This is a genomic window from Aeromonas sp. EERV15 (assembly GCF_900079845.1).
GTDB lineage: Bacteria > Pseudomonadota > Gammaproteobacteria > Enterobacterales > Aeromonadaceae > Aeromonas > Aeromonas sobria.
Map to the genome: position 1 here is coordinate 57,672 of NZ_FKKY02000014.1, position 57,671 is coordinate 115,342.

The following is a 57,671-nucleotide window of genomic DNA, read 5'->3' on the forward strand; positions in this document are numbered from 1 at the left end:
ACTGACGGATGTGCGCGTGAACGGACTGAGCGATCTCCGGAGTGGCAGTCTTGCCAGTACCGATGGCCCATACCGGCTCATATGCAACAACGGCGTTGCTGAAAGAGGCGATGCCGCAACGGTCGATAACGGCTTTCAGCTGGGTCTCAACCACGTTCTTGGTCACACCGGCTTCGAACTGCTCCAGAGTTTCACCGATGCACAGAACTGGCACCAGGCCACCTTTCTGGATCGCTTCGTACTTGGCAGCAACCACGTCGTCGGTCTCTGCGTGCAGGGTACGACGCTCGCTGTGGCCGACCAGGGAGTAGGTGCAACCGAACGCTTTCAGCATGGAGGGGGCGTTTTCGCCGGTGAAGGCGCCAGACTCGTGAAGGTCAGCGTTCTGGGCACCGTAAGCAATTTTGCTGTCAGCGGTCAGCTGCTCAACCAGACCCAAAAAGATAACCGGCGGGCAGACGGCGACTTGCACAGAAGGATGAGCGGCAGCAGCCGGGGTCAGTCCTTTGATCAGAGCTTCAACAGAAGCTTTGGTGCCGTTCAGTTTCCAGTTACCCATTACCAGGTGCTGTCTCATCTTGTATATCTCCTAGGCATTTGATTGCGCGACATTATATGAATTGAACCGAGCCCAAGATAGCTGACCCGGCGGCAAATGACGTAATTTTTTTTCGCTTTCCTGATCCAAATCAGAAATGAAACGCTTGATCGCTCATTCGTTAACCTGCCCTCGCAAGCGGGCCCACCATACTCCAATCCATTCGTGGATGGCAGCCTCGGAATACATCAGATAACGCCCTTTGGGTAAATAGCTGTAGAGCGGCTGTGCTACCTGGCTCTGCTTGGCGGTGTAGTCGGTGGGGGCTGGCACGGCATTGAGTCCCTGGCTCTGATAAAGTGCCATGGCGCGGGGCAGGTGAGTGGCCGAACTCACCAGTGCCACCTCTTTGCCCTTGAGATGGGCACTGATGCTGACCGCTTCGTCATGGGTGTCTTTGTTGTTTTCAAACAACGTCATTCGCGCGCGGGGGATGCCGAGGCTCATCGCCATCCGGGCGTTGACCTCGGCGTTGGAGAGAGGATCCCCCGACACATAACCCGAAAAGACCAGCTCCGCTTCGGGATAGGCCTGGGCGAGGCGTACCCCTTCGAGGGTGCGGGCCAGGGCGATATTGTTCTGCCAGGAGCGCTCGGGCACCGCCGGATCGCTGACATGGCCGTTGCCAAGCACCACGATCGCCTCGATCTTGGGATGCTGGCTCACCTCGAACGGTGGGAAGGTCTGCTCCAGCCCTCTGGCCAGTTCATAGCTCACCGGTCGCATCCCCATCACGGTGACAATCAGCAGTGACAAGGTGGCCAGCAGCTTGCCGGTTTTTTGGAAACGGGTGAACCAGAGCAGCAGCAGGGCGAGCAGCAGCAGGGAGAGAGAGAAGGGGAGTGGCATCAGCAGTTGGCCTAGCCATTTTTTGACCACAAACAGGTTGAGCTCAAACACGAGTCACACTTCCTTGAGTTTTCAGCAAATTCGGGATGTGACAGAATACCCTTCTTTTTCGTCATGCCCAATGCAGCGGCTAAAGTTGAGTGTTTTTGAAGCAAGATCAAAGTTTTGACGGCCGCACCGACAAGTTCGCCCGTAACATTTATGACTCCACCAAGGGGCGCATTCGCACCACCATCGTCTGGAGTGACATCGAAGCCTGCCTGGCCCGGCTTGGCAATCGACCGCTGCGCATCCTCGATGCGGGGGGCGGTTTTGGCTATTTTGCCCAGAAGCTGGCGGCCATGGGCCATCAGGTGGAGCTGTGCGATCTCTCTGCCGACATGCTGGAGCTGGCTCGCAGCCAGATCGTCGAAAAGGGGCTGCAAGACAGAATTCGTCTCATCCATTGCCCCATTCAGGATCTCAAGGCCCATGTGACCGGCACCTTTGATCTGGTGCTCTGCCATGCGGTGCTGGAGTGGCTCGCCGAGCCGCGCCAGACCCTGCTAGGTCTGTTCCCTTTCGTCAAGGCAGGGGGCATACTGTCGCTGCTTTTTTACAACCGCCATGGCTTGCTGTTTCAGAGTCTGGTGGTGGGCAATTTTGACTATGTGCGACTTGGCCTGCGCAAGAAGCGTCAACTTCCGTTGACCCCCACCAATCCCCAGTTGCCGGAGCAGGTCTATGACTGGATCGGGCGAGGGGGGCTCAAGATCATCGGCAAGACCGGGGTGCGGGTGATCCACGACTATATGCGTAACCGGCAGGATCAGAGCGAGAAGTTCGACGATCTGCTGGCCATGGAGCAGCAATATTGCCGTCAGGAGCCGTTTGTCGGACTGGGGCGCTATATCCATGTGATGGCGCAGAAACCGGCCAGCTGATGCCCTGAATAACGTGATTTTTTTGATGCTACCGGATGTAGCCGCGCGCAAGTTTGTGCGCTCAATTACAACAACGAGATGACAACGTCATGATGAGTACATCCCGTGCCCTGCCCGAGCGTTCTTTGCCGGAGATAGTAGGGTGGGTCAGGCAGGAGGGGTTGGCGCTGAGCCTGCCTACCGACCGGCTGGCTTTTCTGATTGCAATCAAGACACTGTCCGAAGATGAGTCGGACTTGTCGGAAGCGGCGCTGCACGATGCCTTTGGCTATGTCAGCAACGCGTTTGGCCAGATGGACGAGACCCTCACCGGTCGCGCCAACAATGCCATCAACGATCTTATTCGCCAGCAGATGCTGTCGCGCTTCAACACCGACATGGTGGCGGGGGAGAGCCTCTATCGCCTGTCGCGCCTTGGGGTCAGCATCGTTGACTTCTTTCTCGATCAGCGTCCGGTTGATTCCATCAAGCTCTCCATTTTGCTCGAGCACTTGGCGGCCGAACTCGACACTGCCCGCAAGGCGGCGCTTGAGACCAACACCCGCGAGCAGTGGGATGCGGAGGTGCTGCCACGGCTCACCTTTTCGCTGGAAGAGACCCTGGGGCGCATCGATCTGACCCAGCGCGCCATGGATGAGCAGCAGAATCAGGTCAAGAGCGAGATCGCGGCCCTGCTGACCCAGAACTGGGTCGATGCCATTCACAGCTGCGAAAAACTGCTGCACGAGACCGGTCAGACCCTGCGCGAACTGCAAGACACCCTGGACGCCGCCGGTCATCGCCTGCAGGCGGGGCTGCTCAACATTCAGGAAGCGGCGCAAGGGCGCGACGATCTGTTCCACGTCGAGGAGTTGACTCACGCTTTGCAGGGGCGCCTTGACGTCATCACCAGCTGGGGCCAGCAGTGCATCGAGCTCTGGTCCCGTTATGACCGTCACGTCCACAAATTTATCCGCAACGCCATCGACATGGACAAGAACCGTGCCTTCAGCCAGCGGCTGCGCGACTCCATCCGCAATTTCGAGCAGCACAACTGGCTGCTGCGCATTGCCGAGGAGCCCCGTCTGCTGGAGCTGCGGGACGAAACCATCGCCATCCATGACGAGGAGGTGACAGGTGAGGTGCCCCTCGAGATGGAGTACATGGAGATGGTGGATATTAACCAGGAGCTGGCGGAGCGCATCGAACGTTATCTGGCCCGCTATCCCGAGCAGGGCCAGCAGCTGGATTTGGCCGATGTGCTGCGGGAATACCTGCTGGACTACCCGGCTCACGCCCATTTCGATGTGGCGCGCCTTCTGATCGACCAGGCTGTGCGCCTGGGCCATGCCAGCGGCGAGCGCGATCTGCACCGCCAACCCGCATGGAAACCCATTAACCAAGCTGGATCCAAGGTTCAGGCCTATGTCATTGATCAATACTGAGTTTCCCTTGCCGCTGCGACTCGCAGAGGCGATTGCCAACCCCTTGTTTCCGCGCATCGACACCGCCTTGCGCTCCGGCCGTCACATCACTGCCGACGATTTCGAACCCCATTCGGCACTGGTGGAGTACCACAACGAGCTGGAGATCTTCTACGGCCGTTATCAGGTTGAACTGATCAAGGCGCCGGAAGGCTTCTTCTACCTGCGTCCGCGCCCCAGCGCCGACATCGGCACCACGGTTTTGTCTGAGCTCGATATGCTGGTGGGTAAGGTGCTCTGCTACCTCTACCTGAGCCCGGATCGCTTGGCCTCGGAAGGGGTGTTCACCATGGGTGAGCTGCAAGAAGAGGTGTTGAGCCTGGCTGACGAGAAGCAGCTGCTGCGGATGGTCAACAGCCGCTCCGGCGGTACCGATCTCGACAAGAAGAAACTCTTGGAGAAGATCCGTACCTCCATGCGCCGCCTGCGTCGCCTTGGCATGATCACCGCCCTTGGCAACAGTGACAAATTCCGGGTCAACGAATCGGTATTCCGCTTTGCCGCCGACGTGCGCTCCGACGAAGATCCGCGCGCCGTGCAGCTGCGGATGATCCAGGAAGGGGAAGCCATCTTCCACGACGACGAGATGCCGAGCAGCGATTCGCTGTTTGACGATATCGAAGCGGATCTTGATGAAGAACAGCTTGAACTGGAGGTAGAAGATGACCTGCAGCGTTAATTTACCGGTACTGATGAAGCCCCTTGGTGTGATGGAGAGTGTGGCGTGAGAGGAAAATTCAAATCCCTGACCATGGTCAACTGGAACGGCTTCTTCGCCCGAACCTTCGATCTCGACCAGCTGGTCACCACTCTCTCTGGCGGCAACGGCGCGGGCAAGTCCACCACCATGGCGGCCTTTATTGCGGCGCTCATTCCCGACCAGTCTCTGCTCCACTTCCGCAATACCACGGAAGCGGGCTCCAGCAGCGCCTCCCGTGACAAGGGGCTCTACGGCAAGCTGCAGCGCGGCCACTGCTATTCGCTGTTGGAAGTGATGAACAGCCGCGAACAGCGGATCTGGGTCGGCGTCCACTTGGAGCAAGTGGCCAACCGCGACAACAAGGTCAACATCACCCCGTTCGCGCTGGTGGATGTGCCGGAGCAGCTGCAACCCACCGATCTGCTGTTGGAAAAACTCGATGACGGCAAGGGCCGGGTGCGCGCCTTTACCGATCTGAAAGGGGCCGCCGCCGAGCTGGGGGCCATGAAGGTCGCCAAGTTCAATACGGTGACCGACTACCACAACTTTATGTTCGAGTTCGGCATTACCCCGAAGAAGTTGCGCGACCAGAAGGATCGCGGCAAGTTCTATCGCCTGATCGAAGCCTCTCTCTACGGTGGCATCTCCTCGTCCATCAGCCGTTCCCTGCGTGAATACCTGCTGCCGGAGAACTCCGGGGTGCGCAAGGCGTTTCAGGACATGGAGGCGGCCATCTATGAAAACCGCCGCACCCTGGAAGCCATTAAAGAGACCCAGGGTCAGCGGGATCTGTTCAAAAACCTGATCACCGAGACCACCCACTATGTGGCGGCGGACTATGTGCGCAACGCTGCCGAAAAGAGCCGTCTCTCCGAGCTGGCCCTCAAGGCGCGTCAGGAGCTGGCGGAGAAACGCCGTATCTTGGCCGAAGAGCGCCAGCGAGCCATCTATCTGGCCGACGAGGTGGAGCAGCTTACCAACCGCGAGAAATTGCTGACTGCTGAGGCTGAGTCTGCCGCCGATCACTTGGCAAAAGTGTTGGCTGCGGTGGCGCTGCAAAAGAAGATCGAGATGTACCGCGCCGATCTGGCGGATCTGTGCGACAAGCTGGAGCAACAACAAGCGATCGTCGAGGAGATCCACAGTCAGCTGCTGGAGGTGGAAGAGTGCAAGGAGCTGGCGCAGGCCGAAGTAGACAGCCTCAAGACCCAGCTGGCCGACTACCAGCAGGCGCTTGATATTCAGCAGACCCGCGCCATCCAGTACCGTCAGGCGGTGCAGGCGCTGGAGACTGCCCGCGAGCAGTGCGAGCTGCCGGGGCTGACCGCCGAACAGGCGAGCGACACCCTGCACCAGTTCCGCGCCGCCGAGCAGAGCCTCACCAGCCGGGTATTGGGCGCCGAGCAGCAGTTGGCGCTGGCCAAGGCGGCAGTGGCCGAGCACGAAGCGGCGCTGGCGCTGCTTTTGAGCATCGCACCCGAGACAGTGCGTGAGGCCGCCTGGCCTACCGCGCAGGCGCTGCTCAAGCGTCACATCGAAGACAAGGCCCGCATTGCCCAGGGGCAGGGGCTGCGCGCCGCGCTGGCTCGCCTCGAGAAAGAGAGTGAAAGCCAGCAGGCGCTGTTCAAATTGCGCGACGAGCTGCAGCAGGCCTCTGGTCAGCTGATCGCCAGCCAGGACGAGCTGGAGATCTTCCTCGAAGCCCAGCGCACCCGTCAGGAAGAGCTGGCCGAGCAACAGGCGGAGGTGAACCAGCGCCGCGCCAGCCTCGAGCATCAGGGCGCCCAGCTGGGACGCGATATTGCGGAGCTGACCAAGCTGGCCCCGCGCTGGCTCAAATCCTTTGAAAAGCTCGAACAGCTGCGCGAGCAGAGCGGTCTGCCGCTGGCCACCGCCGAAGCGCTCTCTGCCGGCATGCAGAGCGTGCTCGACAAGGAGCGCGAGTTCGAGCAGGAGAGCAACCGCATCGCGGCGCAGAAACAGGCGCTGGAGCTGCAAATTCGCAACCTGCAACTGGGGGCTGGCGAGGCAGATCCGCGCCTTGCTCGCATCGCCGAGCAGGTGGGGGGCGTGCTGCTCTCCGATGTCTATGACGACATATCCATCGACGATGCCCCTTACTACTCCGCGCTCTACGGCCCGGCTCGCAGCGCCCTGGTGGTGCTCGATCTTGAGGGCGCCATCGAGCGGCTGAAAAAGCTGGAAGATTGCCCAGAGGATATCTACCTCATTCAGGGCAACCCCGACTCCTTTGACGAGGATCTGGTAGAGGCCGACGAGCTGGGGGATGCCGTGCTGGTGCGTACCAGCAAGCGTCAGGTGCGCTTCTCCCGCTACCCCGAGCTGCCGCTGTTTGGTCGCGCCGCCCGTGAAAAACGCATTGAGCAGCTCGATCTTGAGCGCGAAGGGCTCATCGAGGGTTACGCCAAGGCCGCCTTCGAGCAGCAGAAGTATCACCGTCTCTACGGGCATTTTCGCGACTTTATCGGCCAGCATCTGGATATCGCCTTCCGCCCCGACCCCGAAGCCGAGGTGCAGGCCAAGCAGGCCGAACTGCGGGGATTGCAGGGTGCCATCGCCGGGTGTGAAAAGCAGCTGGCCGAGGCCAAAGCGGCCGCCGCCCAGCTGACCCGCCATATCCAGCTGGTGCAGGGGATGCTGCCCTTTGCCCACCTGTTTGCCGAGACAGATCTGGCGGTCCGCCTCGAAGCGGCTCACACCGATGTGGAAGCGCTGAAACAGGCCGAAGCCTTTATCGCTAAGCACGGCAAGGCGCTGGAGAAGCTCGAGACAGTGGTGCAGGTGCTGCGTCAGGATCCGCAAGATCTGGCCGCCCTGCAGGCTGCCTATGATGAGGTAAGCGACTTGCTGGCCGAGCAGAAGCGCCGTTGCTACGCCCTCGATCAGCTGGTGGCCCGCCTGCCGCACTTTGCCTATCAGGATGCGCAAGACCTGCTTGGCAAGGCCTCCGAGATGAGCGAGCGACTCAAAGAGAAGCTCAAGGCGGCCGAGCTGGCGGCCCGCACCGCCGGCGAGCAGCACAAGCAGATTGCCCAGCGTCACACCGAGGCGTTGCAACTGCGCACCGCCCTTGATTCCAGCGCCTCGGCCAAGCGCCAGACCCTGACCGAGTTCGAGCAGGAGCTGGCGGCCATGGGGCTGACCCTCTCTGACGATATGGAAGAGAAGTCCCGCGCCCACAAGAAAGAGATTGAAGAGCTGCTGATCCGCACCCGTTCCCGTCGCACCAGCGCCGAGGCCCAGCTGCAGGTGACCAAGCGCGAGATCGAATCCCTCGGTGGTCGTCTCACGCTCGAAGGCAAGGATTACTTCAGCGCCCGTAAATCTCTGGTAGGCCACAAGGCGAGCTGGTCGCGGGTGGTGCGTTTGGCGCGGGAGACCGACGTCGAGAAGCGCCTCAACAAGCGCGAGCTGGCTTATCTCGACAGCGACGAGCTGCGCTCCATGTCGGACAAGGCCCTCGGCGCCCTGCGGGTGGCGGTGGCCCACGACGAGGCCCTGCGCGATGCGCTGCGTCTCTCTGAGGGCAACCGCAGCACCGAGCAGAAGGTCGCCTTCTACGTGCAGGTCTACCGTTACCTTAAAGATCGCATCCGCAACGACATCATCCGCTCCGATGATCCGGTGGAGGCCATCGAGGAGATGGAGATCGAGCTGGCCCGTCTCGCTGACGAGCTCAAGCAGCGGGAAACCCATCTGTCGCTCTCCTCTCACGAGGTGGCGGCCAAGATCACCAACATCATCCGCCGCGAGCAGAACCGCATCCGGGTGCTCAACCAGGGCTTGCAAAACATCGCCTTCGGTCTGGTGCGCGGGGTGCGCCTCAACGTCAATATCCGCGAGGCCCACACCCGTCTGCTGACGGCGCTGGCCGATCAAACAGCCATGCACAACGATCTGTTCGCCGACAAGGAGCTGAGCTTCTCCGAGGCGATGGCCAAGCTGTTCCAGCGTCTGAACCCGCAGATCGAGCAGGGGGATCGCAGCTATCAGGTGATGGGCGACGTGCTGCTCGACTATCGCAACTATCTGGAGCTGGAGATCGAGGTGCAGCGCGGCGCCGATGGCTGGCTGCGTGCCGAGAGCGGTGCGCTCTCCACCGGTGAGGCGATCGGTACCGGTCAGGCCATCCTCTTGATGGTACTGATCAGCTGGGAGGAGGAGTCCCGCCGTCTGCGCGGCAAGGATATCGCCCCCTGCCGTCTGTTGTTCCTCGACGAAGCGGCCCGTCTGGATGGCAAATCCATCGCCACCCTGTTCGAGCTGTGCGAGCGGCAGGATATGCAGCTGCTTATCGCGGCGCCCGAGAACATCAGCCCCGAGAAGGGCACCACCTACAAGCTCATCCGCAAGGTGCAGGGCAAGCACGAGCATGTGCATGTGGTGGGTCTGCGCGGCTTCGGCTTTGCCGACGACAAGCTGATTGCCTGAGAAGTCTCTGGGCCATCCGACACGGGATGACCGGTAACTAGTAAAAAGGGAGGCATTTGCCTCCCTTTTTACATGGAAGATATGGCAAAGTAGCCGCACGGTCGCTGTTGCCTGACAACAAGGCGAGTAACATGGTGAGTGCCTTGGAGCTATGGCAAGGTGAGATCTACCGCCTGCAAACGTGTCGCAAGCGTCACCTGCCGTATCGAAGAAGAAAAATTGCGCATAGCGAAAAGAAGAAGAGAGGAGCAGTGAAAGGTGCAACATATCCAGAAAGGGCTGCTGTTATCTCTTTGTCTGCTGCTGGCCGCCTGTAGCAGCCGTTATGACGAGAGTCACGGCGGCAGCTGGCGCGGCTATAGCGAGACTGGTTACGCCAGCTATTATGCCGACCGCTATCACGGCCAAAAGACCGCCAGCGGCGAGATCTATCGCAGCAATCTCAATAGCGCAGCCCATATGGAATTGCCCTTTGGCTCCATGGTGCAGGTTACCAACCTCGCCAATGGCAAGAGCGTAGTGGTCAAGGTCAATGACCGTGGCGCCTTTAAAAAAGGGCGTATTATCGATCTCTCCAAATCTGCCTTTAGCACCATCGGCAATATTCGGGATGGGATTATCAAGGTAAAGGTTGAGGTGCTGTGACTGCTTGCAAGGGCCAGTAAAACGATATTGATGTTCAAGAGCGTATTCACATTTCCCCTCTGCGTGAGGTGAAGGGATATGGAAAGGTACTTTTAGTACACAATTGACAACCCACTGCTGTTATTACCTGCAGCAATACAGCAAAGAGGATGCGAGATGACAGTGGTACCGTTTAAATGGAATGAAGTAGTTCAGTGGGACGGGCCGGGGGCCATTGCGGGTAGCGAAGAGAACTTGAGTGGCGATCGGCTGGATCGCGCCCGCTATGCTGAATTTCTTACCAACTACCTCGCCGCCGAAGGCAAGCATCGCAACTATGTGCGTAACCTCATGGGGCTAAAAGCGCACAAAAATATCAAGTTCTTGCCTTAGGTTGCAGGGTATTTCTCTTTGTAGCTTTAATGAATGGATTATGTAAAAGATAAACAAAAACATATAACACAATAATGGTGTAAATTATCGCATATACCATGGAGTCGAATCCATCTACACTAAATTTTAAAAATTAATTTTTGCCGACATCTGTATTCGGTGATACTATTTTTCTGTTATATCTAAATTGTATTTAATAGGAAACTAAATGAGTATTTTTGAACAAACACCCGTTTCCCGTAGACGCTATGGGTTGGCTGCATTCATTGGTGTTATTGCAGGTATTGTATCCGCGTTTGTTAAATGGGGTGCTGAGCATCCACTCCCACCACGCAGCCCAAGTGATATATTCAACGCAGCCTGCTCCAACGAATCATTGATTCGTGCCGCAGATCAGATTGATTGTTCTCGAAACTTCCTGAATCCACCATATGTTTTTCTACGTGACTGGCTGGGTATCGCAGATCCCAATGCTGCAGTCTACACCTTCGCAGGTCATGCCTTTAACTGGGTTGGTGTAACACATATTATTTTCTCGATTGTTTTTGCTGTCGGGTATTGTGTAGTTGCAGAGCGTTTTCCAAAAATTAAATTAATGCAAGGTTTGTTGGCTGGGGCTCTGGCTCAACTATTTGTGCATATGATTTCATTCCCGTTGATGGGTTTGACCCCACCGCTGGCGGCGTTACCTTGGTACGAACATGTATCAGAGATCGTCGGACATCTGGTTTGGTTCTGGTCGATTGAAATTATTCGTCGCGACTTGCGAAACAGGATCACCCACGAACCAGATCCTGAAATCCCACTACACTCAGCGCGCTGAACATAGTTAAAGATTGATTCATTGCGGCTTTCGGGAGAAGGCCGCTTTGATTTCAAGAACGCGATTCTAAATTTCGAAACCTATGTTTTATCAGGCAGCTACCATGATCTTGTTGCGTATCCCACCAGCAAGCTCATTTCAAGTGATGTATGAAGCCACAAGAAAGTTCTATTGTAGCCAGTCGAATGGGATATTCATTAAATAAAGCCGGGAAATCCCGGCTTTATTCTCAGCTTATTTATTGTGCCGCTCGTAAAGTCGCTGAACGACATCCTGTAATCCCAGCCCCTCGTTTTGCAGCAGCACGGTCAGGTGGTAGAGCAGATCGGCGGATTCGTTGATGAGCTCCTCCCGATCCTTGGCCATGGCGGCCAGCGCCACTTCAACACCTTCCTCACCTACCTTCTGGGCTATGCGCTTGGTGCCTTTGCCGTAGAGGCTGGCGGTGTAGCTGGTGGCCGGATCGGCCCCTTTGCGGGCGGCCAGGATCTGCTCCAGCTCTGCCAGAAAACCGAGCGGCGGCAGCGGGTGGCCGTTAAAGCAGGAGGTTGTGCCATTGTGGCAGGTGGGGCCGATGGGGTTGGCGGCAATCAGCAGGGAGTCCTGATCGCAGTCGGTGCTGATGGCCACGAGTTTTAGCACATTGCCCGAGCTTTCACCCTTGGTCCAGAGCCGCTGTTTGCTGCGGCTAAAGAAGGTGACTTGACCAGTAGTCTGGGTCTTTTCCAGCGCCTCGCGGGTCATAAAGCCCTGCATCAGCACCTCGCCGCTGGCGGCGTGCTGGACGATGGCGGGTATCATGCCGTCACACTTTTCCCAATCGAGCTGCTCGGCAAGGGGGCGCGCGCTGGCGGTTGTTTGTATGTTGTCAGAGAAGTTATTCACGGATGGCGACTCCTTCGGTTTTCAGCCAGCGTTTCAATTCGGGAATGGGGATAAGGCCCTTGTGGAACACAGAGGCGGCCAGCGCCCCGTCCACATCGGCGAGGGTGAAGGCATCGCGAAAGTGCGCCATGGCACCGGCGCCGCCGGAGGCAATCAGCGGCACCTTGCAGACGCTGCGCACCAGCTTGAGTTGGTCGAGATCATAACCCTGACGCATGCCGTCCTGATTCATCACGTTCAGCACGATTTCGCCTGCGCCGCGCTTTTGCACCTCCTGCACCCAGTCGAGGGTGTGCCAGGCGGTGGTGCGGGTGCGGCTCTCGTCGCCGGTAAACTGTTTGACCTGATAGTGGCCCGTGTCGGCGTCGAAGTAGGAGTCAATGCCCACCACCACGCACTGCACGCCAAAGCGCTCGGCCAGTCGGCTGATCAGGGTCGGGTCGGCCAGAGCAGGGGAGTTGATGGATACCTTGTCGGCGCCAAATTCGAGGATCTGGCGGGCATCTTCCACGCTCTTGATACCACCGGCGACGCAGAAGGGGATATCGATCACCTCCGCCACCCGGCTCACCCAGCTCTTGTCCACCACCCGCGCATCGCTGGAGGCGGTGATGTCATAGAACACCAGCTCGTCAGCGCCCTCTTCGGCGTAGCGACGGGCCAGCTCGACAATGCCGCCCATCACCTCGTGGTTGCGAAACTGCACCCCCTTGACCACCACGCCATCTTTCACGTCGAGGCAGGGGATAATGCGTCTTGCCAGCATCAGTTGCCTCCTGTGGTAACGGCTGCGGGCGTTTGCCAGCAGGCGATGGCGTCACCCACCGAGAACTTGCCCTCCAGCAGGGCGCGGCCAAGGATGATCCCTTTGACGCCGGAGCCCTTGAGCGCCTCGATATCCGCGATGCCGCCAATGCCGCCGGAGGCCTGAAAAGCGACGCTCGGGTAGCGGGTGCAGAGATCCCGATAGAGCTCGACGTTGGTGCCAGCCAGGGTGCCGTCACGGCTGATGTCGGTGCAGAGCACATGTTTGAGACCGGCGGGGAGGAAGCGCTCGATCAGCGCTTCGATGGTCACACCGCTGTTCTCCTGCCAGCCTGCAACCGCGATATGGCGATTGCCCTGTGCATCAATGTTGACGTCCAGCGCCAGCACTATCTGCTCGGGGCCATATTTCTCCATCCAGCTGGCCACCAGATCCGGGGATTTGACGGCGGTGGAGCCAATCACCACCCGGCTGGCACCGGCGGCCAGCAGGTCTGCCACATCCTGTTCGGTGCGCACGCCGCCGCCGACTTGCACCGGCGCTTCGGTGGCCGACAGCAGTTGGGTCAGCAGGGGCAGTTGGCGAGCCTTGGCATCCTTGGCACCGTCCAGATCCACCAGATGGAGCTGCACCGCTCCCTGGGAGACATATTCATCGAAGCGCGCCTGCGGGCTGCTGCTGTATTCAGTCTTCTGGTCGTAGTCCCCCTGATAGAGGCGAACTACCTGACCGTTGATAAGGTCAATTGCGGGAATGATCATGCTAGTCACAGCTCCAGAAAATTTTGCAGCAAGCGGGCACCGGCTGCGCCTGAGCGCTCCGGGTGGAATTGGGCGCCAAAGAAGTTGCTGCGCTCTGCAACCCCGCCCACGATGGCGGTGAAAGGTGTGCCGTAGTCGCAGGTCGCCAGCGTCGCGTCGGTCACTTCCAGCGCATAGGAGTGAACGAAGTAGAAGTAGCTGCCGCTCGGGATCCCCTTGAGCAGAGGGTGGGTCTCGTCATGCTCAATCTGGTTCCAGCCCATATGGGGCAGGCGCAGATTGCCGACCTCCATCAGCCGGATCTTGCCCGGTACTATGCCAAGGCAGTCGATAAGCCGCTCTGACGAGTCATCCGTACCCATGCTCTCTTCGGAGGCCTCCGCCAGCATCTGCATGCCGAGGCAAAAGCCCAGCAGCGGCTGCTTGGCGGCGCGAATAAGGGACACCAGCCCCCGCTCGTTGAGGTTCTTCATGGCGGCCACTGCGGTGCCGACACCGGGCAGGATCAGCTTGTCCGCCTGCTCGATATCGGCCGCCACGCTGGAGACCAGCGGCTGCACGCCGAGGCGTTCGAACGCCATTCTGACCGAGGCCAGATTGGCGCAGCCGGTATCAATAATGACCAGCTTCTGCTTGCTCACATCCATCACAGCACTCCCTTGCTGGAGGGCAGCTCGCTCCCTTCCACCCGAATGGCCTGACGCAGGGCGCGGCCAAAGCCTTTGAACAGCGCCTCCACCTGATGGTGGGTGTTGCCGCTGCCCACCTTCATCTGCAAGGTGATGGCCATGGCGTCCGACAGCGAGCGGAAGAAGTGGGGCACCATCTCGGTGGCCATCTCACCCACGTTGTCGCGGCCAAAGCCGCTCGGGCAATCAAACACGAAGTAGGGGCGACCGCTGAGATCCAGCGCCGTGCTCACCTCCTGTTCGGTCAGCGGGCGCGCATCGATCACTGCCTGCACTTCATCCATCGCCAGCACGAAGCCGAAGCGACCGATACCGCGCTTGTTGCCAAGGGCCTGGCGCAGCGCCTGCCCGAGGGCCAGCCCCACATCTTCCACCGTGTGGTGATCATCGATATGCAGATCGCCGCTGACGTTCAGCTTGAGCTGGAAACCGGCGTGGGTCGCTATTTGATCCAGCATGTGATCAAAGAAGCCGATGCCGGTGGCGATCTGGTTGCCGCCGCTCTTGTCCAAATCTAGGGCCACCTGAATGCGGGTCTCCTTGGTGTAACGCTCCACCTCGGCGGTGCGCCCCTTGGATAACAGCTGATCACGGATGGCAAGCCAGTCGTGATCCTGCGGGTGGTAGCGAATACCGCCAATGCCCATATTCTCGGCAAGCTGCAGATCGGTCTGGCGATCACCAATCACGAAGGAGTTGGCAAAGTCGATGCGACCGGAGGCGAGGTACTCCTTCACCAACCCGAGGTGGGGCTTGCGGCAGCTGCAGCCGTCGGTGGGGAAGTGCGGGCAGATCAGCACCTGCTCCCACTTCACCCCTTGCGATTCAAACAGGTGCATCATCAGATCATGGGGGGGCTGGAAGTTCTCCAGCGGCAGGCTGGCGGTGCCCAGCCCATCCTGATTGGTCACCATCACCAGCACGTAACCGGCGGCCTGCAACTCGCGCAGTACCGGAATGACCATGGGCTCGAAGCGCAGCTTGGCGAGGCTATCCACCTGCTTGTCGGTCACCGGCTCTTCAATCAGGGTGCCGTCGCGGTCGATAAACAAAAACGGGGTCTTCATCGCTACATCCTTGTCTTACAAAGTGGGAGAGGGCAGATCACGCAGTACCGCCAGCACGGCATCCATCTCGCCCTGATAGCCGATGGTGACGCGAATGCTGTTATCAAGGCCGGGTTTAGTCGAAAAATCCCGCAGTATGATGCCGGCGGCCTTCATGGCAGCAAAGACGGCGGCGCCATCAACAAAGCGCACCAGCACGAAGTTGCCCTTGTCCTCGAATACTTCCCTTACGCAGGCAAGCGTTGTCAGCTCTGCCTTGAAGGCGGCTTTTTGCTTGTTGAGCTCTATCACTCGCTCGCGCATCAGCGCCAGCCCCATGGGGGAGAGGGCCTGCGCCGCGATCTGGGCGATGGGCTCGGGGATGGGATAGGGGGCGATCACCTTGGCCAGCATGGCGATCACCTCGGGGCTTGCCAGAGTAAAGCCACAGCGGATCCCCGCCAGGGCAAAAGCCTTGGAAAGGGTGCGGGTCACCACCAGATTGGGGAAGCGGGCCAGCAGGTCTACCACGGACGCCTCGGGGCAGAACTCGATATAGGCCTCGTCCACCACCACGATGGCGCGATCCCGGGCCTTCTCCAGCAGGGCAATCAGGCCATCGCGACCCACCAGATCCCCGGTGGGGTTGTTGGGGGAGCAGAGGAACACCAGTTTCACGTCGGAAAGTCGATCGGCGATGGCGGGCCAGTCAGGCTGGCGGCTGGCGGTGAGCGGTTGCTCGACGATACCGACGCCGCAGGTCTCGGCGCTGATGGCGTACATGCCGTAGGTGGGCGGGCAGATGAGGATCTGATCTTCCCCCGCTTCGCAGAAGGTACGGATCAGCAGTTCGATGGCCTCGTCGGCGCCGCGGCTCACCAGCACCTGATCCGGATTAATCCCGGCGTAGGCGGCATAGCCGCTCACTAGTTCGGCCGGTTGGCACTCGGGGTAGCGGTTGAGGCGGCTCCCCTCGATGGTGAAGGGATAGGCCTGTGGCGCCTCGTTGGCGTTGAGCCAGACGTGGCCCTTGCCGCCAATGCGGCGAGCGGATTGATAAGGGGTAAGGGCTCGCACCACGCGGCGCGCCAGATTGGCAATGCTCATGACAAATCCTTCTGCTGTGCTGTTTGTTGGGGCGCGGCGGCCAGGGCGTTCAACCTGAGGGTGACGGCATTTTTATGGCCATCGAGCCCCTCGGCCTGGGCGATGCGTTCGACGATAGGGCCAAGGCCGCGAATACCTTCGGCGCTCAGCTCCTGCACCGTGTAGCGGCGCTGATAATCGGCGAGGCCAAGGCTGGAGCAGGTACGGGCATAGCCATAGGTGGGCAGCGTGTGGTTGGTGCCGCTGGCGTAATCGCCGACTGATTCCGGGGTCCATGCTCCCAGAAAGATGGAACCGGCGTTCTCGAGTTTATCCAGCAGATCACGAGGCGCCTGGGTCTGCACGATCAGGTGCTCCGGCGCATAGGCGTTGGAGATGGCACACGCCTCGGCCAGATCGTCACAGAGGATCACCAGACTGCTGCCGAGCGCCTGCGCGGCGATATCCCGGCGGCTCAACTTGGCCAGCTGGCGCTTGATCTCCCCTGCGATGGCATCGGCCAGCAATGGTGAGGTGGTCACCAGCACAACTTGGCTGTCGGGGCCGTGCTCGGCCTGGGAGAGCAGATCCGCCGCCACGAAGGCGGGGTTGGCGCTCTCGTCGGCAATGACCAGCACCTCGGAGGGGCCAGCGGGCATGTCGATGGCGGCGCCGCGCCAGTCACGGGATACCTGCCCCTTGGCTTCGGTCACATAGGCGTTGCCCGGGCCGAAGATCTTGTCCACCTTGGGAATGCTCTCGGTGCCGTAAGCCATGGCGGCGATGGCCTGTGCGCCGCCGATGGCGAACACCTTCTCGACGCCGCAGGCGCGAGCGGCAAACAGGATCTCGTCGCTGGCGGGGGACGGGGTGCAGAGCACCACTTCACGGCAACCGGCGATAGCTGCTGGAATGGCCAGCATCATCACGGTGGAGGGGAGCGGTGCGCTGCCCCCCGGCACATAGAGGCCAACCCGGCTGATGGGCTGGGTGCGCAGCTCGCACACCACCCCGGGTTGGGTTTCCACTCTTACCACCGGCTGCACTTGTGCGGCGTGGAAGGTGCGAATATTGGTAATCGCCGCTTCGATAGCGCTTTTGATGTCGTCATCCAGCCGCGCGTAGGCAGCTTCAATCTCATCTTCGCTGACGCGCAACTGCTCACGGGGGGCGCGCTCGAAGCGCAGGCTCAGCTCGCGCAGAGCCTCATCGCCACGGCTGCGCACCGCTGCGATGATCTCTTTGACCACGGCGCCGATATCGGCCTCGTCATTGAGGGCGGGCCGGGTCAGCACGTCGGCTTGCTGGGCCGGGGAGAGGGTCTTCCAGATCAGGGTCTGCATGATATCCCTTCCTTATTCCATCATTTTTTCGATGGGCAGCACCAGAATGGAGCTGGCGCCGAGGGCCTTGAGCTGCTCCATGGTCTCCCAGAACAGGGTCTCGCTGGAGACGACGTGCAGGGCCACCTGATTGGTGTCTCCGGCCAGCTGCATGATGGTGGGGCGCTCGGCACCCGGCAGCAGATCGGTGATGGCATCGAGCTTGTCTTTGGGGGCGTGCAGCATGATGTACTTGCTCTCGCGAGCCTGCTGCATCCCCTGAATACGGGGCAGCAGTTTGTCGATGAGCTTTTGCTTGGCATCGGACAAGGGGTTGGGGGCCTGTACCAGTACCGCCTTGGAGCGGTAGATCACCTCAACCTCTTTCAGGCCATTGGCCTCCAGCGTCGCGCCGGTGGAGACCAGATCGCAGATGGCATCGGCCAGACCCGCGCGGGGCGCCACTTCCACCGAGCCGCCCAGCATCACGCTCTTGAAGCCAAGACCCTTTTCATCAAAGAAGCGCTTGAGCAGCCCGGGGTAGGAGGTAGCGATGCGCTTGCCTGCCAGACTTTGTGGCCCTGTGTAGGTCACATCTTCAGGCACCGCCAGCGAGAGGCGGCAGCCGCCAAAATCGAGCTGCTTGAGGGTCTTAACCTCCGCAGGCAATCCTTGGGAAGCGCGGATCAACTGCGCCTCTTCCAGCACGTTCTCGCCGATGATGCCAAGGTCGACCACCCCTTCCATCACCAGACCCGGGATATCGTCATCGCGCACCCGCAGGATATCGATGGGCATGTTCTCGACATGGGCGATAAGGCGCTGCTCGCGCAGGTTGATTTTCAGGCCGCAGCTCTTGAACAGGGCTTGGGAGTCCTGGCTAAGACGACCGGACTTTTGCATGGCGATACGCAGACGTTGTGTTTCCATTTGCTCGATTTCCTTCTAGTCAAAAACGAAAAAACCCTCGGAAGTGTGTGCTTCCGAGGGTTTATGAATCTTGCGGTCCTTTTGGAAGTCACCAGTTAAGTGTCTTCCAGTAGTCAACCTCCTGAAAGACTAGTCGGGATGATGGTGGTGGTGATGAGTCTTCAGGGTGGTGAACTTCATGTAATCAATCCTTTACAAAATAAGATGTCGTAATTGACGCCTGATTTAAACTACCTGCCTTGACAGAAAATGCAACCCGAAATTGTGATTTGATCGATTAAAGTGGAGAAAACGGTTTCTTGGTCGATAACTAGACAATAACCCCTGCAGGAGTCGCCATCATGCCTAGCCAGGACCTGTTGTTCCCCATTTTGCCCCGGGCTCCCGCCGCGCCCGGCAGCGAAGAGATCAAGCGGGAAGTGAACCAGATCAGCAAGAAGCATCAGCTGCGCAAGACCAGCACTGACAACAGTGACTCCCAGCAGCGCCAGCAGGCGTATAACACCCCCGCCAAACGTGATCAGCCAAAGGCGGAAGAGGACGATCAAAAGCCGGATCCCGAGCATCAGATCGATCTGTTCGTCTAGGCAGATTATCTGTCCCGCTTTTGCCGCGCTTTTGGCATAATGGCCGCTTTTGCTGCGGGACGCCTTTTTGACCATCCAGACCCTGTTCAAGCCAGATGGCCCTCTGGCCAGCCATATCGACGGTTTCAAAGCCCGCGCTCCCCAACTGGAGATGGCCGAAGCGGTTGCGAGCGCCATCAAAAGTGGTGGCCGTCTGCTGGTGGAGGCGGGGACCGGTACCGGCAAGACCTACGCCTATCTGGTCCCTGCGCTGGAGTCCGGTAAGCGGGTGGTGATCAGTACCGGCTCCAAGAACCTGCAGGAGCAGCTCTTCTATCGGGATCTCCCGACCATCACAGGCGCGCTCTCCTACACCCCGCCAGTGGCCCTGCTCAAAGGGCGCAGCAACTATCTCTGCATCGAGCGGATGAACCGGCTCTTGATCGAATCCCATCTGCAAAAGCCTGAAATTCTCAACGATCTGGTGAAGGTCAAATCCTGGTCCACCGCCACCGATAACGGCGATGTGGGAGATATTCCGGGATTGCAGGAGAACGCCGAGATCCTCGCCCACGTCACCAGCACCAACGACAACTGCCTCGGTCGCGACTGCCCCTATTACGACGACTGCCATCTGGTGATGGCCCGACGCCGTGCCATGGATGCCCAGGTGGTGGTGATCAATCATCACCTCTTCTTCGCCGATATGGCGGTGAAAGACACCGGATTTGGCGAGTTGGTGCCCCAAGCGCAAGTCTATGTCTTTGATGAGGCACACCAGTTGCCGGAGATCGCCACCAACTACTTCGGCAAGTCGGTGGGCAGCCGCACCATCCAGGATCTGGCGCAGGATATCCAGCTGGCCTATCGGGCCGAAGCCCACGACATGGCCCAGCTCGGCAAGGCGGCGGACCGGCTTTCTATCGCCAGTCAGGATCTGCGTCTCGCCTTCGGGGTGGATGGCGGTCGTGGCAATACCCGCGACATGCTGCACCAATCGCTCTGGGGTCAGGCCTTGGCTCGTCTCAACGACGCCATCGGGCTCTGCTACGAGGTGCTCAAACTCGCGCTTGGGCGCGGCGAGCAGCTGGATCACGCCTTCGAGCGGATCTGCGAGTTGCGCACCCGTCTCGGCGAGGTGTTGGCGGTCAACCAGACCGGCTTCTCCTACTGGTATGACTGCTCGCGGCTGCATTTTTCCCTCAATTTGACGCCGCTCTCGGTGGCCGAGCGATTCAGTGCCGAGGTGCAAAAACCGGAGGTGGCCTGGGTCTTTACCTCTGCCACCCTGACGGTGGACATGCGCTTCGATCACTTTGTGGCCGAGCTGGGACTCGCGGGCAGTGCCGAGCTTATTCTCGACAGCCCGTTTGATTATGCCGAGCAGGCGCGGCTTTGTGTGCCCCGCTATCTGCCGGAGCCCAACGCCTTTGGCCGTGGCGAGCAGCTGGCCAATCTGATGATCCCCCTGATCAACAAGACGCCGGGGGGCTGTTTCTTCCTCTGCACCAGCCATCAGGTGATGCGTCAGGTGGCAGAGGTGCTGCGCCGGGAGATTGGCCGCACCGTGCTGCTGCAAGGAGAAGACAACAAGCAGCGACTGCTCAAGGAGTTTGTCGAGAATGGCCGCGCCGTGCTGGTGGCGACCAGCAGCTTCTGGGAGGGGATCGACGTGCGAGGGGCGGCGTTGTCGTGTGTTATCATCGACAAGCTGCCGTTTGCCAGCCCCGATGATCCGCTGCTCAAGGCTCGGGTGGATGATTGCAAGCTCAAGGGGGGCGATCCCTTCGCCGAGCTGCAGTTGCCCAAGGCGGTGATTGCCCTCAAACAGGGGGTGGGGCGGCTCATTCGTGATCGCAGTGATCACGGTGTGCTGGTGATCTGTGATCCACGAATGGTCAACAAGCCTTATGGCGCCACCTTTATCAAGAGTCTGCCCGCCATTCCTCGCACCCGGGAGTTGGGGACGCTGGGGAGTTTTTTCGATCGCACTGAACGCGGCGAATAATAAGTGTGCCGCCAGCTAACAGATTTGAACAACGGGTGAGCATATCTCGCTTGCCGGTTATGTAATTGACTGATTTTATAGAGATTGGAAAGCATGAACGAGTTGAAGATCCTGGCCGTAGATACCGCCACCGAAGCCTGCTCCGCCGCCTTGCTGGTGGGTGACACGCTGTTCTCCCGCTGGGAGGAGGCGCCACGGGATCACACCCGAAAAATCCTGCCCATGGTTCAGGCTGTGTTAGACGATGCCGGGATAACCTTGAATGACCTCGATGCCATCGCGTTCGGCCGCGGCCCGGGCTCCTTTACCGGCGTGCGGATCGGCATCAGCGTGGCGCAGGGGCTGGCGTTCGGGGTGGGTGTGCCGCTGATTGGCATCTCGACTCTGGCCGCCATGGCACAAGGTGCCTATCGACTGGATGGCGCCGAACAGGTGCTGACCGCCATCGATGCGCGGATGAACGAGGTCTATTTCGGCCGCTATGCGCTGATCGATGGCCGCATGCAGCTGGTGGGCGACGAGGTGGTGAGTGATCCCGCGGCACTGGTTGACGCCCGTGGCAAGCAGGCGGGCCCTGTGACCTGCGTCGGCACCGGTTTTGAAACCTATGGCGAGACCTTGGGAGGTCTTGCCGATGAGCTGGCTGTGAGTCAGGTGCGCTTCCCGGCGGCAGAAGACATGCTGCCGCTGGCCCGCGCCGCTTGGCTGGCGGGGGAGGCAGTGCCGGTGGAACAAGCGACGCCGGTCTATTTGCGTGACAAGGTGACCTGGAAAAAACTGCCGGGTCGCGAATAAGGGCAGGAGCACTGACAGCATGTCGCTCTTGCCGCTCATCAGCTGCAACACCAGCGGATGGCCCGACGGGCCACGCCGGCAACAGGAGAGTGACATGATGCGTAATACCAGAAGCGACATGATGAAACGCGGGATGATGGTCGGGGCGCTGGCCCTGCTGCTCGGGGCCTGCAGCTCGGTCCCCAAGGAGCTGGCTTATGAGCCCGAAAACCAGTTGGTGGCCTATCAAGCTGCCCTTGGCGGGATGGAGGGCAAACCGGCCCGCTGGAGTGGCGTTATCTCGGCGGTGCACAATTTAGCGGAAAAGAGCGTCATCGAAATGGTCTATCTGCCGCTCAAATCCAACGGGGTACCGGAGCAGACTGAGCAGAGCCCGGGCCGCTTTTTCGCTGTTATGAAGGGCTTTGTCGACCCGACCCTCTATGCCAAGGGGCGCAGCCTGACGGTGCTTGGCACCATAGGCAAGCCGGTGGATGGCCAGATTGGCCAGCACAAGTATCGCTTCTCGGTGATTGATACCACCTCCAGCAAGTTGTGGCCGCCAGTCAAAGAGGTGGAGGTACGCTATATGGACCCCTACTTCTACGACCCCTTCTATGATCCCTTCTGGCCGAGACGGCCGCTGCGTCGCTAAGGCTGGCCATGATCAATCCCATGATGAGCACTGTGCACGAGCGTCTGCTCACCCTGGCGGACGGGCGGCAGGTGGCCCTGCTGGAGAATCAATCCGCTGAGCATGTTCAGCAGGGCAAACCCCTGCTGATTGCCTTGCATGGCTGGCTCGACAACAGTGCCAGCTTCTTGCCGCTGGCACCGCATCTGGGTGATTTTCATCTCATCTGTGTCGATCTGCCTGGGCATGGTCACTCCGATCACAAGACCACCCCCTATGTCTTTGTCGATTGGCTGGACGATCTCTACCAGATCGTGCAGGCGGCAGGCTGGTCGCGTTTCAATCTGCTTGGACACTCCCTCGGGGCGTTGATCGCCTCGGCCTATGCCGGAGTATTTCCCGAGCAGGTAGAGCGGCTGATCATGCTGGAGGGGTTGGGGCCGCTCAGTCAGCCAGATGAGGAGGTGCCTGCCCAGCTGCGACGAGCGATTTTAAACCGCAGTCGCACCCGGGAGCGCAGTGCCAACGGTTTTGCCTCCATCGATGAAGCCGTAGCCGCCCGTTGCAAAGTGGCGGATATCACGCCGCAGGCGGCGCGCCTGATCTGTGAGCGGCAGCTTGAGATGAGGGCAGGGCGCTGGCACTGGCGCAGTGATCCCCGTTTGCGGGATCTTTCGCCCCTTAGAATGAGCGAAGGGCAAGCCCGGGCACTGATGGCGGCTATCCGTTGTCCGGTGCTGTTGATCCAGGGGGAGCAGGGCTTTGCTGCGCTGGAAACCCAATGGCAGTCCCGTCAGGATGCCTTCCAGCAGATCGAGCGGGTCATATTGGGTGGAAACCACCATTTTCATATGGAAAATTCGGCTGATACGGCCGTTTGTATCGTAAAGTTTTGTCAAGTTCGGTAGAATCACCGGCTTTCAATAATTCCAAGTTTGTCATCCCCCTCACATTTTTTCATTGTTAATTCGCTGTTAATCAATGTTGCGCTGTGTAAGTATGGGCGCATTAGAGTATCAGCTTAAAACGACCGATTTAAATGGATGTGAACAGGGACGGAGGCAACACAGTGAGTGCACAGGTGCTAGTTATGCAGGAGAAGTTCGTGGAAAAAGTCTGGCTGAAGCGTTATCCACAAGGGGTTCCCGCCGAGATTAATCCAGATCAATACAGCTCCCTGGTCGAGATGTTCGAATCCTCGGTGACCCAGTTTGCCGACCAGCCAGCCTTCGTCAACATGGGACAGACCATCACCTACCGCCGACTGGAAGAGCAGTCTCGCGCTTTTGCTGCCTATCTGCAAAACGAGCTGAAGCTGGAGAAGGGTGATCGGGTCGCGGTGATGATGCCGAACCTGCTGCAATATCCCATCGCTGTGTTCGGCATCCTGCGGGCAGGCATGATAGTGGTCAACGTCAACCCGCTCTATACCCCGCGCGAGCTGGAACATCAGCTCAAAGACTCCGGCGCCAAGGCCATTGTTATCGTCTCCAACTTTGCCCATACCCTGGAAAAAGTGGTCTACGACACCCCGATCAAGCACGTCATCCTGACCCGGATGGGGGACAATCTGGGTCTGGCCAAAGGCACCCTGGTCAACTTCGTGGTCAAGTACGTCAAGAAGTTGGTGCCGAAATACAATCTGCCCCACGCCACCACCATGCGTCAGGCGCTCATCAAGGGGCGTTTCCTGCAGTACATCAAGCCGGAGATCACCAACGACGATCTCGCTTTCCTGCAGTACACCGGTGGCACCACCGGCCTCTCCAAAGGGGCCATGCTGACCCATCGCAACATGATTGCCAACGTCGAGCAGTGCCTCGGCGTCTATGGCCCCATGCTGGAGCGCGGCAAGGAGTTCGTGGTCACCGCATTGCCGCTTTATCACGTCTTTGCCCTGACCGTGAATTGCCTGCTCTTTATGCGAGTCGGCGGCTACAACTTGCTGATCAGCAACCCGCGCGACATCCCGGGCTTTGTCAAAGAGATCAAGAAGTACCCCTTCACCTGCATCACCGGGGTCAACACCCTGTTCAATGCGCTGGTCAACAACGAAGAGTTTCAAGGCATCTCCTTTGACAAGCTCAAGCTGACTATCGGCGGCGGCATGGCGGTGCAGCGCGCGGTCGCGGAAAAGTGGAAGACACTGACCCATACTCCGCTGCTGGAAGGCTACGGCCTGACCGAGTGCTCGCCACTGGTGAGCGTCTGCCCCTACGATCTGACCGATTACAACGGCTCCATCGGTCTGCCGGTCTGCTCTACCGAGATCCGTCTGGTGGATGACAACGGTCAGGTGATCCACGCCCTCGGCACTCCCGGCGAGATGCAGGTACGCGGCCCGCAGGTGATGACTGGCTACTGGCAGCGCCCCGAGGCGACCGCCGAAGTGATGCAGGATGGCTGGCTCTGTACCGGTGATATCGCCGTGTGCGACGAGCAGGGCTTCTTCAAGATCGTTGACCGCAAGAAGGACATGATCCTGGTCTCCGGTTTCAACGTCTATCCGAACGAGATTGAAGATGTGGTCGCATTGCACCCGAAAGTGCTGGAAGTGGCCGCCGTCGGCGTGCCGCACCAGGTTTCTGGCGAACTGGTGAAGATCTTTGTGGTCAAGAAAGATGCAAAATTGCAGGAGGACGAGATTATTGCCCACTGCCGCAAACATCTGACTGCCTATAAGGTGCCGAAACTGGTAGAATTTCGCGACGAACTTCCCAAGACCAATGTGGGCAAGATCCTGCGGCGCGTACTGCGCGACGAGGAGATTGCCAAGCAATAACCGGACTGCGGCTGCAGAACCTTCTGCAAATCAGCACCGTCGTTATGCAAAACCGTGGGTCATCCCACGGTTTTTTCTTTTTGGCCCTGATCAACCGCGCAGGCACAGATGCACTATCAACTTATCACTCAGCAAGCCGAACTTGAGCACTATCTCGCTTCTCTGGCCGACGTTCCCCTGGCTATCGATACTGAATTCGTTCGCACCCGCACCTACTATCCCCAGCTTGGCCTGTTCCAGATCTATGACGGCGAGCATCTGGCGCTGCTGGATCCGCTGACGCTGGATCTCTCCGCCCTGTGGCAGCGACTGGGCAGGGAAGGGCAGATCTCCATCCTGCATGCCTCGGGCGAAGATCTGGAGCTTATTCAACATCAGGCGGGCCACCTGCCCAACCAGATGCACGACACCCAGCTGGCCACCGCCTTCCTCGGTTACGGCGTCTCGGTCGGTTTTGGTGCCCTGGTGAACGAATTCCTCGGGGTCGAGCTGGAAAAAGATCAGGCGCGCACCGACTGGCTGGCCCGTCCGCTCACCGATCGTCAGCTCGAATACGCGGCGGCAGATGTGTTCTACCTGATGCCGCTCTACGAGAAAGTGATGGCCAAACTGCGGGAAAGCGGCAAGTTTGCCTGGTTCGAGCAGGAGTGCCAAAATCACTCCGCCCGCAAGACCCAGGGCAGCGATCCCCGTCAGGCTTATCTTGAAATCGTCAACGCCTGGCAACTGGGCCGCCGTGAGCTTGCCATTCTGCGTGAGCTGGCCGCCTGGCGCCAGCAAGAGGCGGTGCGCCGCGATCTGGCCCTCAACTTCGTGGTCAAAGAGCTGCACCTGTTCAAGGTGGCGGAGCGTCGTCCGACCTCCATGCGTGATCTCAACGAGCTGGGGCTGGCCCCCATCGAGATCAAGATCCACGGCAAGCGGATGCTCGATATCGTCGCCCGTGCCCAGCAGAGCGATCCTGACAGCTGGCCCGAGCCGATTCGTCGGCTGGTGGACTTCCCCCAGTACAAGGCCGAGCTCAAGCGCATCAAGGCCATGGTGGAAGAGAAGGCCAAGGCCAGCAACATTCCGCCCGAGCTGATTGCCAGCAAGAAGATCATTCACCAGTACTTCACCTGGAGCTGGCGGATGAACGACGAAGAGCGGGCCCGCAGCGACAAGCCGATGCTGCTGCAAGGGTGGCGTCATGAGCTGGTAGGTCACCTGCTGGCACAATAAGCGCCGATGAGGCAATTTGACCCTGTTACCGGGGTTCGGATTCAGATCATGGTCAGCCAGATCCACAGCCCAGCAAGCTAAGTTTGCTGGGCTGTTTCTTTTTTAAATCCGCAGGAAGAGAGGGATGAACTCGATATCGGCAAGCACGCCCATATCGCTATATAGCACCCATAGGGGAAACTACTTATTGCAGTGGGGTGAAGTGGGCGCAGATGCTTGCTCAATATTTACACCTACTTATATGCCAACAAACTGGATATTGAATACAACGCATAAAGTTAAGTATCGAGTTCTCTATCGGAAGATATTTGCGGTTTGATCAAAACGGTTAAGCAAAGGCTAAAGGGGGGGGGGCAGGACTAGCAGGGCGGCACTAAAAGAGAGCGACAAGATGAGCGTGTGAGAGGCAATAAAAAAGCCACACCGGATGGTGTGGCTTTTGGCAAATCAGGTAACTCTGATCTGTTATGGTCGACCAGCAGGGCTGGTTGCCACGTTAACTGCAGCAGTGCTGCCACCGTGACGGCCAGAACTGGCCACTTCACTGCGAACGAGTGGCGGATGGCTCACTGGCTCACTGCTAACCTGAACGACAGGCACCTCGGCAGGGGTGGCCATAGGTGCAGAGGCTTTGCGAGCGCGAGCCAGCAAACCGGCACCTTTGTTGACCTGCTTGGCCACTGGGGCGGCAACCGCTTCCTTGGCAACAGGTTCAACAGCAGCCACAACGACGGGCTCGATCACGGCTACCTCAGCAATGACCACAGGTGCCGTTACTTCGGTAGTTGGCGCAGCTTCAACGGCAACTGCAGCTACTGAGGCAGTTTCTACCACCGGAGCGGGTGCAATCACCACGTCAGCCACTTCAACTACGTCGGCAACCGGCGCGACTTCAATGACAGGTGTCACCTCGGCAACAACAGGAGCGACTTCAATGACAGGTGTCACCTCGGCAACAACAGGAGCGACTACCACATCAGCAACCAGCAGCGCAGGTGCGGCAGTCGGTGCTGTTGGAGTAACGTCAGCCACGATAGCGTGAACCTCGGTTGCGACGACCTGATCACGGATGTCATCGGCAACAGCTTCTACAACCACATGTTCAGTCAAGGCTGAAGATGCCTGCAGTGCCGCAGCAATGGCGTCTGCGCTAGGAATAGTGACGACTGGTACGGCAGGCTCTTCCACTTTGACCTGAGCAGCATCGGCCTGGGCCGCGGCTGTCAGAGTGACATCTGCTTGCTGCTCTTCATCACGCTGGCTACGAGTATCTTCGTTGATACGCTTGCGACGCTGACCTTCAATGCGCTGACTACGTGGGGTACGCCGGGAGCGGCGTTGACCTTCGGTCTGCTCTTCCTGCTCATTACCCACTGTTGCCTCGCTCACTTCAGCTGGCGCCTCGTCAACCGGCAGGGCAGGGGCATCGGTAGCAACGACATCGACACGGATCTGCTTACGCAGTTGACGACGTTCGCGGCGCTCAGCCACTTTCTGCTCTTTTTCCTGACGCGGCTCGATCGCGGCTTCCACAGTGTCAATGGCTTCTACTGCTTCAACAACGACTTCAGCACGCTGTTCACGAGGAGCGCGGGGCTCACGGGCTGGACGTGGTGCACGGGGCTCGCGCTCTTGACGAGGTTCGCGAGGCTCACGCTCAACGCGCGGTTGCACGTCACCACGGGGTTCACGCTCCATACGCTGTTCATTACGAGCTTCAGCGCGCGGTTCGCGTTCCTGACGGGGCTCACGCTCTTTACGAGGACGGCGATTGCGGTTTTCACCACCTTCACGGTTACCGTTTTCACGTTTCTCGCCAGCTTCCGCATTGTTGCGGTTATTGCGATTGTCGTCACGACGAGGACGCTGACCACGGCCACGGGCGTCATCACGCTGGTGACGATGACCGTCATCCTTGCGAGCTTCCCGCTCAACCGGTTGTTCGGCAGGCGCTTTCACTGTGGCAGGAGCGGCATCATTGCTGAACAGACCTGCAATACCCTTGATCAGTTTGCCAAAGAAACCGGCTTGGGCTGGTGCGGCAGTGGCTGCTGCAACGGGGGCCGGGGCAGCTACAGGAGCAGGTTGTACCGGTTGGGCAAAACCTTGCAACAGTGGCTGTTCACGCTCGATCACCTGAGCCTGTTTCGGCTGGTAGGTCGGCTTGGCCACTTCGGTTTTCAGCTCATAGCTGGCCGCTTCCGCAATCTCGTTTTGACGAATGCGGGTGACTTCGTAGTGCGGCGTTTCCAGATGCTGGTTCGGAATGATGTAAACACGGACATCATTACGCTGTTCCAGGCTGGCGATGGCGGCGCGCTTCTCGTTGAGCAGATAGGCGGCAACATCGACCGGCACTTGCCCGTGCACCTGCTCGGTATTGTCTTTCATGGCCTCTTCTTCGATGAGGCGCAGGATGGACAATGCGAGGGATTCGTTGTCACGAATTACACCTTGACCCTGGCAACGAGGGCAGATGTGGCTGCTGGACTCGTTGAGAGAGGGGCGCAGACGTTGACGCGACATTTCGAGCAGACCGAAGCGGGAAATACGTCCCAGCTGAATGCGGGCGCGATCCTGATGCACAGCTTCACGCAGACGGTTTTCCACTTCGCGTTGGTTGCGAACCGGGGTCATGTCGATGAAGTCGATGACGATCAGGCCACCCAGGTCGCGCAGGCGCAATTGACGGGCAATTTCGTCGGCCGCTTCCAGGTTGGTTTGCAGTGCAGTCTCTTCGATATCGCCGCCCTTGGTGGCGCGGGAGGAGTTGATATCGATGGAGGTCAGTGCTTCGGTCGGATCGATAACGATGCTGCCGCCGGAGGGCAGGCGCACTTCGCGCTGGAAGGCCGACTCGATTTGGCTCTCGATCTGGAAGTGGTTGAACAGGGCAACTTCACCCTTGTACAACTTCACCCGATTGAGGAAATCTGGACGAACCAGCTCGATGTGAGCACGGGCACGTTCAAAAATCACCGGGTCATCGATCAGGATTTCACCCACATCGCGACGCAGATAATCGCGAATGGCACGTACGATCACGTTGCTTTCCTGGTGGATAAGCACGGGCGCAGTGCGCTCTTGTGATGCCTTGTGGATGGAGTCCCAGTGGTTGAGCAGAACATTCAGGTCCCATTCCAGCTCTTCGGGCGATTTGCCAACACCGGCAGTACGCACGATCAGGCCCATGCCTTCCGGCACGGTCAGTCCGTTCAGGGCTTCTTTCAGTTCCGTTCTTTCATCACCCTCAATGCGGCGGGAGATACCACCGGCACGGGGGTTGTTCGGCATCAGTACCAGATAGCTACCAGCCAAGCTGATAAAGGTAGTGAGGGCTGCACCCTTGGTGCCACGCTCTTCTTTATCAATCTGAACGATCACTTCCTGGCCTTCGCGGACCACTTCTTTGATGTTGGGACGACCCTGATAGGAGTAACCGGAGGGGAAATAGTTGCGGGCGATCTCTTTCAACGGCAGGAAACCGTGTCGTTCGGCGCCGTAGTCGACAAAAGCAGCTTCAAGGCTGGGCTCTACGCGGGTGATTTTACCTTTGTAAATATTCGCTTTCTTTTGCTCGTGTCCCGGACTTTCAATATCCAAATCGTAAAGCTGTTGTCCGTCAACCAGCGCTACGCGCAACTCCTCTTCTTGAGTTGCGTTGATTAGCATTCTTTTCATTGAGTTCTCATTATTGTGTCATTTTGATTTCCTCCACTTGGGTCCTGCCGGCGCCGGCCTCGGGTCTTCAGCATACTTGGGCAACCTCCCGGCTGGGGTATGCATGAGGCGCAAACTAAGGGCGCTCTGGTCGTCACTTCTCGAGAGGTGACGAGTTAAGGGTGCCGCAGTGGAGACAAATAAACGGTAATGTTTGTGTTCTCCATGCGTTGTACCTCGCACCCGGGAACCGTCATGTTCTTGTATACACGGTGTTTCGGGATTGGGTGGCATACTATTTGGCCACTTAGTACAAGGCTTGAACACAATGACAAAACCTTGTTTATTATCCCATTTAAACCTCTTTTATAGCAAGGCGCCATTTTTCAACAAACCATGCAGCCAAGGGGCCCTGGCAGTGTTAAAATCCGCGCCATGACACAGATACAACAACAAGTGCAGCTGCTCACCATCGAAGCTGAGCATGACGGGCAGCGCATCGACAATTTTCTCAAGACTCAGCTAAAGGGCGTCCCCAAGAGCCTGATCTATCGCATCCTTCGCAAAGGCGAAGTGCGGGTAAACAAAAAGCGCATCAAACCGGAGTACAAACTCTGCGCGGGTGACGTGATAAGGGTGCCCCCTGTCCGCGTTGCCGAAAAAAATGAATTGCCGTCGGCTAATCTGGGGGTTATCCAGCGTCTGGAGAGCCAGATCCTGTTCGAAGACGAGGCGATGATCGTGCTGAACAAGCCCTCTGGCATGGCCGTGCACGGTGGCAGTGGCCTCAGCTTTGGCGTTATCGAGGGGCTTCGTGCTCTGCGTCCGGACGCTCGCTTCCTCGAGCTGGTACACCGTCTCGACCGCGATACCTCCGGCGTGCTGCTGGTTGCCAAAAAGCGCAGCGCTTTGCGTAGCCTGCATGAACAACTGCGGATCAAGACCATGCGCAAGCAGTATCTGGCGCTGGTTCGCGGCAAGTGGCAGGCTCACGTCAAAGTGGTCAACGCACCGCTGCGCAAAAACGATCTGCAATCCGGTGAACGGGTGGTGCGGGTCAGTGCTGATGGCAAACCGTCTGAAACCCGGTTTCGGATCGTGCGCCAATTCGCCGAAGCGACCCTGGTCGAGTGTAGTCCGATCACCGGTCGCACCCACCAGATCCGCGTTCATACCCTGCATGCCGGTCACCCGATCGCTTGCGACGATAAGTATGGCGAAGCGGCGTTTGACGAGAAAATGCGCAGCCAAGGGCTGAAACGACTGTTTTTGCATGCCTGGAAGCTGAGCTTTATTCATCCTGCCGATGGTCGCGAGATGCAGATGGAGGCTCCTCTTGCTCCTGAGCTTGACGGCTTCCTGGAAAAACTGGCTCGCTAATGCAAGATATCCGGCTCGCCATTTTCGATTGGGACGGTACCTTGATGGATTCGGTGGGCCGGATTGTTGCCTGTGTGCAAGGGGCCGCCAGCGATTGCGAACTGGCGGTGCCAGCCCCAGCCCAGATCCGGCAAATTATCGGTTTGAGTCTTGATGTGGCCATGTCCCGCCTGTTTGGCTGTGGCGATGATGAGCGTCAGATCACCGCGCTGACCGATCGCTATCGCCATCACTATCTGCACGATGTGACTCCCAGTCCTTTATTTGTTGGGGCAGAGGCGTTGTTGCGTGGCTGGCACACCCAGGGACTGCTGCTGGCGGTCGCCACCGGAAAATCACGTCGTGGCCTTGACCGGGTATTGGATGAGACTGGGTTGCGCCCCTTGTTCATCACCAGCCGAGGTGCCGATGAGGCGCGCTCCAAACCTGATCCTTTGATGCTTGAGCAGATCCTGGCCGAGCTTGGGCTATTGCCCCGGCAGGCAGTGATGATCGGTGACTCGGTGCATGATATGGCGATGGCCGAGGCGATTGCCATGCCGCGGATTGGCGTCAGCTGGGGGGTCGATAACCGTGATGCCCTCAGTCGTCACCGGCCATCGGCAGTGGTGGATACCATGGCTGCGCTGCAACAGTTATTGTGAATGCATGAATCCCATCGATAAAAAGAGCCCGGCCAATTGGCCGGGCTCTTTTTTTATCTTGCTTATCCTGCCGTTCCCTCATGCGGGGGGGCTTGTGGCACTGTCCATTCGCCGCCCAGTGCCTTGTGCAACATCACCACTGTGGTGGCGGTATTGAGCCTGGCCTGTACTTTGGCATCCTGCAGGTTGTTGCTGACGCGCTGGGCATTGAGCACGCTCAGATGGTTTTCGAGCCCGGCCCGATAGAGGCTGGTTGCTTTGTTGACCGCCAGGCGCGCCTGCTGGTCGGCTTGGTTGATCAAGCGGTAATACTCCTGGCTGTTTGCATAGGCATTGAGCACCGTATCAACCTCATTGAAGGCGCCATTGACGACCTGCTGGTAGGCGAGGGCGGACTCCCTAAATGCCGCTTCTTGCAGATCCACCATGGCAGCACCTCGCCCGCCGTCGAACAGGTTCCAGCTTATGCCGGCACCAAGGGACCAACCCACGGAACCCGAGGAGAGCAGATCGTCCAGATTGCGGGCCGATACCCCGGGGGTACCGGTCAACATCAGTTTCGGATACTGGTTGGCGATGGTTGCACCCAGTTGCTGGTTGCGCGCGGCCATCTCCCGCTCGGCCAGGGCGATATCCCATCGTCTGGTCAGCAGATCCGATGGCAGGCCCACCGGGATCAACCCCTTCATCTGTGGCAAGACGCCGTCACCGAGTCGGTTGCGGGTCTGGGCGGTGGTCTCCCCCAGTAAAATGGCCAGCCGACCAAGATGGACGGCGCGAGCACTGTCGAGCATCGGCAGCATGGCTTCTGTGGTGGCCTGGGCGGCGCGGGCATTGGCGATATCCAGCTCAGATCCATAGCCGTGACGCTGGAGGGAGAGCACCAGATCCAGCACCTGTTGCTGTTCGGTGATGGTCTGGCGGGTGATGGCCATGCGCTCTTCAGCGGCGCGATACTGCAAGTAGTTGTTGATCACCTCGGCGGTCATCAGGGTGGTGAGGTTGCGCTGCAGCAGCTCGGCCTGCTCAACCCGGATGCTGGCGGCCTGGCTCATGGCATCGATCCGGCCAAACAGGTCTGCCTCCCAGCCGATGGATGCGCTGGCCAGATGGGTATGGCTGTCGCGATCGATCAGGCTGATGCTACTGCCCCCCAGCTGGGGCGGCAGCGCATATTCGGTGACGGCAGGGCCGCTCAGCGGCCCATTCTCGCTCAGCCGCATATCCAGATAACCGGCATTAAGGGAGACGGTAGGCACTTTAAGGGAGGACACCGCCGCCTGATAGGATTGCGCGGCGTTGATCCGCTCCTTGGCCATCCTGATGGGGATGTTCTGTTGCTGGGCGGCCACGATCAGCTGGTCGAGCTGCGGATCATTGAACTGCTGCCACCAGAGCACCCCAGCCACGGGCTTGACCTCGCTGATCCCCGTTGTTCCCTGGCTATTGAGATAGACATTCCCCACGGCCACCAGCGGCACCTCATAGTCTGGGGTCATGCTGCAACCGCACAGCAGCAGGGCGGCGGCCACCATGGTGAGTCGATAGTCAATCATGGCACTGCTCCTTGCTGATCGAGGGGGTGGTGGCCGCCTGCTTGTCGCCGCGATAGAGCAGTTGATAGAGGGCTGGCATCACGAAAAGGGAGAGAAATGAGGCGGCAGAGAGCCCGCCTACTATGGTGGCCGCCATCTGATCAAACAGCCGGTCGGTCAGCAGCGGTATCATACCGAGTACCGTGGTGAGGGCCGCCATCGAGATGGCCATGGTGCGGTTGAGGGTCGCGACTTTTACCGCCTCTGCCAGCGCTCTGCCATTCTTGCGTTCCAGTTCGATCTGGTCGATCAGCACTATGCCGTTTTTGATGATCATGCCACTCAGGCAGATCAGGCCGACAATCGCCATAAAGCCGAACGGTTTGTCCAGTAACAACAGGCTCCAGACAACGCCGATGGAGGCCAATGGCAGGGTCACCAAGATGATGAACGGCTGGCGGTAGGCACTGAACATGGCGACCAGGATGATGGTCATCAAGATCATCGCTTTGGGGGTCTGAGTCATCAGATCATCGACCGATCGCTTCTCGTCATAGTATTCGCCGCCCCACGCCATGGTGTAGCCGGGGGGCAGGGCAATGGCTTCCAGCTCACTGGCCACGGCCTTGCGCACATTGGAAGGGGTATCGCCGCGCACGTCAGCCTGCACTGTGATGGCCGGTTGACGGTTGTAGCGCCAGCGCATGCTCTCTTCCCCTTTGAATTCGATACCATCGACAACCTGTCCCATCGGGACGCTGTGGCTACCGAGCAGGGATCGCACCGGAATATTGTCAAAGTGCTCCAGCGAGGCGTTGCTGCTGCGCAGTTTGATGGGGATCAGATCATCATCGCGGCGCATCAGGCCAATCAGGCTACCATCGGTTGCCCGGGAAATAGCGTTGGCAATATCAGTGCGATTGACGCCGGCCATTCTTGCCGCATCCTGGTTGATGAGGGGCACCAGCACCTTGCTCTCCTGCCGCCAGTTATCCCGGATGTAGATGAGGTGGGGGTTAGCGGCCAGCAACTGCTTGGCCTGATTGGCCAGCCGGTGCAGCTCTTGAGGATCCGGTCCGACGAAGCGGGCTTCAATGGCAAATTTATCCTTGGTGGCCAGCTTGAGCGGACGGAATCTGGGCTCGGCATAAGGGAACTCGGCCTGCAGCCAGGCATCTCCTGCCGCGATCAGGGAAGCGATATCGTCATAACTGCGGGTATTGATCAGGATCTGGCCATAGCTGTTGTCAAAAGGCTCAGGCTCCACGGTGACCGAGAAGCGCGGGGCACTCTCGCCAACGTGGCTGGAAATACTGATCACCTGGGGCTGACGCAGCAGCCACTGCTCAATTTTGTGCATGTCGGCGGAGGTTTGGGCAATCCGTCCCCCGTTAGGCAGCCAGTAGTCGAGAAACAGCATGGGGCGATCCGAGGAGGGCATGAAGTTGACCTGCAGCAGCGGAATGGCGGCCAGGGTCAGCAGCAGCACAGGGGCAACCCCGAGCAGCAGTTTGACCGGATGGTCTACCGACCAGAACACGGCTTTTTGGTAGAGCTGGGCCATGGGTGAGACCTGTGCCGTGCCGTCGGTTTGGCTCGGCGTTGGAATGAAATACCAGCAGAGCAGCGGGGTGACCGTCATGGCGATGAGCCATGAGAGCAGCAGGGAGCTGCACAGCACCTGGACGATGGAGAGGGCAAACTCGGCGGCATCAGTCTGGGAGAAAAGTACCGGTGCGGTTCCCAGTGCGGCGATCAGGGTGGCAGCCAACAGCGGCAGCGCCATTTCGCGGATGCTGTCGCTCACCGCCTGATGGCGAGCAATCCCCTGGCGCAATTTGGACTCAAAGAGATCGACGATGACGATGGCATTGTCCACCAGCATGCCCAGCGCCAGGATAAACGAGCCGAGCGACACCCGCTGCAGGTCGACCTGGGTCAGATTGAGGTAGATCAGGGTAAACAGGATGGTCAGCAACAGGCTGGCACCGACGATGGCGGCACTGCGCCACCCCATGAAGATCAGCAATACAACCACAACGATGATCACGCTCTCGGCCAGGTTGAAGATGAAGTTATTGACCGACTTGGCCACCTCCTCCGGCTGATAGGCGATGACGCCGATATGCACCCCCTCCGGCAGGGTGGCTTCGAACTGTGCCAGCTCCTGTTTGAGGGTGTCACCAATGCTGACCACGTTGATGCCGTTGACCGGGCTCACCGCCAGGGTGATCGCTTGCTGGCCATTGAAGCGGCTCAGGGTCATGGCGGGATCCTGGTAGTCCAGATAGATGTCGGCGATATCCCCGAGCTTCACGGTGGCGCTTTCGAGACCATTGATACCGGTCTTGATGCTGAGGTTCTGGATATCCTCCACGCTGTTGAACGCACCGCCCTGTTCAACGCGCAGTTGCTCGATGCCAAGGGGGAAATCCCCACTGTGCAATGGCATGTTTTGACTGGTTAGCTGATCGATCAGCTGCAGGGTGGTCAGGTTGGCTTGTGCCAACCGTTCATCATCGAGATCGATGTTGATCACCTGCTCCCGAATGCCGTGCAGCTGAACTTTCTTCACCCCCTCGACGGCCTTGAGCCGGCGTTGCAGCTCGCGGGCGTGATCCTTGAGATCGGCCATGGCGACGTTATCGCCATAAAGGGAGAAGAGCATGCCATACACTTCGGAAAATTCATCCTGCACTATGGTGAGCTGGGCCTGGGGTGGCAGGGACAGCTTGACGTCATCCACCTTGCGGCGCAGCAAATCCCACTGCTGGGGGAGCTCGGCAGAGTTCACCTGCTCCTGCAGATCGACAAAAATCATCGAACTGCCGGGACGGGAGAGGGAGCGCAGCTTCCATAGCGGCGCCATCTCCTGCAATTTGGTTTCGATCTGATCGGTGACCAGCCGCTCCACCTCACCGGCATCGGCACCGGGGTAGAGGGTGACAATCACCGCACTTTTGACGGTGAAAGCGGGGTCTTCCAGCTTGCCAAGTTGGAAGTAGGAGACCAGCCCGATAAGGGTGCAGAGCAGGGTGAAGAAGGTCACGAAGGTCTTCTGGCGTAGCACAAAGGTCGAGAGATTCATGATTTGCCGACCTTTTCCAGTGATTGGTTTGCCATGATTGCCACCTGATCCAGCGAGTGGTTGGCAATAATGGCGACCTGCTCGCCCTCGCTGACGAAGGCGCTGCCAGCGACCACCAGTTGATCACCAGCCGTCAGTTCACCACTGATACACAGGGTATTCTGCTGCTGATCATGGAGTGACACCGGGATTCGGGTTACGTGGTCTTGCGCCACCCGCCAGACATGCCACTGGCGATCCTGACTGTTGACCGCCATCGCGGGCAGGCAGAAGAGCGGGTTTTCAGCTTGCTGCGGCAGTTCGAGGGTGACATTAACCGACTTGCCCGCCACCAGATTGACCTGATCCCGAGGCAGGGAGAGGGTGACCTCATAGGTGCGTTTGAGCGGGGAGGGGATGGAGGCGATATCGGTCACCGTGACGGCGAGATCTTGCTGGCGCTGACCCCAGGCAAGATGACCCGGCTGACCGGTTTTTATCCTGCTGACCTGGCGTTCCGGTACATCGATCACCACATTGAGCTGATCTGGCTGATGCAAGGTGAGCACCTTGATACCGGGCAGCACGAACTCGTGATTGTCGATATGTCGCTTGCCAATCACCCCGTCAAAGGGAGCGCGCAGTTCGCTATATGCCAGCGCATCACGGGCTTTTTGCAGCCCCTGAGTGGCCAGCTTGACCGCTGCATGCGCGCGTGCTTCGCCGCTGATAGCCCGATCGAGATTGACATCGGCGATGGCGTTATCGGCGCAAGCACGCTTGATCCGAGCAAGCTCGATCCGTGCAAGTTGGTGGGCGGCGGTTGCTTCAGCTAACTGGGCCTCTCCCTGGCTCACTGAGACCTGAAAATCGTGCCGGTCGAGGCGCGCGAGTAGCTCCCCTTTGCTGACCCGCGAGCCCTCGGTCGCCACCAGCTCCTGCAACATGCCGTGAACGCGAAACGAGAGGTCAGTGGTGTGGGCTGATTTCAGCACCCCGCTAAATTTGTGCGCTCGGGTGGCAACGGGGTCAGCCAGGGTCATCACCTGGACGGCGCGCAGTTGTGCTGGTTGCTGGAGCGGGGGCGTGGTGGCGTCGGTGCCACAACCGCTTAACAGCAGCAGGAGTGTGCTGCTAAGCACTGTTTTACCGGGATGGGAAAGTGCCATGGGAGGATTCCTTTAAACAGGCGTTATCATATGGCGCCAGTTTAATTGAATCATGAAGCGTTAATAATCCCGTCTAGCTGTGCTTCAATGTCTCGAAATACGTGACAATCAATCCAGTAGTAGCGCCGACTCCGCCAGCAAACTATCGATCAGCAGGCGGGCGGCATGGGTCATCCCCTTGCGACTGGGATAGACCAGCCAGGCATCATCGAGATAGACCTTGTGGGCAGGCAGGATCTCCAGTAGTTCACCACTGGTGACCTGCGCCTTGACGCTCAACTCGGGCAGCAGGCTGATACCGGCACCCTTGAGCACGGCGTAACGGATATAGTGGCTACTGTTGGAGATGAGTCGGCTACTCACTTTGAGTGGGCCCGTATTGAAGTTCCAGCAATCTTCCAGTTCACCGCTGGCCAGTCGGTGGATCAGCAGTGCGTGTTGCTGAAGATCCTCAAGTCGCTGCGGCATGCCGTGCTCGGCCAGATAGCCCGGACTGGCATAAAGCTTGCGCGACACCGTGGTCAGGGGTCTGGCGATAAACGAGCTATCTTGCATTTTGCCAATATGGACACAGGCATCGAGTCCGTAGTTCATGATGTCGTGATAACCCAGATTACTGACGTGGGTTTCCAGCGTAATGAGCGGGTACTGGCTGAGAAAATTAAGCAGCAGATCGTGAGCCAGAATATCGGCATCCCCGATCAACCCCAGTTTAACCGAGCCGGTGGGGGCCGAGCTCTGATTCTTGATACTTTGGTTCAGGGTTTCGAGTCGGGGAATAATCTCCTGCAACTGCATAAAGTAATCGGTACCGGCTGGCGTCAGGGCCAGTTTGCGGGTGGTGCGGGTAAACAGCTTGCAGCCAAGGGCCTGCTCCAGATCGCCAATCCGCCGACTGACCTGGGCTCGTGGCACATCAAGGGAGTGTGCCACGGCGGCAAAGTTGCCCAGTTCAACCACTGAGAGAAACAGCCTCAAATCATCTATACGCACAATCTGGTTCCCGGTGGATAAGAGTGAAACAGCAAGATCACGGGCTGTGCTTGCCAGACGAGGCGGCGATCCTGGCGCTGGTCGTTGTTATCTTTCTTTGTGCAATGAGACATCAGGGCAGGGCGATACCGTGGCTGGCCAGCAGCTCGATCAGGCCGATCAGTGGCAGACCGATCAAGGCGTTAGGGTCGCGTCCCTCCAGCCCCTTGAACAGCACGATACCCATTCCTTCGCATTTAAAGCTGCCCGCACAATCGAGGGGCAATTCAGCCTCGACATAACGGCGAATGGCGGCTTCATCAAGGGTGCGAAAATGGACGGTGAAGGGTTCCACCAGTTGATGGGCCTGCCCGGTTGCGGCATCCAGCACACACAAACCGGTATAGAAGGTCACGCTGCGACCCTGTGCCGCCATTAACTGCGCGATCGCATTGTCGATGGTGTCCGGTTTGCCGAGTATCCGGCCATCGCAGACACACACCTGATCAGAACCTATGATCAGGCCGTGATCACGACCATCGGCGATGGCTTGTGCCTTGGCGCGGGCCAGTCTGGCCACTAACGCTTGGGCCGATTCTTCTGCCAGTGGGCGTTCATCCACATCCGGTGCGGCACAATCAAAGGGCAGGCCGAGCTTCTCCAGCAAGGCTTTACGGTAACGAGAAGTTGAGGCGAGGGTCAGATTCTGTGGCATAATATCAGGCACCGATGAAAGCAAGTACCGGCATTCTAGGGACTTGTGACGTTAAAATCATCGGCGGTAAGGACTTTTTCCTTTGACTATCCATTGTTGGACCTATAATATTCGCGCCCTATGCAAAAGGTGAAGTTGCCCGTTAAGGTTGATCCAGTCCGTAGTGCCTTGAAACTGCTCGATTATGTCGGGATAGTTGAAAAGTCGCAGATGCCCAGGCTGGAAGAGTCAACCGCTGGCTTGCAGAGTGATATCGATGTATCACTGCAATTTGGTAAAGATGTCCAGAAGTTGACCGTTATGAAAGGCACTGCCCATGCCAAGGTTGACCTGGTTTGCCAACGTTGTGGTGAGACGTTTGAATACCTTTGTGAAGCTGAATATATCTACACTCCGCTGTTTGAAAAAACAAACGAGGAAGAACTGCCGGAAGCTTATGAGCCCATTGAGTTGGATGAAAACGGCGAGATAGATCTTCATCAAATCCTCGAGGATGAATTAATCCTCACGTTGCCTCAAGTCGCAATGCACCCTATGGATGCTTGCCCGAGAGGGAATATGGAGATGAGTTGGGGTGAAATCGAACCTGCTGATGAGCGGCCGAATCCCTTTGCAGTTCTTGAAGCGCTTAAACGTAAGTGAATTTAGGAGTTAGCCTACAATGGCCGTACAACAGAACCGTAAAACCCGTTCCAAGCGTGGCATGCGTCGTTCCCACGATGCACTGACCTCCGCTGCACTGACTGTTGATCAGACCAGTGGTGAAATTCATCGTCGTCACCACGTGACTGCCGATGGTTTCTATCGCGGTAAAAAGGTAATCGCTTAAGGATTGCCTTTGTCTACGCAAACTGTCGCGCTAGACATCATGGGGGGAGATATTGGCCCCTCTGAAACAGTGCCTGCCGCCGTGCAGGCACTGTCTCTTTTGCCCCAGCTAAAACTGATCCTGGTCGGCGACCAGCACCAGACCTCTTCTTTGTTGCAGCAACATGGCTTGCTCAATCATCCCCGCGTTCGTTTCGTACATGCATCCCAAGTGGTTGGCATGGGCGACAAGCCGATCGTGGCACTGCGTACCCTTAAAGACTCCTCCATGCGAGTTGTGCTCAATCTGGTGAAAGCCGGTGAGGCCGATGCTTGTGTCAGTGCCGGTAATACCGGAGCCTTGATGGCGATGGCCAAATGCGTGCTCAAGTCTTTGCCGGGGGTAGACAGACCGGCGCTCATCAAGGCATTGCCGACCTTGAGCGGCCAGCGCACCATGATGCTGGATCTCGGCGCCAACGTCAGTTGTGATGCAGATACCTTGCTGCAATTTGCGGTAATGGGCTCCGTTGTGGCAGAGAAGGTAGAAGGTATATCGGCGCCTCGGGTCGCCTTGCTTAATATTGGCGAGGAGGAGATCAAGGGTAATGATCTGGTGCGGCACAGTGCCGAGCTGCTGCGACAGTGCAGTGCACTCAATTATGTTGGCTTCATCGAAGGTGATCGTATCTTCAGTGGTGAGTGTGATGTGATTGTCTGCGATGGTTTTGTTGGTAATGTCGCGCTCAAGACGGCAGAAGGTGTAGTACGGATGATGGCTGAACTGGCCGGATATCCCCGTAAGAAACGCAGTTTTCTTGGCCGACTCGCCGGGTTTATGTTCAAACGACGCTTTTCTTACCTGAACCCCGACCAGTATAACGGGGCAAGTCTGTTAGGATTGCGCGGCATTGTGGTAAAAAGTCATGGGCGTGCTGAACGGCGTGCCTTGTGTAATGCGATCCTGCTGGCCGCACAAGAGGCCAAACATCAACTTCCACTGCAAATAGCAGATCGCCTTGAAGCTGTCTTCTCTGACAGGGATCTATAAGAACTCTATGCATAGCAAAATTCTGGGTACTGGCAGCTACTTGCCGAGTTCAGTGCGTACCAACGCCGATCTTGAGCAGATGGTCGAGACCAGTGATGAGTGGATCGTGGAACGAACCGGGATCCATGAGCGCCGCATTGCCGGTGCTGACGAAACAGTGGCAACCTTGGCTCATCAGGCGGCTCTGCGCGCCCTGGATGCGGCAGGTCTGACTGCCGCCGATCTCGACATGATCGTGCTGGCCACCACCAGTGCGGAAAATGCCTTCCCGGCCGCAGCCTGCGAGCTGCAGGGATTGCTCGGCGTACCAGGTATTCCTGCCTTTGACGTGGCCGCAGCCTGCGCCGGTTTCACTTATGCGCTCTCCATTGCCGATCAGTTTGTCAAATCCGGCGCGGCGCGTAATGTGCTGGTTGTGGGGGCCGATGTGCTCTCCCGCATGTGCGATCCGCAAGACCGTGGCACCATCATTATTTTCGGTGATGGGGCGGGTGCTGTGGTGATTGGCGCCAGCGAGACCCCCGGTATTCTCTCTACCCATCTGCATGCTGATGGCCGTTATGGTGACTTGCTCAAGTTGCCACATCCTCGCCGTGGTATGCCGGGTGCCGAGCTCGAAGCCTACATGTATATGAAGGGCAACGACGTATTCAAGGTAGCGGTCACCCGCCTGAGCGAGATCGTGACCGAGACCCTGGCGGCTGCCGGTATCTCGCCAAGCGAGCTGGACTGGCTGGTGCCGCACCAGGCCAACTTCCGCATCATCAACGCGACGGCCAAGAAGCTTGGTATGAGCCTCGACAAAGTGGTGCTGACCCTCGACAAACATGGCAATACCTCTGCGGCATCTGTGCCGATCGCCTTTGATGAGGGGATCAGAGATGGCCGGATCAAACCCGGTCAGCTGGTGTTGCTGGAAGCATTTGGCGGCGGTTTCGCCTGGGGTTCGGCGCTGGTTCGCCTCTGATCCTCGTCGGGATGAGGCATTAGCCTCATCCTGTTTCAGATTTCATTTTCATCTTTTCTAACAGGAATCAATGATGACCCATTTTGCCATTGCCTTCCCGGGACAAGGTTCCCAGTCCGTTGGCATGTTGGCCGAGCTGGCCGAACAACATGCCGTGATCAAGGAGACCTTCGCCGAGGCGAGCCAGGTGCTGGGTTATGACCTGCTTGCTCTGGTGATGGATGGTCCACTTGAAGATCTGAACAAAACCTGGCGCACTCAGCCTGCGCTGTTGACCGCTTCTGTCGCCCTGTGGCGTTTGTGGCAACAGCAGGGTGGGGCAACCCCTGCGGTGATGGCGGGTCACAGCTTAGGGGAATACTCGGCGCTGGTTTGCAGTGGTGCACTCGATTTTGCCGATGCCGTCAAACTGGTCGAGCTGCGTGGCCTGGCCATGCAGGAAGCTGTACCGGAAGGCACTGGCGCCATGGCCGCCATCATCGGTCTGGACAACGAATCCATCGCCGCCAACTGCGAAAAAGCGGCGCAAGGGCAGGTGGTCTCCCCGGTCAACTTCAACTCTCCGGGCCAGGTCGTGATTGCCGGCCATAAAGAAGCGGTTGAGCGTGCCAACGTGCTGATGAAAGAGTCGGGCGCCAAGCGTGCTCTGCCACTGCCGGTCTCCGTACCATCTCACTGCGCGCTGATGAAACCTGCTGCAGAAAAACTGGCAGCAGCGCTGGACGGGATCGAGATCAAGGTTCCAACCATCGCGGTCATCAATAATGTCGACGTATCCTGTGAACAGGATCCGGCCGCCATCAAGCAAGCCCTGGTGCGTCAGCTGTTCAGCCCGGTTCGTTGGACCGAGACTGTCGAGCAGATGGCCAATGACGGTGTCACTCTCGCGATTGAGATGGGGCCGGGTAAGGTATTGAGCGGGTTGGCCAAGCGTATCGACAAGCGTGTGGAAGGTATCCATGCCAACGATGCGGCCTCTTTTGAGCAGGCGCTGGCCCAGTCCAAGTAAACAGGAGCAAGTGATGAGTTTTACCGATAAGGTTGTGTTGGTGACCGGTGCCAGTCGTGGTATCGGTCGTGCGATTGCCGAAACGTTTGTGGCCCGTGGCGCAAAAGTGGTCGGTACTGCAACCAGCGAGAGCGGTGCCGAGGCGATCAGTGCCTATTTGGGCGACAATGGCTGCGGTATGGCACTGAACGTGACCAGCCAGGAATCCATCGAAGCCGTCTTTGCCGCCATCAAGGCGCGTTTTGGCGACATCGACATTCTGATCAACAATGCGGGTATCACCCGTGACAACCTGTTGATGCGGATGAAAGATGACGAGTGGAACGAGATCATCGATACCAATCTGACCTCTCTCTACCGTCTGAGCAAACCGGTGTTGCGTGCCATGATGAAAAAACGCCATGGTCGCATCATCAGCATTGGCTCCGTGGTGGGAACCATGGGTAATGCGGGTCAAGTCAACTATGCGGCCGCCAAGGCCGGTCTGGTTGGCTTTACCAAAGCGTTGGCACGGGAAGTGGCATCCCGTGGTATCACTGTGAACGCGGTCGCGCCAGGTTTCATCGAAACCGACATGACCCGCGCACTCAATGATGATCAACGCAGTGGCATCATGAGCCAGGTGCCTGCCGCCCGTTTGGGTGATCCAAAAGAAATTGCCGCTGCTGTGGTATTCTTGGCTTCTGATGAAGCAGCTTATATCACCGGCGAAACCCTCCATGTTAATGGCGGGATGTACATGGTGTAATCAATTTGTCGTGAGATCTGTTCAAATTTGCGATAATACGCCGAAGTTTGGCGAATATCGTGGTTTGACCAGCGGCAAGCTACTTGCAAACTCACGTCAATTGAATAAACTACCCCAACCAGACGCAATAGCGTATTTTTAAAGGAAAATTCAGGTCATGAGCAACATCGAAGAACGCGTAAAGAAAATCATCATCGAACAACTGGGTGTTAAAGCAGACGACGTTAAGAACGCCGCCTCTTTCGTCGACGACCTGGGCGCTGACTCTTTGGATACCGTTGAACTGGTAATGGCGCTGGAAGAAGAATTCGATACCGAAATTCCTGATGAAGAAGCCGAGAAGATCACCACTGTTCAAGCGGCTATCGACTACATCACCGCTAACCAGGATTAATTTCCTGTTCTGAAAGAAGCGGCCCAAGGGCCGCTTCTTTTATATCTGCTTCCTTTCAAAAACCTCTCGGAGACTACCTCAGTGTCAAAACGCAGAGTCGTGGTGACCGGCTTGGGGATGCTTTCCCCGGTGGGTAACACTGCCGAATCCAGCTGGCAAGCACTGCTCAACGGGCAGAGCGGCATTTCCCTGATCGACCACTTTGATGCCAGCGAGTTTGCGACCCGCTTCGCAGGCATGGTCAAAGATTTCGATCCCGAGCAATACGGCATCAACCGTAAAGACGCTCGCAAGATGGATCTCTTTATTCAATACGGTATTGCTGCCGGTATGCAGGCGCTGGATGATTCCGGCCTGACCATCAATGAAGAGAATGCCGAGCGTATTGGCGTGGCAATTGGCTCCGGTATCGGTGGTCTGGGTCTGATTGAACAGAACCACAGCAGCCTGATCAACAGTGGACCGCGCAAGCTGAGCCCCTTCTTCATACCATCCACCATCATCAATATGGTGTCTGGTCATCTCTCCATCATGAAAGGTCTGCAAGGGCCGAACATTGCCGTGACCACCGCCTGTACCACGGGTACCCATACCATAGGCATGGCGGGCCGGATGATCGCTTACGGTGATGCGGAGGTGATGGTGGCCGGTGGTACTGAAAAAGCCTCCACCCCGATGGGGATGGGCGGTTTTGCCGCAGCCAAGGCGCTCTCTAATCGCAACGATGAGCCGCAAAAAGCGAGCCGTCCGTGGGACAAGGATCGTGACGGTTTCGTGCTGGGTGATGGTGCCGGTGTACTGGTGCTGGAAGAGTACGAACACGCCAAGGCCCGTGGTGCCCGGATCTATGCCGAGCTGGTCGGTTTTGGCATGAGCGGTGACGCTTATCACATGACTGCGCCTCCCGCCGATGGTAACGGTGGCGCGCGCGCCATGAAAAATGCCATCAAGGATGCCGGCATTGCCCCCGAGCAGATTGGTTACATCAATGCTCACGGCACCTCCACCCCGCTGGGTGATGTGGCCGAGCTGCGTGGCATGAAGTCAGTGTTTGGCGAGCACGCCAAATCCCTGATGATCAGCTCCACCAAATCCATGACAGGTCACCTGCTGGGCGCCGCCGGTGCCATCGAGGCGATCATCACCGTGTTGGCCCTGCGTGATCAGGTGGCTCCGCCCACCATCAACCTGGACAACCCGGATGAAGAGTGCGATCTGGATCTGGTGCCCCACGTGGCCAAGCCAGGCAGCTTCGAGTATGCCCTCTCCAACTCGTTTGGTTTTGGTGGCACCAATGGCTCACTGATCTTCAAACGCGTATAATTTGCCGCAGGGCAAAGACACAGGCCCGATACTGCCGGTATCGGGCCTTTTTTATCGGAGGGATCCCTTTGCTTATCAATGGAATGAAGCTTGATAGCATCTCGGCATATGATCGGGGGCTGGCCTATGGTGACGGTCATTTCACCACCATGGCGGTCAGAGATGGCCGGGTGTTGCAGTGGCCGGCCCATCTGGCTCGGTTGCAGCAGGCCAACAACCGGCTGGGATTGGTTGAACCTGACTGGGATCTGTTGACCCAAGAAGTTGAAGAGATGGTGGCCAACCAGCCACAATGTGTGGCCAAGGTGATCCTGACCCGCGGCGAGGGTGGCAGAGGCTATGATGGCAGCGGCTGTCAGCACACCACCCGCATTATCAACCTGGCGCCATTTCCCACCCACTATGGCCAGTGGCAACAGCAGGGTATCGAGATGGTGGTGTGCCGCCAGCGGATCGGTGATGCCCCCATGCTGGCCGGGCTTAAAACCTTGAATCGTCTGGAGCAGGTATTGCTGAAAAGCGAACTTGTCAGCCGCGATGCAGTCGAAGGGATAGTGCTCAACAGTCGTGGTTTTCTGACTGAAGGGGTCAGTGCCAATCTGTTTTGGCGTCGAGGCAAGACGGTATTTACACCGGATCTGGCCCGCGGTGGTGTCGATGGCATCATGCGCCGCCAGGTGATGGCGATGCTGAAACAGATGAGTATTGAGTTGCGTGTGGTGGAGGCTCCTCTGGAGTCACTATGGCAGGCAGAAGAGGTATGGCTCACTAATACCCTGATGGGGGTGGTGCCGGTCAACGGTATCGAGGATATTTATTATCCCGCCGCGGTATTGAGTCGCCGTTTACAGGAGCGTTTGGTCATTGAAGTTTAATCGGCTTTACACCCTGCTTGCGGGGGCGGCACTGACTGTTGCCGTCTCCGGGGGCTATGTGCACTACAAATGGCAACAGGTGGAGACACTCACCAACAAAGGGCCGACCCGGCTCTTTACGGTGGAAAAAGGGGCTCATGCTGCCCGCTTGATCACTGAGTTGGGGGAGGGGGAAACCAGCCCATGGGCGGTGCGGCTTTGGCTGCGTGGTCATCCTGAATTGGTGGCCATCAAATCGGGCACCTATGAGATCAAGGAAGGGGCTCCCCTCAAGGATACCCTCTCCCTGTTTGCCTCAGGCAAGGAGTTTCACTTCAGCCTTACCTTCGTTGAAGGGTCCCGTTTCGAGGATTGGCAGAAGCAGCTATCCAGTGCGCCGTATCTTGAGCGGTTGACGGTCGAGCAATCAGAAGCCGATCTGGCGCAGGAGCTCGGCATCGAGAATGGCAAGCTGGAAGGGTGGTTCCTGCCGGAAACCTACGCCTATACCACCCATGCCAGCGATCTATCGCTATTGCGCCGAGCCCATCAGGATATGGAGACCTTCTTGCAGCAGAGCTGGGAGAAACGTCAGGCCAACTTGCCCTACAAGACGCCCTATGAGGCGCTGATCATGGCGTCCATCATCGAAAAAGAGACCGGCCAGCCTGACGAGCGAGCACAAATTGCCGCTGTATTTGTCAATCGCCTGCGTCTGGGGATGAAGTTACAGACTGATCCCACCGTTATTTACGGGGTGAAGGATCGCTACGATGGCAATATTCGCCGCAGCGATCTGACCGACAAGAACCCCTACAACACTTATGTGATCGATGGTTTGCCGCCCACGCCTATCGCCATGCCGGGCAAAGCCTCTATTGAAGCAGCGCTCAACCCGCTGGCGAGCGACTATCTCTATTTTGTCGCCAAGGGGGGCGGTGCCCACTATTTCTCCAAGACCCTCGATGAACACAATCGTGCGGTTCGCGAATTCATATTGAAGAAACCTTAATGTCTAAATTTATTGTGATCGAAGGATTGGAAGGGGCAGGGAAGAGCTCGGCCGTGCGTTATGTCACTGACTATCTGCAGCGCCACGGTATTGACAAGATCGAGTGCACCCGCGAGCCGGGTGGTACCCCGCTGGCGGAGCGGATGCGCGCCATCGTCAAAGAGGTACACGATGAGCGCCTTACCATCGAAGCCGAACTGTTGTTGATGTATGCCTCCCGGGTACAACTGGTGGAGACTCGCATCAAACCGGCACTGGCCGACGGTATCTGGGTAGTGGGGGATCGCCACGATCTCTCCTCCCAGGCCTATCAGGGTGGTGGCCGTGGTATCAATGCCAACCTGATCGGTGCCATCAAGCAGGCGGTGCTCGGCAACTTCAAGCCGGATTTCACCCTCTATCTCGATATCGATCCCGCCCTTGGCTTGCAACGCGCCCGCCATCGGGGCGAGCTGGATCGCATCGAACTGGAGCAGCTCAGTTTCTTCGAGCGTACCCGAGCGCGTTATCTCGAACTGGCCGCCAAGGATGATTCCATTGTGGTGATCGATGCGGCGCAAACGCCGGATCAGGTTAAAGCGGCCATCGAGCATGCATTAGACCACTATCTGTCGAACGAGCAGCTATGTATCCTTGGCTGATCCCGGATTGGCACCGTTTAAGCCAGACAGCTCAGTCCGGTCGGCTCGGTCACGCCTGGCTGCTGCTCGGAGATCCCGGTCTTGGCAAGGAACAGCTGGCCGAACGACTGGCTCGCTTGCACCTTTGCCAGCAACCGGATCGCGGAGAACCGTGCGGTCATTGCCACTCTTGCCAGCTGTTTGACAAGGGTAACCACCCGGATCTCGGCACCATCGCTCGTGACAGCAAGACCATCGGGGTCGAGGCCATTCGCGAGATCTGCACCCGGCTGCAGGGTTCTGCCCAGCTCGGCCGTGGCAAAGTGGTGATCATTCCTGATGCGGAGCGGATGACCGAATCGGCAGCCAACGCCCTGCTGAAAACCCTGGAAGAGCCGGCTGGCGACAGCTTGCTGCTACTGATTGCCTCCCAAGTTTCCCGGCTGCTCCCCACCATTCTCAGTCGCTGTCACAAACATGTCTGCCAGTTGCCGGCGGAAGGGGAGACAGTACGCTGGTTAGCAGAGCAGGGTCATCAGGCCACCTTGGCCCAAGTGCGGATCTGTCAGGGCGCCCCATTGCGGGTACTCGATTATATCGAGCAGCAACAGGACGGAACTCGCCGCGAACTGCTGGAAAATTTCGTCGCTCTGCGGCAAAGCCCCATCAAAGCAACCGCAGTTTGTAGCCAGTTGGGGCAAGAGACCCAGGTCAGGTTGCACTGGCTGCAGCTGTTTTTATGCGACGCGTTGAAAACCCAGGCGGGATGCGGTCACCACCAGTTGGCGATGCCGGATCTGGCGATCTTGAGTCAACGACTGGCAGAGCAGCACTCCAGCGAAAAACTGCTGGAGGCAGAACAAGATCTGGTTGCCCTCAAGGCTGCTTGCCAGCCGGGACAGCTCTCCAACCCCACCATCCATCTGATGAACTGGCTCAGTCGCTGGTTATAGTTCCGACAAGAATAAAGGTTTTATATGTTACTCGTTGATTCCCACTGTCATCTCGATCGCCTCAGCTATGGTAGCAAGCAGACCAGCATGGCCGATGTACTGGCCAAGGCCGCGAAACTGGATGTGGGATATTTTCTCTGTGTCAGTGTGACTCAGGCCCAGTTCCCGACCATGCTCGAGGCGATAGCCCCATATTCTCAGGTGTTTGCCTCTTGCGGGGTGCACCCGCTCAATCAGGAACCCGGTGTGGATGCTGCCTTGTTGCTGATCCAGGCGGCGGACGAACGAGTGATCGCCATCGGTGAGACCGGGCTCGACTACTTCTACTCGCCGGAGAACAAAGAGGTGCAGCAAGCCTCTTTCCGCGAACATATCCGGGTTGCCCGAGCCCTTAACAAGCCGCTGATCATTCACACTCGCGATGCCCAGCAAGATACCTTGCAGATCATGCGCGAAGAGGGGGCGGATCAGGTCGGCGGCGTGTTGCACTGTTTCACCGAATCCCTCGAAATGGCGCAAGCAGCGATGGAGATGGGTTTTTATATCTCCATCTCCGGGATTGCCACCTTCAAAAATGCGTCTGTACTGCAAGAAGTGGTCAAGGCACTGCCCCTCGACCGATTGCTGGTCGAGACCGACTCGCCCTATCTTGCACCGGTACCCCATCGGGGGAGGGAGAACGAACCCGCCTTTGTGCGAGACGTCGCCCAGTTTATTGCCGACCTGCGTCATATACCGCTTAACGAATTGGCAGAAGCGACCAGCCATAATTTCTTTGAACTGTTCAAGTTGGCGAAAAAATAATCCAAAGGCCCCGTTGTTCGGGGCCTCTTACATTTCAAATATCAAGCTGATTACCCCCGTCAATATCAATATAATACCTCGTTATCTCTTACTTACTGTTGTGTCCACTTATTCTAAATTCATGCCTAACAGCTGCTATTAACATCGACATGTTCAATAGGTTCTATGGTGGTTAAGGGGATTAAATCAAGTCACATCAAGTATCGATAATATTCATTATCGATACTTGATGTATGAGGCGGATCCTGTAAAATCCTCTTAAACTTCATATGAATCATAGAGTTCCGTGGCATTTCCAAGCTTGTCCAATCCGGCTCATCAGTCACTGCAGACTGTTTTCGATGCGCAACTAAATAGCCGGGCACGTCGCTTTTTACGCAGTTCAAAAGCCGATTCAACCCTCAATGCTTATCAGGCCGATACCCGTATTTTTGTCTTCTGGTGCCAATTGCACGGGCTGGATCCGCTGCAAACCACCCATCACGACATTATGAACTTTCTGGCAGATCAGGCAGATGGGGTATTGGCCGACTGGGTATGGCTCGATAAAGAGGAGGGGAAGGGGGAGCTGCGTAACGGTGAACCTCGAAAACCGGCAACCCTGGTGAGACGGCTGGCGGGGATCCGCTACGCCTTCAAACAAAAAGGCATTAACCCAATGCCGACCGAGCATCCCGAAATCAAGGAGATGATGCGCGGTATAGTGCGACTGGGAGATAACCGTAAGCGCAAGACAGGTGCATTAACGCTGCAACCATTAACTCGGGTATTGGATGGTATCGACACCAATGATCTGGCCGGCCTTCGCGATCACACCCTGCTGCTCTTGATGTTCAGTGGCGCCTTGCGCCGCTCGGAAGCGGCCAGAATTGAAGTGAGCGATCTCGATTTTGTGGGGCAGGGGATCCGCCTTCGCCTCAAGCCGAGCAAGCATCAGCTACATGAAACCGAGATAGCCCTGATCCCGGGCAAGCACTATTGCCCCGTATCGGCACTACAAAAGTGGCTACACAAAAGCCGGATCAGCGAGGGGACGCTGTTTCGGCGGATAAACCGCTGGGGGCAACTCATGCCAGATCCCCTGGGGCCACAAGGGATAAACCTGATGATCAAGCGGCGCACCGGTCAAGCCATCGATGATCTCTACGTCAGTGGCCACAGCTTGCGGCGCGGATTTATCACCTCGGCAGTCACAGCTGGCAAACCGATGAACAAGATCATTGAAGTCACTCGCCACAAGGATATGCGGACCCTGCAGGAGTACTTCGATGATGCCCATAAATTCTCCGATCACGCGCTCGATGGCTTGCTTTGACACAACTGCGTCACCGTACAGATTACGTTAAATACAGCCTCAAACTGTGCCCCGCTGGAATAGACCAGTTTTGACGGTTTGGATTGTATGAAACGGAATATCACAAAAAACTTCATTTTTCGTTGGTTTGAGTGCGGGTTTAGCGTCGAAGAAACAGCAAATCTTTGTTTTGTTTCTGTGACGGAGGTCACGCTATGGGACGAGGGGAAAAAGATCCCCGACATCTGCAAACGGGTTATGCGGATGGCGTCAGGCAGGGAATTACCAACAATTTTCGAGCGATATTGGGAGGGATGGAGAATGTCCGGATACCACCTGATAACGCCCGCAGGGTCACAAATGACACGTCAACGACTGGAATTGATCGACATCATGGGCGTCGAGCACTTCAAGCGATGGAAATCACCACGGGTTAAGCACACGGGGCGCTAAGGAATTCACATGGCCGCACCACTTAGCCTGCAAGGTCTCGTCCTCGCTTCGCTCCTTCCTCAACCTTTACGGCTGCGGTGCTGTATGGGTGGATTGACGTGGAGTGACGAGGGTTTGCTGGGGTGATGACTGAAAAAACACGAAGACCTTGAGTGTCGCTTGTCTACGACAGGAGGACGAGCTGTTACCACCCGCACCCCTTAGCCTGCAAGGTCTCGTCCTCGCTTCGCTCCTTCCTCAACCTTTACGGCTGGGTGCTCTTTCCGTGGCATTAAAGATCGGTTTTGCAGGGAAGGGGGGGGGCCCTGCATCAGGGATGCATTCCAAAGAAGTTTCGGCCGTCCCACCACTTTCCAAAACATGGAATTCAGTGGGCGGCCTTATACTCGCTATGGCCTTCGGCCGCTCGTTTACTTGAGTTGTCACTCAATGAAATTGGTGGTCGGGCATCACAAAGCCTTCTCCACTGACCCCGCAACGCCTGCGGTCAAGCTGTCCTTCTTGCCTGCTGGTATGGTGTTGCGCTCACGAATGAGCATGGTCACCTTACCTTTGCTGATCACCAAGCCGTAGGACTTCATGACGACAGTCCAGCCCAATTGCGTGAGGTCAGACGAACGCCACATCATGATTGAGTTGTCTTTGTCGTCCCACACTTCCACCCATGCATCGAGCAGGATGCCGTTAACCATCGTATGAGACGTGAGAACAGGCTGGCCAGCCTCAAGGGTCTGAGTGAACAGATCATCAACCTTGGGTTTGGCCGGTGGTGGGGGCGGGGATGCTGGCTGGCCAGGTGACGAAGGCAATGCAACATCATGTTGCTGCGCCTCCTGCTTGGCCAAGTCTTCGGCCCCCGTCTTGCTGTTGAAATTGAGCATGGTATCGATGGCGAACCAGAGCCCACCAATCAGCAACAGCGCCGCAATTGGCAGCCCGTACTTGAACTTGGCTGACTTGAATATGTTCGTCCGGTCATCTTTATAGACCCCCATCTCGTTGTCTTCTGAGGTGGTGCTGGCGTAGCTGCCGAAATACTTGGGGTCATAGAGCCGGATGCCGCCTGTCAGCTTCTCGAACTCGATACGGCTGCGCTGGCCGTCTGCCCTTAGGGAACCACTGTAGGCAGTCCACGAATAGCGCTTAGACTGGCCAACGGCGTCCAGTTTCTTGAAAACAAACTTCTTGTCGATACGGTTGCGCCACATGGAGTGAACATCGTTGAGGTTCTGCCCCATCAACACGATATCAAGGCCACGGTGGCGATGTTCGGTCACCAATTGGATGATCGGGTCTGGTAATTTCTGCCGACCTGACGGCCAAAAGTTCTGACTCTCATCGATGATAACGAGGCTTTTGTCCCTTACGTGTTCATGGATGGTGGGAACCTGCTCACGGGTGATCTGCTTGAGCTGCTCTTGGCATTCTTCCAGCGTTATCTCGGCCAGTTCTGCAATCTTTTCGTAATTAAGGCCCTCGATATAGGCATCGACATTACGACCATCCTTTAAACGCGGGATGATATGCGAGACCAACGCCTCGTAACTTTTCCCCGACCCCGGCAATCCTTCGTGAAATATCAGCATGTTATAACTCCATTTAACATAAATAATCGCGTCACGCAGTCATTACCACTGGAACAGCGTTGCCACTTTTCGAACTAACCGGAAGGCGACACCCATCGATATAAACAGGAACGCCTGCGCTATCCCCGACATATTCAGGAAGTAGACAACATCCGAGGGAATATAGTTAAAGAGATCCTGCAAGCTGTATTGCAGGAAGTCCGGCATTGGAATGCTCGATATCACGAACCGGATCCCCGCAAGGATCTTTTCCAACGTAGTCAGCAAAATATCTTCAAACCACTGGAATATGGCTTGGAAGAAATGCACCACCCACAGGATGATGCTTTCTATCATATCTTTAAGCCACTTCCTGAATGAATCTAACAGTTCCATTGTGTTTATCCTCAATCCAGCAGGGCAATTCTAAACGCTGCATAAAGCCCTAATAGCTTCACGCACAACGCGATTATTTCGAATATCTTTTGCAGGTCAGCATTACAGAACACGTCAAACACCAGACTACCGCCACCCACACCACCAATATCGGGCACGTCGATACTGAATGACGGGCACGTACCGGCACCCATGTTCACCTCAAAGAATCCACTGATGGACGAGAACAACGGTAACGAGTTCATCGCTGTAACATGTTGTTGCATGACAGTGCCGTAATTACGTGTTCCCCAGTCGTTGGGATGTGGGTTTACCGACGTTGGATCCGTCTTGATGGTGGTATCACCTGGGGGCAGGGGCTTATCACCTTCGCCCTCGTCCTGCTTCTCGATGGCGTCTTTGATGGCATCGAGCTTGGTGCCAATCTGGGCGTTGCCGTCCTTGATGGCGTTAGCTGTCTGTATCTGTCCCAAACTGGCACCGGCACCACCTTGTGAGGCCGACAACTGCGCCTCTTTGATTGAACTCTGTATGTCCTTGCCAGTCTGCTGGATGACCTTACCCAGCGCGGCGTTCTGCTCACTGGTGGCCTTGATCTCTTTGTTGCTGGTCTCGGCTATCTTATCGACCACGTTGTTTAGCGTGGCCGTGCCGGTTGCGCCTGACGTCGTGTTACTAATCGCACTGTTGGCCGCGTTCTGGAGCTGGTTCTGAGCGTTGTTCGTGGCCTGCGATGAATCTGGTGGCGTAACAGGGGTATCAACACCGGCTGTTGAGGAGTCTTCCACATTGCCATTTGACTGAACAGGACAATTCTCACCAGTGAACTGAACAACACCAGACCATATATTGGGGTTTGAACCCAAATTGATAGCACCGCCCACGGTCTTAATTGAACACTGGCCATAACACTGTATTTTCACCGAGCCAAACGTGGACGTGAAAAACTTCACAGGGTTAGCTGTATCACCATACGTATTACCCGCAATGCCTTCACATAGAGGACGACAAAACTCTTTGCCTGTTATTGCGTTGGTGTCCTTGACCGAACCAAGCAAACACTGAAGGGGTTTCTTTTCACAAATAGTGCCGTCATTTGTGACCTTAGGCCCCATGGTAAATTCTGGTTTACCATCTGGAGGGCAAACATATTGCATTGACCCCTTTGCAACGAGAAACGTTTGTGAGTTTTCACCGGTACAACTGGCAGAACCAAGGGCAGAAATGAACCATGTTTCACCACTACCACCGGATGATTGAAGACTTAACAATACTTTTGACGGGTCTTTACAGCTGAATTTTGAAACAAATGCATTCTTATAAATGGTGGTGCACTGGGATACAGAACTAACGGTTGACATGGTAATACCATAGTGAGCGTTAGCTGGGCAGGTATACATTTGCTTTTGAGTTGATGGCACCCATTCAGCAGCATGGGCATAATTACCAATGGCCAGTGTGAGCATTCCCAGCGCAATTGCGCCGAACATAATAAAGATGGCCCACTTGAACAGGCGGAAAATGAGCTTAAAGAAATTCAACGGGTTGATGCAGTACATCAAGGCCTTGAGGGTTTTCTTTGTTATCCAGCGCCAGTTAATGGCGGGAATTATTTCCCGATATGATCGCATATGCCAGCACCAACCCTGTGATGAACATTATGGGAGCCCAAATCATGGCGTCCTCTCCAATGAAAAAGGGGCAGCGATAGCCGCCCCTTGTGGATGCAACATGATGTTACTTGCTACCCGCCAGACCTTGGATCTTGCGCCAGCCCCAGACGGCAGCCGCCAAACCCGCCTTGGACAGACCCACCGCAGCCACGAACCCGAGCAGGGCAGTCACAGCGGCCAGCACCACGGTTTGAACACCGGACACATCGAAGCCTTCACCAGCAGCTTGAGCAACGCCAGCGGTCATCAGCATAGCGGCAATAATGGTCATTTTTTTCATGTGATATTCCTTCATCTCATACCAGTAATTGAGGCCAGTCTGTCCCACGCCCATGAGGCGTAGTAGACAGAGATGACACCCGTGAAAGAGGCAGCCATGATGGCGCCCAAAGTTCCATAGCCCACGGTTGCAGGGTCAAGCCAAGCAGCCATGGAAGCTATGTCATGTGGCTCGACCAAGTACGCACCTTGGCACTGGTCAAGCGCCGTATTGGCGACCTGCAAGAAACCGTCAGTCGTGACCTGGACGCAGCGCATTAGTTACCCTTCTTCTCAGCAGGGGAGGGAATGGCGAACAGGCGGAAGCCGTTGAAGGTTTTGTGCAGACCGCCGTTGCCCGCGTAGCTGTTGTCCACGTATTCGAGCTGCAGGGTGGCCTTGCGACCGACCATGTTGGCCAGCTCGACGTGGTAGTTGGCTTTGACCTGCTCCTCGCTCAGGCTGAACTCGATGACAGCGGTGGGCTTGGTGGTCATGAATTTCACAGTACCGATTTGCACATCGATCTCGTTGCGCTTACGGGTACTCAGCACGATGTCGTCGGCATCGAGGATGGTTCCTACAATTTCCATATTCGTTATCTCCGGTTGTTTGGGTTTTGGTAAAGACAGGACAGTTAATGACACGGGTCCAAGCCGCCGCCGTGCGGCTCGCACCCCAGAGGGGGCCCCGCGAGGCGCTCGTCGTCGGAAAACAAGAGCCATGCGCGAGACTGGTGATCACAAATGGCCATGTGGCGCAGGGCCTCATACTCCTCGTACTCCATGTAGGCGTAAGCCTTCTCGTCGCGCATGACCTCGAACTGGTCGCGAACGCCTTCCATGGTCTTCCGGCAGGCCGTTTCCCATTTCTCCTTGGAGGTCACGAGCCATTCTTTGGCGCGGGTGAGCATGAAGATGTTCGCGTACATAAGCCCCATTGCGCGGGCTGGCGCATCGTCGCCGTACTGGGTCTTGCTGCGCGGGGTATGCAGGGCCACGCCGTCCTCGTCGCACAGCATCTTCATGGTCTCGGGGATGCCGTAGTGAACGCGCACGGTCTGGTCGTTGCGACGAACTTGAACGCCACCCATGGCGCAACAGAACGCGGCCCAGTCTCCCGCGTCAGCGGCTTTGCGGACGTTTTCGAGCGCGAAGTGCTGCTCTTTGGTGAGTTGTTGGAACATAGGGTCTTCCATATCGAGTTCGTCGCGGATGGTGCGGAACTCGCGCCATGCAGTGACTGAGGGGCCGCCAATCTGCTGGAACTGACGGATGCGGTTATCGGATTTCCACGCGTCAACGCGGGCGGCGGTGTCTACGGCCTTGGCTCGTTTTCCGGCTTCGTGGTCACGGCCAACAGCGAAGCCGTCGATGTTCTTGGCCACGTACTTGGAGCAGTAGCCCACAGCGGAACCCTTGCGCGGGTCAATGAAGACCACCTTGAAGCGATGTTGCTTGGCACCTGGCTCATTGCCGGAGTCGGCCAACATCTGGGCGCGGCAAATGGCGATGTACTGCTTGGCCTGTTGGGTTGTCATAAACAACACAGCGTGCCAGTGGGGCGTACCATCGTGATGGGGCTCGGCGAACCGGAAGCCGTAAGGCTTGATTTCAGCCTCTCCGGCGCGCTTGCGGATGTTGTTCCAGCAGTTGGTCAGCCATGCTTGGGCGTCACGGACGGAGGGGCGGCTTGCATCGATCCATTTCTGGTTCTGCTGGCCATTGCGGTGAACCGAGTGGAAACGGCTTGGACACGTAAAGGTCAGGAAGATTGCAACATGACGTTGCTCCTTGGCGCACTTCTCGAAGCCGGACAAGCGGGTCATCAGCTCGGCCCGACGGTTCTTGGGGTTGCTGACGCTGGCGTCTATGGCGTCTTTCATGCTTACCGCATCGAACACATCCTTTGCATTGTGTGCCACAAGTGCTGACAGGGTTTCATCATTACGAGCCCTGCGGAAAGCCCTGCGAGCAACAGAGAGGTCGGTCGTATAAGCTGCCAGTCTTGCGCTGATAAGCCCGAATCGGCGAGCGGCGTCATAAAGGCGGCG

General features: G+C 57.5%; 53 protein-coding genes and 1 other annotated feature (2 of these 54 cut by a window edge). Of the genes, 31 read left to right on the forward strand and 22 right to left on the reverse strand.

The window, feature by feature from the left end; translation table 11 throughout:
* Together tpiA and elyC are read right to left on the reverse strand one after the other, a co-directional pair.
* Positions 1-577 carry the 5' portion of a triose-phosphate isomerase gene (gene tpiA / locus BN4575_RS13470; RefSeq protein ID WP_042021855.1) on the reverse strand. Its footprint begins 179 nt before the window's first position, so the window shows 577 of its 756 coding nt (coding positions 1-577); the start codon lies at positions 575-577; its stop codon lies off the left edge, out of view.
* A 135-nt stretch (positions 578-712) separates the two neighbouring features.
* Positions 713-1,483: an envelope biogenesis factor ElyC gene (gene elyC, locus BN4575_RS13475; protein ID WP_068978607.1), complete on the reverse strand. Its 771-nt coding sequence runs from the start codon at positions 1,481-1,483 to the stop codon at positions 713-715.
* 110 nt (positions 1,484-1,593) lie between these two features.
* On the opposite strand from elyC, the gene cmoM reads away from it, so the two are divergent.
* The 7 genes from cmoM (at position 1,594) to BN4575_RS21260 (ending at position 10,825) form a co-directional block, all read left to right on the forward strand.
* A complete protein-coding gene (gene cmoM / locus BN4575_RS13480; RefSeq protein WP_068978540.1) occupies positions 1,594-2,370 on the forward strand; it encodes a tRNA uridine 5-oxyacetic acid(34) methyltransferase CmoM in 777 nt (258 codons plus the stop codon).
* A gap of 89 nt (positions 2,371-2,459) precedes the next feature.
* Positions 2,460-3,794, forward strand: a complete 1,335-nt coding sequence (gene mukF / locus BN4575_RS13485; RefSeq protein ID WP_068978541.1) for a chromosome partition protein MukF — start codon at positions 2,460-2,462, stop codon at positions 3,792-3,794.
* Positions 3,775-4,512 carry a chromosome partition protein MukE gene (mukE, locus tag BN4575_RS13490; RefSeq protein ID WP_068978542.1) on the forward strand — a complete coding sequence of 246 codons (738 nt, stop codon included), beginning with the start codon at positions 3,775-3,777 and terminating at the stop codon, positions 4,510-4,512. The genes mukF and mukE overlap by 20 nt, the downstream gene beginning before the upstream one ends.
* Before the next feature lie 45 nt (positions 4,513-4,557).
* Positions 4,558-8,985: a chromosome partition protein MukB gene (gene mukB / locus BN4575_RS13495; RefSeq protein ID WP_068978543.1), complete on the forward strand. Its 4,428-nt coding sequence runs from the start codon at positions 4,558-4,560 to the stop codon at positions 8,983-8,985.
* 258 nt (positions 8,986-9,243) lie between these two features.
* Positions 9,244-9,630, forward strand: a complete 387-nt coding sequence (locus tag BN4575_RS13500; RefSeq protein ID WP_068978544.1) for a septal ring lytic transglycosylase RlpA family protein — start codon at positions 9,244-9,246, stop codon at positions 9,628-9,630.
* Positions 9,631-9,786: 156 nt separating this feature from the next.
* A complete protein-coding gene (locus BN4575_RS13505) occupies positions 9,787-10,002 on the forward strand; it encodes a hypothetical protein (RefSeq protein ID WP_068978545.1) in 216 nt (71 codons plus the stop codon).
* 208 nt (positions 10,003-10,210) lie between these two features.
* On the forward strand, positions 10,211-10,825 hold the full coding sequence (locus BN4575_RS21260) for a YagU family protein (RefSeq protein ID WP_083221042.1): 615 nt from the start codon (positions 10,211-10,213) through the stop codon (positions 10,823-10,825).
* A 234-nt stretch (positions 10,826-11,059) separates the two neighbouring features.
* On the opposite strand, the gene hisIE is transcribed toward BN4575_RS21260, so the two are convergent.
* From hisIE to hisG, 8 genes are read right to left on the reverse strand one after another with little or no spacing between them, the layout of a single operon-like run.
* Positions 11,060-11,710, reverse strand: coding sequence for a bifunctional phosphoribosyl-AMP cyclohydrolase/phosphoribosyl-ATP diphosphatase HisIE (hisIE, locus tag BN4575_RS13510; protein ID WP_068978546.1), 651 nt, complete (start codon positions 11,708-11,710; stop codon positions 11,060-11,062).
* Positions 11,703-12,476, reverse strand: coding sequence for an imidazole glycerol phosphate synthase subunit HisF (hisF, locus tag BN4575_RS13515; protein ID WP_005345639.1), 774 nt, complete (start codon positions 12,474-12,476; stop codon positions 11,703-11,705). Before hisF ends, hisIE begins: the two co-directional genes overlap by 8 nt.
* On the reverse strand, positions 12,476-13,237 hold the full coding sequence (hisA, locus tag BN4575_RS13520) for a 1-(5-phosphoribosyl)-5-[(5-phosphoribosylamino)methylideneamino]imidazole-4-carboxamide isomerase (RefSeq protein WP_068978547.1): 762 nt from the start codon (positions 13,235-13,237) through the stop codon (positions 12,476-12,478). Before hisA ends, hisF begins: the two co-directional genes overlap by 1 nt.
* A 5-nt stretch (positions 13,238-13,242) precedes the next feature.
* Complete coding sequence (gene hisH / locus BN4575_RS13525) at positions 13,243-13,884, reverse strand: imidazole glycerol phosphate synthase subunit HisH (RefSeq protein ID WP_068978548.1); 642 nt, start codon at positions 13,882-13,884, stop codon at positions 13,243-13,245.
* Entirely contained in the window at positions 13,884-14,993 is a 1,110-nt protein-coding gene (gene hisB, locus BN4575_RS13530) for a bifunctional histidinol-phosphatase/imidazoleglycerol-phosphate dehydratase HisB (protein WP_068978549.1), read from the reverse strand. The genes hisH and hisB overlap by 1 nt, the downstream gene beginning before the upstream one ends.
* A gap of 15 nt (positions 14,994-15,008) precedes the next feature.
* Positions 15,009-16,079: a histidinol-phosphate transaminase gene (gene hisC, locus BN4575_RS13535; RefSeq protein WP_068978550.1), complete on the reverse strand. Its 1,071-nt coding sequence runs from the start codon at positions 16,077-16,079 to the stop codon at positions 15,009-15,011.
* On the reverse strand, positions 16,076-17,401 hold the full coding sequence (gene hisD, locus BN4575_RS13540; RefSeq protein ID WP_068978551.1) for a histidinol dehydrogenase: 1,326 nt from the start codon (positions 17,399-17,401) through the stop codon (positions 16,076-16,078). Before hisD ends, hisC begins: the two co-directional genes overlap by 4 nt.
* Before the next feature lie 12 nt (positions 17,402-17,413).
* Positions 17,414-18,310 carry an ATP phosphoribosyltransferase gene (hisG, locus tag BN4575_RS13545; RefSeq protein WP_068978552.1) on the reverse strand — a complete coding sequence of 299 codons (897 nt, stop codon included), beginning with the start codon at positions 18,308-18,310 and terminating at the stop codon, positions 17,414-17,416.
* A gap of 29 nt (positions 18,311-18,339) precedes the next feature.
* Positions 18,340-18,464: a sequence feature (His leader region), on the reverse strand.
* 187 nt (positions 18,465-18,651) lie between these two features.
* On the opposite strand from hisG, the gene BN4575_RS13550 reads away from it, so the two are divergent.
* From BN4575_RS13550 to rnd, 7 genes are all read left to right on the forward strand, one after another.
* Complete coding sequence (locus BN4575_RS13550; RefSeq protein WP_068978553.1) at positions 18,652-18,897, forward strand: hypothetical protein; 246 nt, start codon at positions 18,652-18,654, stop codon at positions 18,895-18,897.
* A 67-nt stretch (positions 18,898-18,964) separates the two neighbouring features.
* Complete coding sequence (locus BN4575_RS13555; protein WP_068978554.1) at positions 18,965-20,884, forward strand: ATP-dependent DNA helicase; 1,920 nt, start codon at positions 18,965-18,967, stop codon at positions 20,882-20,884.
* Positions 20,885-20,977: 93 nt separating this feature from the next.
* Entirely contained in the window at positions 20,978-21,679 is a 702-nt protein-coding gene (gene tsaB, locus BN4575_RS13560; RefSeq protein ID WP_068978555.1) for a tRNA (adenosine(37)-N6)-threonylcarbamoyltransferase complex dimerization subunit type 1 TsaB, read from the forward strand.
* Between the two features lie 118 nt (positions 21,680-21,797).
* Entirely contained in the window at positions 21,798-22,313 is a 516-nt protein-coding gene (locus tag BN4575_RS13565) for a Slp family lipoprotein (protein WP_068978608.1), read from the forward strand.
* A gap of 20 nt (positions 22,314-22,333) precedes the next feature.
* Positions 22,334-23,200, forward strand: coding sequence for an alpha/beta fold hydrolase (locus BN4575_RS13570; RefSeq protein ID WP_068978609.1), 867 nt, complete (start codon positions 22,334-22,336; stop codon positions 23,198-23,200).
* A gap of 197 nt (positions 23,201-23,397) precedes the next feature.
* Positions 23,398-25,074, forward strand: coding sequence for a long-chain-fatty-acid--CoA ligase FadD (gene fadD / locus BN4575_RS13575; protein WP_141689802.1), 1,677 nt, complete (start codon positions 23,398-23,400; stop codon positions 25,072-25,074).
* A gap of 108 nt (positions 25,075-25,182) precedes the next feature.
* Complete coding sequence (gene rnd / locus BN4575_RS13580; protein WP_068978557.1) at positions 25,183-26,295, forward strand: ribonuclease D; 1,113 nt, start codon at positions 25,183-25,185, stop codon at positions 26,293-26,295.
* Between the two features lie 465 nt (positions 26,296-26,760).
* On the opposite strand, the gene rne is transcribed toward rnd, so the two are convergent.
* Complete coding sequence (gene rne, locus BN4575_RS13585) at positions 26,761-29,976, reverse strand: ribonuclease E (RefSeq protein ID WP_068978558.1); 3,216 nt, start codon at positions 29,974-29,976, stop codon at positions 26,761-26,763.
* A 414-nt stretch (positions 29,977-30,390) separates the two neighbouring features.
* Here rne and rluC point away from each other — a divergent pair, with 414 nt between their 5' ends.
* Both rluC and BN4575_RS13595 read left to right on the forward strand, forming a co-directional pair.
* The gene (rluC, locus tag BN4575_RS13590) at positions 30,391-31,335 is read left to right on the forward strand and encodes a 23S rRNA pseudouridine(955/2504/2580) synthase RluC (protein WP_204787377.1); all 945 of its coding nucleotides are present in this window, start codon (positions 30,391-30,393) and stop codon (positions 31,333-31,335) included.
* On the forward strand, positions 31,335-31,979 hold the full coding sequence (locus tag BN4575_RS13595) for an HAD-IA family hydrolase (RefSeq protein WP_068978560.1): 645 nt from the start codon (positions 31,335-31,337) through the stop codon (positions 31,977-31,979). Before rluC ends, BN4575_RS13595 begins: the two co-directional genes overlap by 1 nt.
* A 62-nt stretch (positions 31,980-32,041) precedes the next feature.
* On the opposite strand, the gene BN4575_RS13600 is transcribed toward BN4575_RS13595, so the two are convergent.
* The 5 genes from BN4575_RS13600 to BN4575_RS13620 all read right to left on the reverse strand — a co-directional run bounded on the left by BN4575_RS13600 (position 32,042) and on the right by BN4575_RS13620 (position 39,437).
* Positions 32,042-33,535 carry an efflux transporter outer membrane subunit gene (locus BN4575_RS13600; RefSeq protein ID WP_068978561.1) on the reverse strand — a complete coding sequence of 498 codons (1,494 nt, stop codon included), beginning with the start codon at positions 33,533-33,535 and terminating at the stop codon, positions 32,042-32,044.
* The gene (locus tag BN4575_RS13605; protein WP_068978562.1) at positions 33,528-36,602 is read right to left on the reverse strand and encodes an efflux RND transporter permease subunit; all 3,075 of its coding nucleotides are present in this window, start codon (positions 36,600-36,602) and stop codon (positions 33,528-33,530) included. The genes BN4575_RS13600 and BN4575_RS13605 overlap by 8 nt, the downstream gene beginning before the upstream one ends.
* Positions 36,599-37,750, reverse strand: coding sequence for an efflux RND transporter periplasmic adaptor subunit (locus tag BN4575_RS13610; protein WP_068978563.1), 1,152 nt, complete (start codon positions 37,748-37,750; stop codon positions 36,599-36,601). The genes BN4575_RS13605 and BN4575_RS13610 overlap by 4 nt, the downstream gene beginning before the upstream one ends.
* A 108-nt stretch (positions 37,751-37,858) precedes the next feature.
* Complete coding sequence (locus tag BN4575_RS13615) at positions 37,859-38,743, reverse strand: LysR substrate-binding domain-containing protein (protein ID WP_068978564.1); 885 nt, start codon at positions 38,741-38,743, stop codon at positions 37,859-37,861.
* A gap of 112 nt (positions 38,744-38,855) precedes the next feature.
* Entirely contained in the window at positions 38,856-39,437 is a 582-nt protein-coding gene (locus tag BN4575_RS13620) for a Maf family protein (protein ID WP_068978565.1), read from the reverse strand.
* 120 nt (positions 39,438-39,557) lie between these two features.
* Between BN4575_RS13620 and yceD the strand changes: the two genes are divergently transcribed.
* The 15 genes from yceD to BN4575_RS13695 all read left to right on the forward strand — a co-directional run bounded on the left by yceD (position 39,558) and on the right by BN4575_RS13695 (position 51,726).
* Entirely contained in the window at positions 39,558-40,079 is a 522-nt protein-coding gene (gene yceD, locus BN4575_RS13625) for a 23S rRNA accumulation protein YceD (protein WP_042021904.1), read from the forward strand.
* Positions 40,080-40,098: 19 nt separating this feature from the next.
* Positions 40,099-40,266, forward strand: a complete 168-nt coding sequence (gene rpmF, locus BN4575_RS13630) for a 50S ribosomal protein L32 (protein ID WP_042021907.1) — start codon at positions 40,099-40,101, stop codon at positions 40,264-40,266.
* Between the two features lie 9 nt (positions 40,267-40,275).
* A complete protein-coding gene (gene plsX / locus BN4575_RS13635) occupies positions 40,276-41,295 on the forward strand; it encodes a phosphate acyltransferase PlsX (protein ID WP_068978566.1) in 1,020 nt (339 codons plus the stop codon).
* 7 nt (positions 41,296-41,302) lie between these two features.
* On the forward strand, positions 41,303-42,262 hold the full coding sequence (locus tag BN4575_RS13640) for a beta-ketoacyl-ACP synthase III (RefSeq protein WP_068978567.1): 960 nt from the start codon (positions 41,303-41,305) through the stop codon (positions 42,260-42,262).
* A 73-nt stretch (positions 42,263-42,335) separates the two neighbouring features.
* On the forward strand, positions 42,336-43,271 hold the full coding sequence (fabD, locus tag BN4575_RS13645) for an ACP S-malonyltransferase (RefSeq protein WP_068978568.1): 936 nt from the start codon (positions 42,336-42,338) through the stop codon (positions 43,269-43,271).
* Between the two features lie 13 nt (positions 43,272-43,284).
* The gene (gene fabG / locus BN4575_RS13650) at positions 43,285-44,019 is read left to right on the forward strand and encodes a 3-oxoacyl-ACP reductase FabG (protein WP_042021916.1); all 735 of its coding nucleotides are present in this window, start codon (positions 43,285-43,287) and stop codon (positions 44,017-44,019) included.
* 157 nt (positions 44,020-44,176) lie between these two features.
* On the forward strand, positions 44,177-44,413 hold the full coding sequence (acpP, locus tag BN4575_RS13655) for an acyl carrier protein (RefSeq protein ID WP_042021919.1): 237 nt from the start codon (positions 44,177-44,179) through the stop codon (positions 44,411-44,413).
* An 81-nt stretch (positions 44,414-44,494) separates the two neighbouring features.
* Positions 44,495-45,736 carry a beta-ketoacyl-ACP synthase II gene (gene fabF, locus BN4575_RS13660; protein WP_068978569.1) on the forward strand — a complete coding sequence of 414 codons (1,242 nt, stop codon included), beginning with the start codon at positions 44,495-44,497 and terminating at the stop codon, positions 45,734-45,736.
* 68 nt (positions 45,737-45,804) lie between these two features.
* Positions 45,805-46,611: an aminodeoxychorismate lyase gene (pabC, locus tag BN4575_RS13665; RefSeq protein ID WP_068978570.1), complete on the forward strand. Its 807-nt coding sequence runs from the start codon at positions 45,805-45,807 to the stop codon at positions 46,609-46,611.
* Positions 46,601-47,602 (forward strand): endolytic transglycosylase MltG, encoded by a 1,002-nt coding sequence (gene mltG, locus BN4575_RS13670; protein ID WP_068978571.1) that lies wholly within the window; start codon positions 46,601-46,603, stop codon positions 47,600-47,602. Before pabC ends, mltG begins: the two co-directional genes overlap by 11 nt.
* Positions 47,602-48,243, forward strand: coding sequence for a dTMP kinase (gene tmk / locus BN4575_RS13675; RefSeq protein ID WP_068978572.1), 642 nt, complete (start codon positions 47,602-47,604; stop codon positions 48,241-48,243). The genes mltG and tmk overlap by 1 nt, the downstream gene beginning before the upstream one ends.
* Positions 48,228-49,175, forward strand: coding sequence for a DNA polymerase III subunit delta' (gene holB / locus BN4575_RS13680; protein ID WP_068978573.1), 948 nt, complete (start codon positions 48,228-48,230; stop codon positions 49,173-49,175). Before tmk ends, holB begins: the two co-directional genes overlap by 16 nt.
* Before the next feature lie 24 nt (positions 49,176-49,199).
* Complete coding sequence (locus BN4575_RS13685) at positions 49,200-49,979, forward strand: TatD family hydrolase (RefSeq protein WP_068978574.1); 780 nt, start codon at positions 49,200-49,202, stop codon at positions 49,977-49,979.
* A 286-nt stretch (positions 49,980-50,265) separates the two neighbouring features.
* Positions 50,266-51,294, forward strand: a complete 1,029-nt coding sequence (locus BN4575_RS13690; RefSeq protein ID WP_141689797.1) for a site-specific integrase — start codon at positions 50,266-50,268, stop codon at positions 51,292-51,294.
* Between the two features lie 87 nt (positions 51,295-51,381).
* Positions 51,382-51,726, forward strand: coding sequence for a DUF3653 domain-containing protein (locus BN4575_RS13695; RefSeq protein WP_068978575.1), 345 nt, complete (start codon positions 51,382-51,384; stop codon positions 51,724-51,726).
* Positions 51,727-52,175: 449 nt separating this feature from the next.
* Here BN4575_RS13695 and BN4575_RS13700 read toward each other — a convergent pair whose 3' ends face one another.
* The 6 genes from BN4575_RS13700 to BN4575_RS21265 form a co-directional block, all read right to left on the reverse strand.
* Entirely contained in the window at positions 52,176-53,312 is a 1,137-nt protein-coding gene (locus tag BN4575_RS13700; protein WP_068978576.1) for a zonular occludens toxin family protein, read from the reverse strand.
* Between the two features lie 42 nt (positions 53,313-53,354).
* The gene (locus BN4575_RS13705) at positions 53,355-53,687 is read right to left on the reverse strand and encodes a DUF2523 family protein (protein WP_068978577.1); all 333 of its coding nucleotides are present in this window, start codon (positions 53,685-53,687) and stop codon (positions 53,355-53,357) included.
* Positions 53,688-53,698: 11 nt separating this feature from the next.
* Positions 53,699-55,318, reverse strand: coding sequence for a hypothetical protein (locus BN4575_RS13710; protein ID WP_068978578.1), 1,620 nt, complete (start codon positions 55,316-55,318; stop codon positions 53,699-53,701).
* A gap of 106 nt (positions 55,319-55,424) precedes the next feature.
* Positions 55,425-55,640 (reverse strand): hypothetical protein, encoded by a 216-nt coding sequence (locus BN4575_RS13715; RefSeq protein ID WP_068978579.1) that lies wholly within the window; start codon positions 55,638-55,640, stop codon positions 55,425-55,427.
* A gap of 256 nt (positions 55,641-55,896) precedes the next feature.
* Entirely contained in the window at positions 55,897-56,211 is a 315-nt protein-coding gene (locus tag BN4575_RS13725) for a hypothetical protein (protein ID WP_068978581.1), read from the reverse strand.
* A gap of 44 nt (positions 56,212-56,255) precedes the next feature.
* On the reverse strand, positions 56,256-57,671 hold the 3' portion of the coding sequence (locus BN4575_RS21265) for a replication endonuclease (RefSeq protein ID WP_083221043.1). 726 nt of this gene lie beyond the right edge of the window; the window shows 1,416 of its 2,142 coding nt (coding positions 727-2,142); its start codon lies off the right edge, out of view; its stop codon occupies positions 56,256-56,258.

Excerpts from the sequence above, each read along its gene's own strand:
- BN4575_RS13570 (WP_068978609.1), top strand. The coding sequence starts at position 22,334 with ATGATGAGCACTGTGCACGAGCGTCTGCTCACCCTGGCGGACGGGCGG.
- hisG (WP_068978552.1), bottom strand. The coding sequence starts at position 18,310 with ATGGAAACACAACGTCTGCGTATCGCCATGCAAAAGTCCGGTCGTCTT.
- BN4575_RS13600 (WP_068978561.1), bottom strand. The coding sequence starts at position 33,535 with ATGATTGACTATCGACTCACCATGGTGGCCGCCGCCCTGCTGCTGTGC.
- fabG (WP_042021916.1), top strand. The coding sequence starts at position 43,285 with ATGAGTTTTACCGATAAGGTTGTGTTGGTGACCGGTGCCAGTCGTGGT.
- BN4575_RS13695 (WP_068978575.1), top strand. The coding sequence starts at position 51,382 with ATGAAACGGAATATCACAAAAAACTTCATTTTTCGTTGGTTTGAGTGC.
- hisH (WP_068978548.1), bottom strand. The coding sequence starts at position 13,884 with ATGGATGTGAGCAAGCAGAAGCTGGTCATTATTGATACCGGCTGCGCC.
- mukE (WP_068978542.1), top strand. The coding sequence starts at position 3,775 with ATGTCATTGATCAATACTGAGTTTCCCTTGCCGCTGCGACTCGCAGAG.
- BN4575_RS13610 (WP_068978563.1), bottom strand. The coding sequence starts at position 37,750 with ATGGCACTTTCCCATCCCGGTAAAACAGTGCTTAGCAGCACACTCCTG.
- BN4575_RS13550 (WP_068978553.1), top strand. The coding sequence starts at position 18,652 with ATGCCTAGCCAGGACCTGTTGTTCCCCATTTTGCCCCGGGCTCCCGCC.
- hisD (WP_068978551.1), bottom strand. The coding sequence starts at position 17,401 with ATGCAGACCCTGATCTGGAAGACCCTCTCCCCGGCCCAGCAAGCCGAC.
- BN4575_RS13685 (WP_068978574.1), top strand. The coding sequence starts at position 49,200 with ATGTTACTCGTTGATTCCCACTGTCATCTCGATCGCCTCAGCTATGGT.
- BN4575_RS13595 (WP_068978560.1), top strand. The coding sequence starts at position 31,335 with ATGCAAGATATCCGGCTCGCCATTTTCGATTGGGACGGTACCTTGATG.
- hisF (WP_005345639.1), bottom strand. The coding sequence starts at position 12,476 with ATGCTGGCAAGACGCATTATCCCCTGCCTCGACGTGAAAGATGGCGTG.
- rnd (WP_068978557.1), top strand. The coding sequence starts at position 25,183 with ATGCACTATCAACTTATCACTCAGCAAGCCGAACTTGAGCACTATCTC.
- BN4575_RS13700 (WP_068978576.1), bottom strand. The coding sequence starts at position 53,312 with ATGCTGATATTTCACGAAGGATTGCCGGGGTCGGGGAAAAGTTACGAG.
- BN4575_RS13505 (WP_068978545.1), top strand. The coding sequence starts at position 9,787 with ATGACAGTGGTACCGTTTAAATGGAATGAAGTAGTTCAGTGGGACGGG.
- BN4575_RS13565 (WP_068978608.1), top strand. The coding sequence starts at position 21,798 with ATGATGAAACGCGGGATGATGGTCGGGGCGCTGGCCCTGCTGCTCGGG.
- hisC (WP_068978550.1), bottom strand. The coding sequence starts at position 16,079 with ATGAGCATTGCCAATCTGGCGCGCCGCGTGGTGCGAGCCCTTACCCCT.
- hisA (WP_068978547.1), bottom strand. The coding sequence starts at position 13,237 with ATGATCATTCCCGCAATTGACCTTATCAACGGTCAGGTAGTTCGCCTC.
- BN4575_RS21260 (WP_083221042.1), top strand. The coding sequence starts at position 10,211 with ATGAGTATTTTTGAACAAACACCCGTTTCCCGTAGACGCTATGGGTTG.
- tsaB (WP_068978555.1), top strand. The coding sequence starts at position 20,978 with ATGAACGAGTTGAAGATCCTGGCCGTAGATACCGCCACCGAAGCCTGC.
- BN4575_RS13725 (WP_068978581.1), bottom strand. The coding sequence starts at position 56,211 with ATGGAAATTGTAGGAACCATCCTCGATGCCGACGACATCGTGCTGAGT.
- fabD (WP_068978568.1), top strand. The coding sequence starts at position 42,336 with ATGACCCATTTTGCCATTGCCTTCCCGGGACAAGGTTCCCAGTCCGTT.
- tmk (WP_068978572.1), top strand. The coding sequence starts at position 47,602 with ATGTCTAAATTTATTGTGATCGAAGGATTGGAAGGGGCAGGGAAGAGC.
- rpmF (WP_042021907.1), top strand. The coding sequence starts at position 40,099 with ATGGCCGTACAACAGAACCGTAAAACCCGTTCCAAGCGTGGCATGCGT.
- BN4575_RS13620 (WP_068978565.1), bottom strand. The coding sequence starts at position 39,437 with ATGCCACAGAATCTGACCCTCGCCTCAACTTCTCGTTACCGTAAAGCC.
- BN4575_RS13705 (WP_068978577.1), bottom strand. The coding sequence starts at position 53,687 with ATGGAACTGTTAGATTCATTCAGGAAGTGGCTTAAAGATATGATAGAA.
- rne (WP_068978558.1), bottom strand. The coding sequence starts at position 29,976 with ATGAAAAGAATGCTAATCAACGCAACTCAAGAAGAGGAGTTGCGCGTA.
- BN4575_RS13640 (WP_068978567.1), top strand. The coding sequence starts at position 41,303 with ATGCATAGCAAAATTCTGGGTACTGGCAGCTACTTGCCGAGTTCAGTG.
- acpP (WP_042021919.1), top strand. The coding sequence starts at position 44,177 with ATGAGCAACATCGAAGAACGCGTAAAGAAAATCATCATCGAACAACTG.
- BN4575_RS13605 (WP_068978562.1), bottom strand. The coding sequence starts at position 36,602 with ATGAATCTCTCGACCTTTGTGCTACGCCAGAAGACCTTCGTGACCTTC.
- BN4575_RS13715 (WP_068978579.1), bottom strand. The coding sequence starts at position 55,640 with ATGAAAAAAATGACCATTATTGCCGCTATGCTGATGACCGCTGGCGTT.
- yceD (WP_042021904.1), top strand. The coding sequence starts at position 39,558 with ATGCAAAAGGTGAAGTTGCCCGTTAAGGTTGATCCAGTCCGTAGTGCC.
- BN4575_RS13710 (WP_068978578.1), bottom strand. The coding sequence starts at position 55,318 with ATGCGATCATATCGGGAAATAATTCCCGCCATTAACTGGCGCTGGATA.
- mukF (WP_068978541.1), top strand. The coding sequence starts at position 2,460 with ATGATGAGTACATCCCGTGCCCTGCCCGAGCGTTCTTTGCCGGAGATA.
- hisB (WP_068978549.1), bottom strand. The coding sequence starts at position 14,993 with ATGAAGACCCCGTTTTTGTTTATCGACCGCGACGGCACCCTGATTGAA.
- holB (WP_068978573.1), top strand. The coding sequence starts at position 48,228 with ATGTATCCTTGGCTGATCCCGGATTGGCACCGTTTAAGCCAGACAGCT.
- rluC (WP_204787377.1), top strand. The coding sequence starts at position 30,391 with ATGACACAGATACAACAACAAGTGCAGCTGCTCACCATCGAAGCTGAG.